This window comes from Sphingomonas sp. GW821-FHT10F09, assembly GCF_058809195.1.
On sequence record NZ_JBXASI010000004.1, the window covers coordinates 109,355 to 164,636 of the forward strand.

Annotated in this window: 57 protein-coding genes (2 of these 57 cut by a window edge); 30 read left to right on the top strand and 27 right to left on the bottom strand. The window is 68.6% G+C overall.

From position 1 onward, the window contains the following. The 4 genes from AC1RTO_RS13320 to xseA form a co-directional block, all read right to left on the bottom strand. On the bottom strand, positions 1–2,599 hold the 5' portion of the coding sequence (locus tag AC1RTO_RS13320) for a TonB-dependent receptor (RefSeq protein WP_493161310.1). It extends 641 nt beyond the left edge of the window; 2,599 of the gene's 3,240 nt are visible here — the first part of the coding sequence; its start codon is at positions 2,597–2,599; its stop codon lies beyond the left edge, outside the window. A 255-nt stretch (positions 2,600–2,854) separates the two neighbouring features. Beyond that, positions 2,855–3,724, bottom strand: coding sequence for a M23 family metallopeptidase (locus AC1RTO_RS13325; RefSeq protein WP_493161311.1), 870 nt, complete (start codon positions 3,722–3,724; stop codon positions 2,855–2,857). Beyond that, positions 3,721–3,921 carry a DUF2093 domain-containing protein gene (locus tag AC1RTO_RS13330; protein WP_493161312.1) on the bottom strand — a complete coding sequence of 67 codons (201 nt, stop codon included), beginning with the start codon at positions 3,919–3,921 and terminating at the stop codon, positions 3,721–3,723. The genes AC1RTO_RS13325 and AC1RTO_RS13330 overlap by 4 nt, the downstream gene beginning before the upstream one ends. A gap of 15 nt (positions 3,922–3,936) precedes the next feature. After that, entirely contained in the window at positions 3,937–5,334 is a 1,398-nt protein-coding gene (xseA, locus tag AC1RTO_RS13335) for an exodeoxyribonuclease VII large subunit (protein WP_493161313.1), read from the bottom strand. Between xseA and purD the strand changes: the two genes are divergently transcribed. Then, a complete protein-coding gene (purD, locus tag AC1RTO_RS13340; protein ID WP_493161314.1) occupies positions 5,333–6,592 on the top strand; it encodes a phosphoribosylamine--glycine ligase in 1,260 nt (419 codons plus the stop codon). The two genes, xseA and purD, sit on opposite strands and share 2 nt — an antisense overlap. A 145-nt stretch (positions 6,593–6,737) precedes the next feature. Here purD and AC1RTO_RS13345 read toward each other — a convergent pair whose 3' ends face one another. The 3 genes from AC1RTO_RS13345 to tsaD form a co-directional block, all read right to left on the bottom strand. Further along, positions 6,738–9,824 carry a TonB-dependent receptor domain-containing protein gene (locus AC1RTO_RS13345; RefSeq protein ID WP_493161315.1) on the bottom strand — a complete coding sequence of 1,029 codons (3,087 nt, stop codon included), beginning with the start codon at positions 9,822–9,824 and terminating at the stop codon, positions 6,738–6,740. A 426-nt stretch (positions 9,825–10,250) separates the two neighbouring features. Beyond that, a complete protein-coding gene (locus AC1RTO_RS13350; protein ID WP_493161316.1) occupies positions 10,251–11,228 on the bottom strand; it encodes an NAD(P)H-dependent glycerol-3-phosphate dehydrogenase in 978 nt (325 codons plus the stop codon). Between the two features lie 25 nt (positions 11,229–11,253). After that, positions 11,254–12,282, bottom strand: coding sequence for a tRNA (adenosine(37)-N6)-threonylcarbamoyltransferase complex transferase subunit TsaD (gene tsaD, locus AC1RTO_RS13355; RefSeq protein WP_493161317.1), 1,029 nt, complete (start codon positions 12,280–12,282; stop codon positions 11,254–11,256). 82 nt (positions 12,283–12,364) lie between these two features. Here tsaD and hemC point away from each other — a divergent pair, with 82 nt between their 5' ends. From hemC to AC1RTO_RS13370, 3 genes are read left to right on the top strand one after another with little or no spacing between them, the layout of a single operon-like run. After that, positions 12,365–13,279, top strand: coding sequence for a hydroxymethylbilane synthase (gene hemC / locus AC1RTO_RS13360; protein WP_493161318.1), 915 nt, complete (start codon positions 12,365–12,367; stop codon positions 13,277–13,279). Next, a complete protein-coding gene (locus AC1RTO_RS13365) occupies positions 13,276–13,965 on the top strand; it encodes a uroporphyrinogen-III synthase (protein ID WP_493161319.1) in 690 nt (229 codons plus the stop codon). Before hemC ends, AC1RTO_RS13365 begins: the two co-directional genes overlap by 4 nt. After that, complete coding sequence (locus AC1RTO_RS13370; protein WP_493161320.1) at positions 13,962–14,921, top strand: hypothetical protein; 960 nt, start codon at positions 13,962–13,964, stop codon at positions 14,919–14,921. Before AC1RTO_RS13365 ends, AC1RTO_RS13370 begins: the two co-directional genes overlap by 4 nt. 237 nt (positions 14,922–15,158) lie before the next feature. On the opposite strand, the gene AC1RTO_RS13375 is transcribed toward AC1RTO_RS13370, so the two are convergent. The 6 genes from AC1RTO_RS13375 to AC1RTO_RS13400 form a co-directional block, all read right to left on the bottom strand. Next, positions 15,159–15,779 (bottom strand): MarC family protein, encoded by a 621-nt coding sequence (locus tag AC1RTO_RS13375; RefSeq protein ID WP_493161321.1) that lies wholly within the window; start codon positions 15,777–15,779, stop codon positions 15,159–15,161. Continuing rightward, positions 15,776–16,642, bottom strand: a complete 867-nt coding sequence (folD, locus tag AC1RTO_RS13380) for a bifunctional methylenetetrahydrofolate dehydrogenase/methenyltetrahydrofolate cyclohydrolase FolD (RefSeq protein WP_493161322.1) — start codon at positions 16,640–16,642, stop codon at positions 15,776–15,778. Before folD ends, AC1RTO_RS13375 begins: the two co-directional genes overlap by 4 nt. Continuing rightward, entirely contained in the window at positions 16,639–16,941 is a 303-nt protein-coding gene (locus AC1RTO_RS13385) for a DUF167 family protein (protein WP_493161323.1), read from the bottom strand. The genes folD and AC1RTO_RS13385 overlap by 4 nt, the downstream gene beginning before the upstream one ends. A 4-nt stretch (positions 16,942–16,945) precedes the next feature. Then, entirely contained in the window at positions 16,946–17,257 is a 312-nt protein-coding gene (locus AC1RTO_RS13390; RefSeq protein ID WP_293874993.1) for a YggT family protein, read from the bottom strand. Positions 17,258–17,326: 69 nt separating this feature from the next. Continuing rightward, the gene (argB, locus tag AC1RTO_RS13395) at positions 17,327–18,226 is read right to left on the bottom strand and encodes an acetylglutamate kinase (RefSeq protein ID WP_493161324.1); all 900 of its coding nucleotides are present in this window, start codon (positions 18,224–18,226) and stop codon (positions 17,327–17,329) included. A 69-nt stretch (positions 18,227–18,295) separates the two neighbouring features. Beyond that, complete coding sequence (locus AC1RTO_RS13400) at positions 18,296–18,976, bottom strand: queuosine precursor transporter (RefSeq protein WP_493161325.1); 681 nt, start codon at positions 18,974–18,976, stop codon at positions 18,296–18,298. A gap of 270 nt (positions 18,977–19,246) precedes the next feature. Between AC1RTO_RS13400 and AC1RTO_RS13405 the strand changes: the two genes are divergently transcribed. Together AC1RTO_RS13405 and AC1RTO_RS13410 are read left to right on the top strand one after the other, a co-directional pair. Then, positions 19,247–20,581: a NupC/NupG family nucleoside CNT transporter gene (locus AC1RTO_RS13405; protein WP_493161326.1), complete on the top strand. Its 1,335-nt coding sequence runs from the start codon at positions 19,247–19,249 to the stop codon at positions 20,579–20,581. A 10-nt stretch (positions 20,582–20,591) separates the two neighbouring features. Beyond that, positions 20,592–21,905, top strand: a complete 1,314-nt coding sequence (locus tag AC1RTO_RS13410) for an amino acid permease (RefSeq protein WP_493161327.1) — start codon at positions 20,592–20,594, stop codon at positions 21,903–21,905. Positions 21,906–21,936: 31 nt separating this feature from the next. Here the strand turns inward: AC1RTO_RS13410 and AC1RTO_RS13415 are convergent, their stop codons facing one another. Genes AC1RTO_RS13415 through egtB form a run of 4 tightly spaced genes read right to left on the bottom strand, consistent with a single transcriptional unit; the run spans position 21,937 to position 25,254 of the window. Further along, positions 21,937–22,083: a hypothetical protein gene (locus tag AC1RTO_RS13415; RefSeq protein WP_254290372.1), complete on the bottom strand. Its 147-nt coding sequence runs from the start codon at positions 22,081–22,083 to the stop codon at positions 21,937–21,939. A gap of 10 nt (positions 22,084–22,093) precedes the next feature. Beyond that, positions 22,094–22,963: a 3-hydroxybutyryl-CoA dehydrogenase gene (locus AC1RTO_RS13420; RefSeq protein WP_493161328.1), complete on the bottom strand. Its 870-nt coding sequence runs from the start codon at positions 22,961–22,963 to the stop codon at positions 22,094–22,096. Positions 22,964–23,023: 60 nt separating this feature from the next. Then, entirely contained in the window at positions 23,024–24,001 is a 978-nt protein-coding gene (gene egtD / locus AC1RTO_RS13425; RefSeq protein ID WP_493161329.1) for an L-histidine N(alpha)-methyltransferase, read from the bottom strand. Beyond that, a complete protein-coding gene (gene egtB / locus AC1RTO_RS13430; protein ID WP_493161330.1) occupies positions 24,001–25,254 on the bottom strand; it encodes an ergothioneine biosynthesis protein EgtB in 1,254 nt (417 codons plus the stop codon). Before egtB ends, egtD begins: the two co-directional genes overlap by 1 nt. A 170-nt stretch (positions 25,255–25,424) precedes the next feature. Here egtB and AC1RTO_RS13435 point away from each other — a divergent pair, with 170 nt between their 5' ends. The 7 genes from AC1RTO_RS13435 (at position 25,425) to AC1RTO_RS13465 (ending at position 32,160) form a co-directional block, all read left to right on the top strand. Continuing rightward, on the top strand, positions 25,425–26,639 hold the full coding sequence (locus AC1RTO_RS13435; RefSeq protein ID WP_493161331.1) for an MFS transporter: 1,215 nt from the start codon (positions 25,425–25,427) through the stop codon (positions 26,637–26,639). Beyond that, positions 26,636–27,847, top strand: a complete 1,212-nt coding sequence (gene nhaA, locus AC1RTO_RS13440; protein WP_493161332.1) for a Na+/H+ antiporter NhaA — start codon at positions 26,636–26,638, stop codon at positions 27,845–27,847. Before AC1RTO_RS13435 ends, nhaA begins: the two co-directional genes overlap by 4 nt. Then, positions 27,834–29,063 (top strand): MFS transporter, encoded by a 1,230-nt coding sequence (locus tag AC1RTO_RS13445; protein ID WP_493161333.1) that lies wholly within the window; start codon positions 27,834–27,836, stop codon positions 29,061–29,063. Before nhaA ends, AC1RTO_RS13445 begins: the two co-directional genes overlap by 14 nt. 93 nt (positions 29,064–29,156) lie before the next feature. After that, complete coding sequence (gene epsC / locus AC1RTO_RS13450) at positions 29,157–30,125, top strand: serine O-acetyltransferase EpsC (protein ID WP_493161334.1); 969 nt, start codon at positions 29,157–29,159, stop codon at positions 30,123–30,125. After that, on the top strand, positions 30,125–30,904 hold the full coding sequence (locus AC1RTO_RS13455) for a gamma-glutamyl-gamma-aminobutyrate hydrolase family protein (RefSeq protein WP_493161335.1): 780 nt from the start codon (positions 30,125–30,127) through the stop codon (positions 30,902–30,904). The genes epsC and AC1RTO_RS13455 overlap by 1 nt, the downstream gene beginning before the upstream one ends. Further along, the gene (locus AC1RTO_RS13460; protein ID WP_493161336.1) at positions 30,901–31,140 is read left to right on the top strand and encodes a hypothetical protein; all 240 of its coding nucleotides are present in this window, start codon (positions 30,901–30,903) and stop codon (positions 31,138–31,140) included. Before AC1RTO_RS13455 ends, AC1RTO_RS13460 begins: the two co-directional genes overlap by 4 nt. A 210-nt stretch (positions 31,141–31,350) precedes the next feature. Further along, positions 31,351–32,160: a hypothetical protein gene (locus AC1RTO_RS13465; protein ID WP_493161337.1), complete on the top strand. Its 810-nt coding sequence runs from the start codon at positions 31,351–31,353 to the stop codon at positions 32,158–32,160. A 149-nt stretch (positions 32,161–32,309) separates the two neighbouring features. Here AC1RTO_RS13465 and AC1RTO_RS13470 read toward each other — a convergent pair whose 3' ends face one another. The 3 genes from AC1RTO_RS13470 to sucC all read right to left on the bottom strand — a co-directional run bounded on the left by AC1RTO_RS13470 (position 32,310) and on the right by sucC (position 35,443). Next, positions 32,310–33,239, bottom strand: coding sequence for an electron transfer flavoprotein subunit alpha/FixB family protein (locus tag AC1RTO_RS13470; protein ID WP_493161600.1), 930 nt, complete (start codon positions 33,237–33,239; stop codon positions 32,310–32,312). A gap of 8 nt (positions 33,240–33,247) precedes the next feature. Next, positions 33,248–33,994 (bottom strand): electron transfer flavoprotein subunit beta/FixA family protein, encoded by a 747-nt coding sequence (locus tag AC1RTO_RS13475; RefSeq protein ID WP_493161338.1) that lies wholly within the window; start codon positions 33,992–33,994, stop codon positions 33,248–33,250. A gap of 249 nt (positions 33,995–34,243) precedes the next feature. Continuing rightward, positions 34,244–35,443 (bottom strand): ADP-forming succinate--CoA ligase subunit beta, encoded by a 1,200-nt coding sequence (sucC, locus tag AC1RTO_RS13480; RefSeq protein ID WP_293876015.1) that lies wholly within the window; start codon positions 35,441–35,443, stop codon positions 34,244–34,246. Positions 35,444–35,573: 130 nt separating this feature from the next. Between sucC and AC1RTO_RS13485 the strand changes: the two genes are divergently transcribed. Further along, positions 35,574–36,092, top strand: a complete 519-nt coding sequence (locus AC1RTO_RS13485; RefSeq protein WP_493161339.1) for a sterol desaturase family protein — start codon at positions 35,574–35,576, stop codon at positions 36,090–36,092. Between the two features lie 25 nt (positions 36,093–36,117). Continuing rightward, positions 36,118–36,453 carry a PilZ domain-containing protein gene (locus tag AC1RTO_RS13490; RefSeq protein WP_293876013.1) on the top strand — a complete coding sequence of 112 codons (336 nt, stop codon included), beginning with the start codon at positions 36,118–36,120 and terminating at the stop codon, positions 36,451–36,453. A gap of 270 nt (positions 36,454–36,723) precedes the next feature. Here the strand turns inward: AC1RTO_RS13490 and AC1RTO_RS13495 are convergent, their stop codons facing one another. Continuing rightward, the gene (locus tag AC1RTO_RS13495) at positions 36,724–37,671 is read right to left on the bottom strand and encodes a ribose-phosphate pyrophosphokinase (RefSeq protein ID WP_293876012.1); all 948 of its coding nucleotides are present in this window, start codon (positions 37,669–37,671) and stop codon (positions 36,724–36,726) included. Between the two features lie 119 nt (positions 37,672–37,790). On the opposite strand from AC1RTO_RS13495, the gene AC1RTO_RS13500 reads away from it, so the two are divergent. From AC1RTO_RS13500 to ribH, 7 genes are all read left to right on the top strand, one after another. Then, positions 37,791–39,119, top strand: coding sequence for a glutamate--tRNA ligase (locus AC1RTO_RS13500; protein ID WP_493161340.1), 1,329 nt, complete (start codon positions 37,791–37,793; stop codon positions 39,117–39,119). A 367-nt stretch (positions 39,120–39,486) separates the two neighbouring features. Beyond that, on the top strand, positions 39,487–40,158 hold the full coding sequence (locus tag AC1RTO_RS13505) for an energy transducer TonB (RefSeq protein WP_493161341.1): 672 nt from the start codon (positions 39,487–39,489) through the stop codon (positions 40,156–40,158). Between the two features lie 72 nt (positions 40,159–40,230). Then, on the top strand, positions 40,231–40,578 hold the full coding sequence (locus AC1RTO_RS13510; RefSeq protein ID WP_493161342.1) for a hypothetical protein: 348 nt from the start codon (positions 40,231–40,233) through the stop codon (positions 40,576–40,578). After that, positions 40,575–41,585, top strand: a complete 1,011-nt coding sequence (gene ribD / locus AC1RTO_RS13515) for a bifunctional diaminohydroxyphosphoribosylaminopyrimidine deaminase/5-amino-6-(5-phosphoribosylamino)uracil reductase RibD (protein WP_493161601.1) — start codon at positions 40,575–40,577, stop codon at positions 41,583–41,585. The genes AC1RTO_RS13510 and ribD overlap by 4 nt, the downstream gene beginning before the upstream one ends. After that, positions 41,570–42,196, top strand: a complete 627-nt coding sequence (locus tag AC1RTO_RS13520) for a riboflavin synthase (protein ID WP_493161343.1) — start codon at positions 41,570–41,572, stop codon at positions 42,194–42,196. The genes ribD and AC1RTO_RS13520 overlap by 16 nt, the downstream gene beginning before the upstream one ends. Next, entirely contained in the window at positions 42,189–43,328 is a 1,140-nt protein-coding gene (gene ribB, locus AC1RTO_RS13525) for a 3,4-dihydroxy-2-butanone-4-phosphate synthase (RefSeq protein WP_493161344.1), read from the top strand. Before AC1RTO_RS13520 ends, ribB begins: the two co-directional genes overlap by 8 nt. A 1-nt stretch (position 43,329) precedes the next feature. Then, positions 43,330–43,749: a 6,7-dimethyl-8-ribityllumazine synthase gene (ribH, locus tag AC1RTO_RS13530; protein WP_493161345.1), complete on the top strand. Its 420-nt coding sequence runs from the start codon at positions 43,330–43,332 to the stop codon at positions 43,747–43,749. Positions 43,750–44,157: 408 nt separating this feature from the next. On the opposite strand, the gene AC1RTO_RS13535 is transcribed toward ribH, so the two are convergent. The 5 genes from AC1RTO_RS13535 to AC1RTO_RS13555 form a co-directional block, all read right to left on the bottom strand. Then, positions 44,158–45,522 (bottom strand): ammonium transporter, encoded by a 1,365-nt coding sequence (locus tag AC1RTO_RS13535; protein WP_493161346.1) that lies wholly within the window; start codon positions 45,520–45,522, stop codon positions 44,158–44,160. 13 nt (positions 45,523–45,535) lie between these two features. Further along, positions 45,536–45,874, bottom strand: a complete 339-nt coding sequence (locus tag AC1RTO_RS13540) for a P-II family nitrogen regulator (RefSeq protein WP_262828981.1) — start codon at positions 45,872–45,874, stop codon at positions 45,536–45,538. Between the two features lie 134 nt (positions 45,875–46,008). After that, on the bottom strand, positions 46,009–46,215 hold the full coding sequence (locus tag AC1RTO_RS13545; RefSeq protein WP_493161347.1) for a putative signal transducing protein: 207 nt from the start codon (positions 46,213–46,215) through the stop codon (positions 46,009–46,011). Positions 46,216–46,238: 23 nt separating this feature from the next. Next, the gene (gene tldD / locus AC1RTO_RS13550; protein WP_493161348.1) at positions 46,239–47,669 is read right to left on the bottom strand and encodes a metalloprotease TldD; all 1,431 of its coding nucleotides are present in this window, start codon (positions 47,667–47,669) and stop codon (positions 46,239–46,241) included. A gap of 18 nt (positions 47,670–47,687) precedes the next feature. Next, on the bottom strand, positions 47,688–47,921 hold the full coding sequence (locus AC1RTO_RS13555) for a zinc-finger domain-containing protein (RefSeq protein WP_493161349.1): 234 nt from the start codon (positions 47,919–47,921) through the stop codon (positions 47,688–47,690). Between the two features lie 111 nt (positions 47,922–48,032). On the opposite strand from AC1RTO_RS13555, the gene AC1RTO_RS13560 reads away from it, so the two are divergent. Both AC1RTO_RS13560 and nadB read left to right on the top strand, forming a co-directional pair. Further along, positions 48,033–48,956 (top strand): ABC transporter ATP-binding protein, encoded by a 924-nt coding sequence (locus tag AC1RTO_RS13560; protein WP_493161350.1) that lies wholly within the window; start codon positions 48,033–48,035, stop codon positions 48,954–48,956. A 24-nt stretch (positions 48,957–48,980) separates the two neighbouring features. Next, positions 48,981–50,573, top strand: a complete 1,593-nt coding sequence (nadB, locus tag AC1RTO_RS13565) for an L-aspartate oxidase (protein ID WP_493161351.1) — start codon at positions 48,981–48,983, stop codon at positions 50,571–50,573. A gap of 45 nt (positions 50,574–50,618) precedes the next feature. On the opposite strand, the gene AC1RTO_RS13570 is transcribed toward nadB, so the two are convergent. Then, positions 50,619–51,134 (bottom strand): YciE/YciF ferroxidase family protein, encoded by a 516-nt coding sequence (locus AC1RTO_RS13570; RefSeq protein ID WP_293875999.1) that lies wholly within the window; start codon positions 51,132–51,134, stop codon positions 50,619–50,621. A gap of 168 nt (positions 51,135–51,302) precedes the next feature. On the opposite strand from AC1RTO_RS13570, the gene AC1RTO_RS13575 reads away from it, so the two are divergent. The 6 genes in view from AC1RTO_RS13575 to AC1RTO_RS13600 are tightly spaced (at most 57 nt apart) and all read left to right on the top strand, a layout consistent with a single transcriptional unit that may run on beyond the window. After that, the gene (locus AC1RTO_RS13575; protein ID WP_493161352.1) at positions 51,303–52,748 is read left to right on the top strand and encodes a S41 family peptidase; all 1,446 of its coding nucleotides are present in this window, start codon (positions 51,303–51,305) and stop codon (positions 52,746–52,748) included. Between the two features lie 54 nt (positions 52,749–52,802). Beyond that, positions 52,803–53,552, top strand: coding sequence for a sulfite exporter TauE/SafE family protein (locus AC1RTO_RS13580; RefSeq protein ID WP_493161353.1), 750 nt, complete (start codon positions 52,803–52,805; stop codon positions 53,550–53,552). A 43-nt stretch (positions 53,553–53,595) separates the two neighbouring features. Next, the gene (locus tag AC1RTO_RS13585) at positions 53,596–54,027 is read left to right on the top strand and encodes a pyridoxamine 5'-phosphate oxidase family protein (RefSeq protein WP_493161354.1); all 432 of its coding nucleotides are present in this window, start codon (positions 53,596–53,598) and stop codon (positions 54,025–54,027) included. A 26-nt stretch (positions 54,028–54,053) separates the two neighbouring features. After that, positions 54,054–54,362, top strand: coding sequence for an alkylphosphonate utilization protein (locus AC1RTO_RS13590; protein WP_293875995.1), 309 nt, complete (start codon positions 54,054–54,056; stop codon positions 54,360–54,362). Further along, the gene (gene ung, locus AC1RTO_RS13595; RefSeq protein ID WP_493161355.1) at positions 54,363–55,052 is read left to right on the top strand and encodes a uracil-DNA glycosylase; all 690 of its coding nucleotides are present in this window, start codon (positions 54,363–54,365) and stop codon (positions 55,050–55,052) included. It abuts the gene before it with no gap. 57 nt (positions 55,053–55,109) lie between these two features. Continuing rightward, positions 55,110–55,282 carry the 5' portion of a DUF427 domain-containing protein gene (locus tag AC1RTO_RS13600; RefSeq protein ID WP_493161356.1) on the top strand. 112 nt of this gene lie beyond the right edge of the window, so the window shows 173 of its 285 coding nt (coding positions 1–173); its start codon is at positions 55,110–55,112; the stop codon falls past the right edge of the window.

Below are 55,282 nucleotides of genomic sequence, written 5' to 3' on the forward strand. Positions count from 1 at the left end.
CGGAAAGGCTCCACACACCGTCGAACTCACGATCGAACGTGAAGGTCATCGCCTTGTAGCTGCGCTTCGCCTTCGGCAGGCCAAGATCGGCGGCCGTCAGCGTCACTTCCTGCCCGTCAAGTGCGCTGCCATCAAGTACAACAGTTACGTCGTTGCCCGGGTTAAGTAGCGCATACTGATGGGCGCCGCTGAACGTAGCGAGACACGATGCAAGTACCGCCCCCGCCTGCGTACGACGGCAATAGCCCTGCACGCCTGCGTCGATGTACGCGTCTTCCAGCGACACACCAAGGTCACGCTGCGTATAGAAGGCGCTGAACCTCATCCGAGCACCAACCCGTTGCTCGAAACCGATCTGATATTCGTCGGTCGACTGCGCCTTAAGATTGGAGCTAACCAGCGAGTTGAACGGCGGCGAGGTGCCGTCGCTATTGATCGTGCAATTCCGTACGTTGCCCGGGGTCGGCTCGATCGCGGCAGCTGGACACGCGGTCGCCGCACCACCGCTGATCGCAATCGGCGCGCCGTAGATCGGCGTATTGTCCGAATTTAGTCCCGACAAGACGTAATATTGCGTGTAATCGAGTTCCGGGCCGGCAAGGCGAACGTTAGTGTTCGTCGCCACGGGTAGGAAGTAACGATTAAAAGAGCCAAAGACCTTAGTGCGACCATCGCCGACCGGATCAAAGCTGGCGCTCAAACGCGGCGCCCAATTGCTACCTGACTTGAAGAACGTCTCGCCGTCTGCATTTTTATTAGTAAAGCGATCGTTGCGCACACCTGCTGTGATATTCAGGCGATTGCTAAACAGGATCCAGTTATCCTGAAGGTAGAAGGCTTCGCCCTTGGTGGTGAATAGACCACCATTACGGAAAAAACGACGCGTAACATACTGGGTGTTCGGCGCGGTGACGACGCCATCGCCTGCCGCCCCCGAATTAAAGTAGGTCAGCTGGTAGTTACCATTGGCTTGGGTCGTCGACTGATCACGCAAATTTTCCCGATCGTAACCGCCACGAATATGGTGGCTGCCGAGAATGTTGAAGTACAGATCGCCGTCGAAGCGATAGAACTCACGACGCGCTTCCTCGAACGTCGAGTTGGCCGTGGGATTGCCGATCGTCACGGCACCACCGCTCCGCTGATCCGAGATCGACGAGAAGTTCGGCGTCGAGGAGGTCGAATCGCCGCGCTGGTAAGAACGACCGTATGCGCCCGACAAGGTCAGCCAGTCGGTGAAAGTGCCGGTGTAACGAGCGACATAATTTTCGCCGCCAATACGCGAAATGGCCGAAGAAGCGTATCGACCTGGCTGATTGGTATTGGGGTTATAGCGCCCACCGCTCGCAAGCGAATAGGTCGCGTTGCCGTACGTGTCGTTGCGCGTGGTACTTTCCGTGTTGAAATACGTGAATTCGAGGCGCTGACCATCGACGATAACCGCATCGACCTTACCGCCGTAAAACGGGCTATTGGTCGTCGAACGGGTGAAGCCCGTACCAACCAGCGCCAATCCGGCTGTTGCAGGGCCAGGGTAAGCGGCGCAAAGCGTCGGGTTCGTCGCACAGCCGTTAACGCCGGTGGTCGCGGCCGTGACGGTGCCAGTCGAGCCAACGCCGGAAACGATGTTGCGGCTATTGTAGATGCCGTAAAAGAACAGATGGTCCTTGATGATCGGACCGGACAGCTGCGCAATGAATTCCTTGCGCTCGTTATAGCGCGAGTCATTGTCGGTCAGGTAGGTGTTCGGCGACTTGGCGCGCAGATCATCCGGCTCCCAGTTGAACGTCACACCACCGTGAAATTCGTTCGTGCCCGACTTAGTCGTCGCATTAATAAAACCTCCGGTGAACCGACCGAATTCGGCCGGAATGCCGCCCGTTTTGACTTCGACCGACTGATAGAAGTCAAACGGCACGGTGTTCGCACCGATGCCTGTAGTGAAGTTCGTGATATTTAGGCCGTTGATGTAGAAAGTATTCTCTGACACCGACGAACCGGCGATCGACGGCACGTTGCCGAAAGCCGGATCACCCGTCTGCGTACCGGGAGCGAGCAGGATAACCGAGGTGATGTCGCGAGCCACGGGAACGCGCGTTGCCAGCTCGCCCAGATTGATGACGGCGCCCGTGGTGTTACGGTTAAAGTCAACGACCTGAACACGACCTGCGGTCACGACGATGTCGCCACCATCGGCGCCGGTACCGGCCGAGCCGCTGGGAGCCAGCGTAAACTGGTTCGCCGCACCCGACTGGTTCAAGGCGACGTTATTGTCGGTGAAGGTGTCGAAGCCCGATGCCTCAATCGTAAAGGTATAGCTGCCCTGCGGCAAGGCGGGTACGCGGAACGTGCCATCGTTTCCCGTCGTGACGGTGCGGGTAAAGCCCTGATCGTTAGACGTGACCGTTACGGTCGCGCCGGCGATCGGCTGCCCGCCGGTGCTCTGAATTCGACCAGTTGCATTGACCTGACTATAATCCTGGGCCGCAGCCGGGGTTGCCAAGGCCACGGCTCCGACCCCGGCACCGCACAATGCCAGTGCCCGAAGCGCCGTGTTATTGCGCAGCGACTTGCGCGCAAAAGTGAGTGTCTTGAACATGCGTTTCCCTCGCTTGCCCCGGTCCGGCCCGTTGTGACGGTGTCGGCCCGGGTATTGCCAAGCCCCCCTTAAGCCGCGAACGGCCCCCAAGAGACGATGGTGCGAAATTACGGCAGGGCCCGTGACTGTAAACCCGCCATTCAGACTGGCCATCGCTTTGTACGCCAGTGTCGCTCAAATGACACATAACGCGCGGATGGCCGGGCGGGACAGGCGGGAAATTGCCCGATCATGCGGCAGCGCAGCATGAAATGCTCAATCTTGGGGCAGTCGCTCCATCGCCCCCGCCACCAGCATCGGGTCCAACCGGGCGTCGCGCCAGCGCAGGCTCCAGTGGAGGTGGGGCCCGGTGGCGCGGCCGGTGGCGCCGATGGCGCCGAGGATCTGTCCCTGACGGACGTGGTCGCCGACCTTCACGTCGATGCGCGAGAGATGGAGGAAGGCGCTGTTCAGGCCGATGCCGTGGTCGATCATGAGGAGGTTGCCCTCCAGCGTGAACGGCGTGTCGGCAGCGAGGATGACGACGCCGTCGGCGGGGGCGGCGACCGGGGTGCCGGTCGGTCGGGCGATGTCGGTGCCGGAATGATAGGCCCCGGGTTCGCCGCGATAGATGCGTTGCGCGCCGAACAGACCGGATATGCGGCCGGTGGCGGGCCAGCGGAAGGGCTGGCGCCACCCCTGCGCATCGGTGACCTGCGCGCGCGCCGCGGCAATCTGCGCCAGCTCGGCGGGGCGGCGCTCGGCCATCACCGGATCAGGCGCGGGGAAGCGCGGCAGCGTGTCGAGCCGCTCGATCCGCCAGGCGCGGGGGGCGATCGCCAGCGGCTGGACGATACGGCGGCCATCGGCAAGGGTCGCCGCCAGCGTCGCCTGCGGCCCGGCGTCGCGGTCGAAGCCGACGAGGACGCGGCCGTCCGGCGCGAGCGGCAGCGGCGTCCCGTCGAGCGTGACCGTCATGCTGCCGCGCGGTGCGCTCGCGACGATCAGGCCGCCCTGGATGGTCTGGCCGGTCCAGCGAAAGGTCGCTGCCGTATCGCCGGCCGGCGGAACCGCGGTCGCGACCTGCGATGCGCTGCCCGGCGTCGCGACGGCGAGGAGGGTCGCGAGCGCGGCCTGCAGCCTCATCGCGGCGCGAGCGCCTCGCTGGCAAGTTCGGCGGTGGCGAACGCCTGTTGCTGCGCGACGCTCCAATAGCGCAGCAGGTCGAGCGGGATGCGTACGCCGCTGGCGCCGCAGACGACATGATCGCCGGGCGTCAGCACGCGGAAGCCGTTGGCCATATAGTGCAGCCGGGCGGCGCGATCGGAGTTGGAAACGAGCATGAGGCGTGATCCGTATCAGAGCAGGGTGGGTTGGTGGGGGGCGGGGGACCGTGCGGCTTTGCGCTCGACCCTGGGCGCCGGCGCGAGGGCGCCGGTATCGACGACCGCGTCGACGCTGCCGTCGCGGAAGCGCAACGTCACCGCGCCCGCATCGCGCACCGCGGCGGCCGAGGACAGGGTCTCGCCGCCGCGTGCGGTGACGCGGGCATAGCCGCGGTCGAGGACCGCATCGGGATTGAGCGACTGGACCAGCCGCCACGTCGCCGCCAGCCGGTCGCGGTTGCGGGTCACCTGGCTCTGCAGCACGGCGGGGCGGAGCGCGCCGCTCGACCGGTCGAGCTGGCCGCGCGCGAGCGTCACGCGCCGCTCCAGTCCGCGGTCGAGCCGCTGCCCGGCATCGTCGGCGCGCTGGCGCTGCGGCCCGAGCAGGGCATCGCGCTTCGGCAGCAGGCGGGCGAGGCCGGTCAGCTGCTCGCGGCCCCGTTCGAGATAGCGATTGGCGCAGCGTTGCGTACGCAGGCCGTGGCTCTGGATGGTGTGGCGCAGGTCGGCGAGCACCGGCACCGCCAGTTCCGCCGCGGCGGTGGGGGTGGGCGCGCGCAAGTCGGCGGCGAAATCGCACAAGGTGGTGTCGGTTTCGTGGCCGACGGCGGAGATGATCGGGATCGAGCAGCCGGCGACGGCGCGGACGACCGCTTCCTCGTTGAACGCCCACAGATCCTCGATCGAGCCGCCGCCGCGCGCGACGATGACGAGGTCGGGTCGTGGCGTCGCGCCGTCGGCGGGCATCGCGTCGAAGCCGCGGATCGCGGCGGCGATCTCGTCGGCCGCGCCCTGCCCCTGGACCTTGACCGGCCAGACGAGGACATGGCTCGGGCAGCGATCCTCCAGCCGGTGGAGGATGTCGCGGATCACCGCACCGGTCGGCGAGGTGACGACGCCGATCGTCTGCGGCAGATACGGCAGGCGCTGCTTGCGCGATGCGTCGAACAGCCCCTCGCCCGCCAGCTTCGCCTTGAGCTTCTCGAACAGCGCCATCAGCGCGCCGGCGCCGGCCAGCTCCATGCGCTCGATCACGATCTGGTATTTCGAGCGGCCGGGATAGGTGGTGAGCTTGCCGGTCGCGATCACCTCGATCCCGTCCTGCGGCGCGAAGGCGAGCGCGTTGACCTGCCCCTTCCACATCACGCCGTCGATCACCGCGCTGTCGTCCTTCAACGCCAGATAGACGTGGCCGGAGGTGGCGCGCTTGTAGCCGGAGATCTCGCCGCGCAGGCGGACGTGGCCGAATTCGCCCTCCACCATCCGCTTCAGCCTGAAGCTGAGCTCGCCGACCGAGAGCGCGAGTGCGTTGTCGCCGGGGCGCTCGTCGGCTAGCAGCCGGCTTTCGGTATCGGATAGGGAATCTGGCATGAACGTCCTGCTGCTGGGCTCAGGCGGCCGCGAGCACGCACTCGCGTGGAAACTGGCACAATCGGCCCTCCTCGATACGCTCTACGCCGCGCCTGGCAACCCCGGCATCGCCGCGCATGCGACGTGCGTCGCGCTGGACGCGACGGATCATGCCGCGGTGGTCGCGTTCGTCGCCGGCCATGACATCGGGCTGGTCGTGATCGGACCGGAGGCGCCGCTGGTCGACGGCCTCGGCGATACGCTGCGCGCCGCCGGCGTGCCGGTGTTCGGGCCGGATCGCGCCGCCGCGCAGCTGGAGGGATCGAAGGGCTTCACCAAGGACCTGTGCCGCGGCGCCGACATTCCGACCGCGGGCTATGTGCGCGTCAACAGCCGCAGCGAGGCGGAGGCGGCGCTGGCCAGCACGTTCAGCTACCCGGTCGTCATCAAGGCGGACGGGCTGGCCGCGGGCAAGGGCGTGGTGATCGCGACCAGCGAGGCCGAATCCGCCGCGGCGTTCGACGCGATGTTCGATGCGGGCGATGCGCCGGTGGTGCTGGAGGAATTCCTCGACGGCGAGGAAGCGAGCCTGTTCGTGCTGACCGACGGCGTCGCGCTGATGCCGTTCGGCAGCGCGCAGGACCACAAGCGCGTCGGCGAAGGCGACACCGGGCCGAACACCGGCGGCATGGGCGCCTACAGCCCCGCCCCGGTGCTGACCCCCGCGCTGGAGCGGCAGGCGATCGAGCGGATCGTCGCGCCGACCGTCAAGGCGATGGCGGACGAGGGCATGCCGTTCAGCGGCGTGCTCTATGCGGGGCTGATGCTGACCTCGGCCGGGCCGAAGCTGATCGAATATAATGCGCGGTTCGGCGACCCGGAATGCCAGGTGCTGATGCTGCGCTATCAGGGCGACCTGGTCGAGACGCTGCTCGCGGTGGCGCAGGGGCGGCTCGGCGACCTTCCGCCGGCGAGGTTCGCGGACGCGGTGGCGATGACGGTGGTGCTGGCGGCGGCGGGTTATCCCGGCACGCCGCGCGCGGGCGGCGCGATCCGCGGCATCGATGCGGCCGAAGCCGGTGGCGCGGTCGTGTTCCAGGCGGGGACGCGGCGGGACGGCGACACGCTGGTCGCGGCGGGCGGGCGCGTGCTGGCGGTGACCGCGGTCGGACCCGACATCCGCGGCGCCCGCGATGCGGCCTATCGCGCCGTCGATGCCGTGGATTTCGCGGACGGATTCTGCCGGCGCGACATCGGCTGGCGCGAACTGACGCGATAAGGCGCTGCGGGGAGACGCGACCGGCGCTTCCCGCCGCCGTCCGTTCGTCGACGCCACGAAAAAGGCCGCATCTCCCGAGGGAGATGCGGCAGGATGGACGCCATGCGGGGAAGGTCACGACGCCCGGTAAGGCGATCCCGGGACCCTAGAAGCCGACGCCCAGCGAGATCGCGATGTTGCGACCGAACGGGTCGTAGCGCGCCGGGATCGAGTTCGACCGCGACAGCGCGACGTCATACGAGCTCGGGATGACCGGCGGGCTGCGGTCGAAGATGTTGTTGACCGACACGCGCCAGGTGAAATCCTTGGTCACGTTGAAGCCCATCGCGAGGTCGAAGAAGCTCCACGGCGCCAGGCGGTTGAACGTCGTGCGGCGATCGTCCGCACCATAGCCGATACCCGGCTCGGTCGAATTGTAGGTGATGGTCGTCGGACCGGTGTAGCGCCAGTTGAACGACGCGTTGAAGACGCCGTCGCTGGTCGTGTAGGTCGCGCGCATGTTGTGACCCCATTTGGGGATCGGCGCGCCGCCACACCGCGGCCCGTAGTAACCGGCGCAATTCTTCGCCAGCACCGTCACCGAATCCTGTCCGCCCGAATAGGTGGTCAGCGATCCGTTGAAGTCGATATCGAGACGACCGGTCTTCCCGCCGAGGTTCAGGCCATATTGCGCCTGAAAGTCCCAGCCGCTCGCCTCCAGCTTGTACTGGTTGGTCGTGCCAGCCTGGACGAAACCGGTCTTGGTCCCGGTCGCCACCGATCCGAACAGGGTTCCGTCGGCGTTGCGGACGATCCGGTCGCAATAATAGGCATTGCCCGTCGCCAGACAGCCGTCGATCGCGAAATCGCCAAAGTTGAAGCCGATCTGGTTGTCGATCTTGATCTGGTAACGATCGGCCGAGATCGTCAGCCCGCGCAGGAAGGTGGGCTGCAGGACGAGGCCATAGGTCAGCGTCTTGGCGTTTTCCGGATCCAGCACGAACCCGCCGAAGCGGCTGACGCATTGGCCGTCCGGGCAGTTGAGGGTCGGACTGCCGTACAATGCGGCGGCAAGGCCGGTGTTGACGCACTGCTGCAGCGAGGCGCGCGGACCGCGGTTGTTCGCCACATCGGTCGCGCAGGGATCGTTGCCCACACCCGAACGATCGAAGCTGATCGTCTGGTTGTTCTCATAGATCGTCGGCGCGCGTTGCGCCTTGTTGCGGCTGATGCGGAAGGTGATGTCCGGGACCGGGGCGAACAGGCCCTCGACCTTCCACGTGTCGAACGTGTTCGGGTTGGTGCTGTACTTCGACAGGCGATAGCCGCCGTTCACCTGCACGAGGTGGACGAAGCGGTCCTCGACCAGCGGCACCTGCAGTTCGGCGTTCACTTCCCGCACGCTCTGCCGGCCGGTGAAGTCCTCGCCGCCATTCTGGGTGCGGAATTCCGGATTGGCGGAATTGCCCTGCCGGTCCTCGCGATATTCGATGCCCGCGGCGAAGGCGACGCCCTCCTTCGCGAACGGCGACTTCAGGCCCATCTTGCCGAGATCGCCGGTGATGTTCGCGGTGAAGTCGATCAACTTGCTGACGTTGAGGCTGGTGCCGGTGTTGCCGTCGTACAGATAGGACATGACTGCAGGATCGGCCGAATAGGCGCGGAACACGTCCAGTGGCGCGCATTTCGGGTCCTGACCGTTGACCTTGGCCACGCAGGTCGGGACGCCGTTGACGTTGACGACGTTCAACGCGCGGTTGATCTTGTCGAAATCGGCGATCTGGACCGGACCGGTGTATTTGTTGCCGCTCCACGTATAGACGCCGCCCGCGTCGTAGCGCCATCCTTCCGCGATCTCGCCGCGGATGCCGCCGGTGACGCGCGAGGCGAGGTTGGTCAGCTTGACGCGCTGCCCGCCGGCGCCTTCGAACCGGTAGCGGATGTCCAGCGGCACGCGCGTGTCGGTGCCGGCCGCCGCGCCGCACAGCGTCTGCCGCTGGCCGGCGGACAGCAGCGGGTTGTCGCAGTTCACCAGGAAGGGATCGCTGCCGTAGACGCTGAACGGGAAGATGCGCGGCGGGCTGTACTGGTTGTACGACTGGCTGCGCATCCAGATATAGTTGGCATAGATCTCGGCCGCGTCGTCGAGCTTCAGGTTCACGAAGCCGCCACCGTTCAACCGGTCGTATTTGCGTCCGTAAAAGAAGTCCTTGAACGCATTATAGGCATAACTGGCGTTGTAGGGCGTGAAGGTGCGCGTGCCGTCGCGCGCATTGACCAGCGCGCGCCCTGCGTTCGCCCCGCTGCGCGGCGTGATGTAGCCGAACTGCGAATAGGTCGAGACGGAGCAGCCGGGCGCGCCGTCGCGCGTCGCCTGGGTCAGCTCGCAGGCCGAATAGTCGATCGCGCCATACGGGATCGGCGTGCCGGCGCGATAGGTGACGAAGCCCATCAGCGACAGCTTGTCGTCGAAATACCGGTCGCCGAACGTCGCGCTGAGGTTCGCCCGGCCGCCGAACGTGCGGTTGCCGCCTGGAACGCCGAAGCCCTGGTTCCTCGCCGCCGCCGAGGTCAGCTGCTCGCGGTTCTGGTGGTTGTAGAAGCCGTAATTGCCGTCGATGCGGACGCCCTTGTAGTTCCGCTTGAGGATGAAGTTAATGACGCCGGCGACGGCATCGGAGCCGTAGACCGACGAGGCGCCGCCGGAGAGGACGTCGACGCGATCGACCAGCGATCCGGGGATGATGTTCAGGTCGACCGCTTCGCTGCTGGCGAGGCGCTGGCCGTCTACCAGCGTCAGCGTCCGGTTGAAATCAAGGCGGCGCAGCTTGACCTTCTGCGTTCCGACGCCGTCATTGTAGGTCGACTGCAGGTCTGGCGTCACCTGGGGAAGCCGGTTGAGGACCTCCTCGATATTCACCGTCCCCTGTTGCTCGATCTCCTGCGAGGTGACCGTCGTCACCGGACTCGACGCCTGCGCGTTCGGCCGGACGATGCGCGACCCGGTGACGATGATCTCCTTGTCGTCGCTCTGGCTCGCCACCGGACGGCCGGCGATCGTGCTGCTCCGCTTTTCGGCGGCGCGCTCCTGCGCGTTCACCTCGCCGTCCTCGTCCGTAATCTCGGTCGTCGCATCCGCCGTCGTCCGGGCCTGACCGGCCACGGGAGGCTGGACCTGCGCCGCCACCGGCGACACCGTGCCCGCCAGCATCGCGAGAAACGACGTCGTGTAGGCTAACTCCCTGGTTTTCATTAAATTTCCCCCGAACTTGGTCCCATCCAAGCAACAACATGGTCACTTATTGGTCATACCGGTGTCAAGATCCAAAGTTCCGGGAAGTTCTGAACAGATAGTGTTCGGTGTTGTTCTTGTGGCGCCTTGTTGAAAAGCAATGACTTACAGCGAATGTGCCGGCACTCTGCTTTAGCGAACGTGTTTTTGCAGCGTTTGTTTACGACTGCCATGCTGTCGTATTTGCAGGACGAAGCCACCCGGCACGCCATGATGCGATCGTAGCCCGCCGTGGCCCATCGCAGACCGATCGCCGCGATCGGTCCTCGCCAATGCTTACCGAAATAGAACCTCTCGCGCGGCCCGGGCGCTCATCCCGCAGTGCCTAGGGAGCGCGCGGCATCGCATGCGTCGACTGCGCGACGATTCCGAGAATCGCCCCGCCCGTCAGTGCGCCTCGTTACGCAGGGGGCGTGCCAGCAGCGCGCCGATCACGTCGGTGACGGGTGCGCCCTCGAGCAGGCGGCAGACGGCGGCGGTGACGGGCATGTCGACCTGCGCCTCGGCGGCGGCCTCGCGCAGGACGGGGGCGGTGAAGGCGCCCTCCGCGACGGTGCGGCGGTCGGCGAGCAGGTCCGCGGCCGCCCTGCCCTGCCCCAGCCCGAGGCCGAGCGAGAAGTTGCGGCTGCTGGTCGAGCTGCACGTCAGCACGAGGTCGCCGAGGCCCGACAGGCCGGCGAGCGTCTCGGCGCGCGCACCCCGGGCGAGGCCGAAGCGCGTCATCTCGGCGAAGCCGCGCGCGATCAGCGCGGCGCGGGCGTTCTGCCCCAGACCGGCACCGTCGACGACGCCGCAGGCGATTGCGAGGACGTTCTTGACCGCGCCGCCGATCTCCGCACCGACGACGTCGCTGCTGGCATAGGGCCGGAAATGCGGCGCGGCGAGGCGTTCGGCCAGGGCGCGGCCGAGCGCCGCGTCCGCCGCCGCCAGCGTCACCGCGGTCGGCAGGCCCGCCGCCACCTCATGCGCGAAGGTCGGGCCGGACAGGACGGCGACAGGGGCCTGCGGGTGCACGTCATGCGCGACCTCGCCGACAAGGCGGCGGGTGCCGGCCTCGATCCCCTTGGCGCAGAGCACCAGCGGCCGGGTGCCGACATCGATCTGCGCCAGCACCGCGCCGACGTGCTGCGCGGGCGTGACGACGAGCAGGGCGTCGCTGTCGGCGAGGTCGGCATGGTCGCCGGTCGCGCGGATCGAGCGCGACAACGGCACGCCGGCGAGGAACAGGCGATTTTCGTGCGCGGTGTTGACGCTGTCGACCACCTCGGCCTCGCGCGCCCACAGGGTGACGGGATCGCCGCGATGCGCGGCGACCTGTGCCAGCGCCGTGCCCCAGGCCCCGCCGCCGATGACGCCGATCTTCATGCCCCGATACTCCACTGGATCGCGCTCATGCCTTGACCCCGGCGCCGCGGACGGCCTCCGCATCCGGATCGAGCGGCCAGCGCGCGCGCGCCGGCGTGTCGAGCGGATCGGTCAGGCCGGCGGCGAAGCGCTCGGCGCCCGCCCATGCGATCATCGCGGCATTGTCGGTGCACAGCCACAAAGGCGGCGCGACGAAGCGCAGCTGGTGTTCGGTCGCGAGCTGCTGGAGCGCCGTGCGGACCGCGGTGTTGGCGGCGACGCCGCCCGCCACGACCAGCGCGGTCGCCGGAATGCCGGCGATGCCGCGCCGCGTCCGGTCGATCAGGCAATCGACCACTGCGGCCTGGAACGAGGCGGCGATATCCTCGGGCGCGTGATGGCCGACGGCGCGGGCGACGGCGCTTTTCAGCCCGGCGAAGGAGAAATGCGGTTCCGCCGAACCCTTGAGCGGGCGCGGCAGCGGCACGATCGCGCGGCCGAGCGCAGCGGCCTTCTCGACATTGGGACCGCCGGGAAAGCCGAGGCCGAGCAGCTTGGCGGTCTTGTCGAACGCCTCGCCGGCGGCATCGTCGATCGTCGTGGCGAGGCGGCGATAGCGCGCGACCCCCTCGACCAGCAGCAGCTGGCAATGACCGCCGGACACGAGCAGCAGCAGATAGGGGAAGGCGAGATCGGGATCGGACAGGCGCGGGCTGAGCGCATGCCCCTCCAGATGGTTGACCGCGATCAGCGGCTTGCCGACCGCATGCGCCAGCGCCTTGCCGGTGACGAGGCCGACCATGACGCCGCCGATCAGGCCGGGGCCCGCGGTGGCGGCGATCGCGTCGACCGCGTCGAGACCCAGCCCGGCATCGGCGAGCGCGCCGCGGATCAGCGGTTCGAGCGCCTCGACATGCGCGCGCGCGGCGATTTCGGGGACGACGCCGCCGAACGGCGCATGCGCCGCCTCCTGCCCGGCGAGGCGGTGGCTGAGCACGCGCCGGTCGCTGGTCACGAGCGCGGCGGCGGTCTCGTCGCAGGAGGATTCGAGGCCGAGGATGATCCGGGGAGCCATGCCCGCTTCCCTAGCGGTACGCGGAGAGGTTGTCGAAGGGGGCAGGTTTCGTCATGAGCGGCGTTCGAAAAGGAGCGATGGTTTGGCGATCAGGTTCAGGCTCGGCACGCGGGGATCGCCGCTGGCGCTGACGCAGGCGGGGATGGTGCGCGATGCGCTGTGCGCCGCGCACGGCTGGCGTGCCGAGGAGGTGGCGCTGGTCGTCATTCGCACCACCGGCGACCGGGTGCAGGACCGCCCGCTCGCCGAGATCGGCGGCAAAGCCCTGTGGACCAAGGAGCTGGACCGCGCGCTGCTCGACCGCGAGATCGACGCCGCGGTGCATTCGATGAAGGATGTCGAGACGATCCGCCCGGCGGCGATCCGCATCGCCGCGATGCTGCCGCGCGCCGACGTGCGCGACCGGCTGATCGGCGCGGAGAGCGTCGCCGACATCGTCCAGGGCGGCACGGTCGGCACCAGCTCGCCGCGGCGGCGGGCGCAGGTGCTGCGGCTGCGCCCCGACCTCAACGTCGTGATGTTCCGCGGCAATGTCGATACCCGGCTCGCCAAGCTCGCCGCGGGCGAGGCGGATGCGACGCTGCTGGCGGCGGCGGGGCTCGACCGGCTCGGCCGCGACGGTATCGGCCGCGCGATCCCGACCGACGTGATGCTGCCCGCGCCGGCACAGGGCGCGGTCGGCATCGAGGTGCGCAGCGAGGACGAGGGCGCCGCGATGGTCGTCGCCGCGATCGACGACCGCGCGACCAGCCTGTGCGTGCTGGCGGAGCGTGCGTTTCTCGCGGCGCTCGGCGCGGACTGCCACTCGCCGGTGGCGGCGCTCGCCGGCCTGTCGGGGGAGATGCTGAGCCTGCGTGCCGAGCTGATCGCGGAGGACGGCAGCGCCGGCGTCGACGGCGCGGGCGAAGGCACCGACGGCGCGATCGTCGCGGCGGAGCTGGCGGCGGACCTGCTGGCGCGGGCGCCCGAGGTGGTGCGCCGCCTGTTCCAGCCGTGACCGCGAGGCTGATCGTGGTGCGGCCCGAACCCGGCAATGCGCGCACCGTCGCGCGGTTGCGGGCGGGCGGCGGCGACGTGCTGGCCTGGCCGCTGTTCGCCGCGCAGCCGGTGGCGTGGGACGTTCCCGATCCGGCCGGTCATGACGCGCTGCTGGTGACCAGCGCCAATGCGGTGCGGCTGGCGGGCGCGGGCCTCGCGCGGCTGGCGGCGCTGCCGGTGATCGCGGTCGGCGCGGAAACGGCGGCGGTGGCGACGGCGGCGGGCCTGCGCGTCGCCGCGGTCGGCGCGGGCGGCGTCGTCGAAGCGCTGGCGGCGGGGCACGCGGCGGGGCTGGCGCGACCGCTCCACCTCGCCGGTCGCGAGCATGTCGACAGCGGCCATCCGACGGCGATCGTCTATGCCAGCGCCGATGTGACGACCGACGGGGCGGCGTTCGCCGCAGCGGCGCGCGGACGGATCGTGCTGCTCCATTCGGTGCGGGCGGCGATGCGGGTCGCGGCCTTGCTGCCCGAGGTCCGTCGGGACACCGGGATCGCGGCGCTGAGCGACACGGTGCGGGCGGCGGCGGGCAGCGGCTGGGGCCGGACACTGGTCGCCGCGGTGCCGACCGATGCCGCGCTCTGCGCGCGCGCGCTCGAACGGGCGATTGACCGGGCCGCGGGGGCCGGGGATAAGAGGCCATGACCGATTATGTGCCGATCGACCGGGAGCGTGGGGCGACGCGCACGCGCGGACCGCGAACCGGCGTGTTCCTGGCGATCATCGCGCTGGCCTTCGTCGCCGGAGCGGTGCTGACCGGCTATCTGATGAAACGGGTGACGTGGCTGGGCGGCACCTCCGCCGCGCAGGAGGCGGCGACGCGCCCGGTGCGTTCCGAACCGACGGGTTTCAATCCGGCGCAACCGCTCAACGCCAGCGGCGAGGCGGTGAATGCCGCGCTCGATCCAGCCGCGCTCGCCTCGCGCGAGGCGACCCTCGCCGGACAGCTGACCGCGCTCGAGGCCCGGACCGCGGCGGTGACCAGCGATGCCGCCGCGGCGGCGACGCAGGCGGGGCGCGCGGAGGGGATGCTGATCGCCTTCGCCGCGCGGCGCGCGCTCGATCGCGGCATGGGCCTCGGCTATCTCGAGGAGCAGTTGCGCAACCGCTTCGGCCGGGTGCAGCCGCGCGCGGTCACCTATGTGACCGATGCGGCGCGGCAGCCGGTGACGCTGGAGGATCTGCGCCAGGGGCTGGACGCGATCGCCCCCGGCCTGTCAACCGCGAGCGGCGACGGCTGGCTGACCAGCCTGCGCCGCGAGTTCGCCGGGCTGGTGGTGCTGCGCGAGGCGGGCACCCCCTCGCCCCGCCCGGTCGACCGGCTGGCGCGCGCGCGCCGCCTGCTCGACAGCGGCCAGGTCGAGGCGGCCCGGGCGGAGGTCGCACGGCTGCCCGGTGCGGGCGACGCGGGCAACTGGATGCAGGCGGCCGAACGCTACGTCCTGTCGCGCCGCGCGCTCGACGTGATCGAGAATGCCGCGATCATGGGACAGGCGAGCAAGCCGATGGTCACCGCCAACGCCCCCGCCCCGGCGGCCGAGCTGCCGGCGATGCCGGATACGGTATCGAACGCGGAAGAGACGACCTCCGTCGGGATGTAGCGCGCGCGGGTCGTCCGCGGTCGGGCCGAGCCCCTGCTTCCCCAGACGGGACGCTTGCGGATACGACCCGGGGCAAATGAAAAGGCGCGCGCCCTAGGGCCGATCGCCATTCAGATGATGACGTGTCGAAAACCGTGGTTTCGCGTGACCCGAAGCGCAGCGTAGTAACGGTACGTGAGCACCGGAAGCACGCGGAACCGCCGTTTGCAGGCCGTCAGGGCTGAATGGCGATCGGTCCTAGCGCAGGCTGACCTGCAACCCGTCCATCACGAACTGCACCGCCAGCGCTGCGAGCAGCACGCCGAGCAGGCGGGTGATGACCGCCTCGATCCGGGTGCCGAGCAGGCGCATCAGCGGCCCGGCGGCGAGCAGGGCGGCGAGCGTCAGCAGCAGGATCGTCGCCATCGCCGCGAGCACGACGAGCGTCGCCTCGACCCCGGTGGTGCGCGCCATCAGCAGCATGACGGTGGCGATCGAACCGGGGCCGGCGATCATCGGCATCGCCATCGGGAAGATCGACACGTCCTCGACCTCGGGATCGGCGGCGACCTCGGCAGCGCGGTCCTCGCGGCGCTGGGTGCGCTTCTCGAACACCATTTCGAGCGCGATCAGGAACAGCATGATGCCGCCGGCGATGCGGAAGCTTGCCAGGCTGATGCCGAGCCCGCGCAGCAGGTCCTCGCCGACCAGCGCGAACACCAGCAGGATCGCGGTGGCGACGCCGACCGCGCGGATCGCCATCGCCCGCCGCTGCGCCGTCGACGCGCCGGCCGACAGGCCGGCATAGATGGGCGCGCAGCCGGGCGGGTCGATCACCACGAAGAAGGTGATGAGCGACGAGACGAAAAGTTCGATCACAGTCCCGCCTCGACCCGCTCGCGGCGGCAGGCGGAGACATAGGTGTTGCGGATCAGGCAGGCGATGGTCATCGGCCCGACGCCGCCCGGCACCGGCGTGATCGCGCCCGCGACCTCGCTCGCCGGGGCGAAGTCGACGTCGCCGACCAGCCCCGCGTCGGTGCGGTTGATCCCGACGTCGATCACGGTCGCGCCCGGCTTGATCCAGTCGCCACGGATGAACTGCGGGATGCCGACCGCGGCGACGAGGATATCGGCGGCGCGGGTATGCGCGGCGACGTCGCGGGTGCGGCTGTGCACGATGGTAACGGTGCAGCTCTGCTGGAGCAGCAATTGTGCCATCGGCTTGCCGACGATGTTGGAGCGGCCGACCACCACCGCCTCCAGCCCGGCCAGCCGCGGATGCACGTCCTGAAGCAGCATCAGGCAGCCCAGCGGCGTGCACGGCACGAAGCCCTCGGCGCCGATCGCCAGCCGGCCGGCGTTGACCGGGTGGAAGCCGTCGACGTCCTTGTCGGGATCGATGCCGAGCAGCACCGCCTGCGTGTCGATATGCGCGGGCAACGGCAGCTGGACGAGGATGCCGTCGACCGTCGGATCGGCGTTCAGCCGCGCGACCAGCGCGAGCAGCGTGGCGGAATCGGTGTCCGCGGGCAGGCGATGCTCGAAGCTCTCCATGCCGGCGTCGCGCGTCGCCTTGCCCTTGTTGCGGACATAGACCGCGGAGGCGGGGTCCTCGCCGACCAGCACGACGGCGAGGCCGGGGGCGCGGCCGGCCGCCGCGCGAAAGGTGGCGACATGGGTGGCGATGCGGGTGCGCAGGGCGAGGGCATGCGCCTTGCCGTCGATGATCGTGGCGGTCATGCCGCGGCCTCATAGCGACCGGCCGCGATCTTCGCCAGCATGTGCGGGTCGCCGGCGATATGCAGTCGCTTCAGCCGCGCGGTATCCCCGCCGATCAGCGTCACGGCGCGCTTCGGCACGGCGAATGCGGCGGCGACGAGCGCGACCAGCGCGGCATTGGCCTTGCCGTCGACCGGCGCCGCCGCGAGCCGGGCGACGACATGCGTGTCGGTTCCGGCCGCCAGCAGGTCGCGGCCGGCGCGCGGCGTCACCCGGACGGCGAGGACGATGCCGTCGTCCCGCTCCGTCCAGGCCGGCACCGGATCAGATCGCGCCGTTCGCCATCAGGCTGACGGCGATGTTGGGCAGGATGATGCTGTCGAGGATGCGGATGGTGACGAGCACGACCAGCGGCGCGAGATCGATGCCGCTGATGTTGGGCAGCACCCGGCGCAGCGGCCGGTAGAGCGGCTCGGTCAGCCGGTCGAGGCCATAGTGCAGCGAACTGACGAAATTGTTCGACGTGTTGATGACGTTGAACACGATCAGCAGCGACAGCACGAACTGGACCATGATGATCCACCAGACCACGTTCAGCAGCACCTGGATGATCTGGATGAGGGTAAGCGCGATCACGCGGCAAGCTCCGGGGTTCAGGGTTCGGATCGGACGTAGCGGTTCTGCACGCCCGGGAACAGGGGCCGCTTACGCGTGGACCAATGTCCCCGCGCCGGCCGAGGTGAAGATCTCCAGCAGCATCGCATGCGGCACGCGCCCGTCGAGGATGACCGCGGCGTCGACGCCGGATTCGACCGCGGCGACGCAAGTGTCGACCTTGGGGATCATCCCGCCGGAGATCGTGCCGTCCGCCTTCAATGCGGCGATGCGCGCCGGATCGAGATCGGTCAGCAGTTCCTTATCCTTGTCGAGCACCCCGGCGACGTCGGTGAGCAGGAAGAAGCGCGAGGCCCCGAGCGCGGCGGCGATGGCGCCCGCCATCGTGTCGGCGTTGATATTGTAGGTGTGGCCGTCCGCCCCGGAGGCGATCGGCGCGACCACCGGGATGATGCCGCTGCCCGACAGCGTGTCGAGGATCGTCCGGTCGACCGCGACGGGCTCGCCGACGAAGCCCAGGTCGACGTGCCGCTCGATGCCCTGCAGCGTGTCGGGCGTGTCGCGGCCGACCTTCACCGCGGTGACGAGATTGGCGTCCTTGCCCGAGATGCCGACCGCGCGGCCACCGGCCTGGCCGATCCAGGCGACGATTTCCTTGTTGATCGATCCGGCGAGCACCATTTCCGCGATCCGCGCGGTTTCGGCGTCGGTGACGCGCAGGCCGTCGACGAAGCGCGATTCGACGCCCAGCCGCTTGAGCATCGCGCCGATCTGCGGCCCGCCGCCATGGACGACGACCGGATTGATCCCGACCGCCTTCAGCAACACCACGTCCTCGGCGAAATCGCGCGCCAGTTCGGGATCGCCCATCGCATGGCCGCCGTATTTCACGACGAAGGTCTGGCCGGCATAGCGTTGCAGATAGGGCAACGCCTCGGTCAGCGTTTCGGCCTTGGCGAGCAGCGCGGCGGTGGCGGTGGAGTCGGTCATGGCCTGCGCCTTTAACCGCGGATCACCCGGCTTCAAAGCCCGGCGTCAAAGCCCCGTGTCGCCCGGGGATCAGAGCGGCGCGCGATCCAGCCGCCGCCCCAGCGCGACGAACAGGTAGATCAGCGGCGGCACCAGCAGCGCCGACAGCGTCACCTTGGCGATCATCTGCCCGATCAGCAGTTCGCCGATCGGAAACACGCCGTAAAAGGCGATGGTCGCGAACAGGAAGGTGTCGACGATCTGGCTGAGCATGCTGGCGATGCCGGCGCGCAGCCACAACAGGCTCGCCCCCTCGCGCCCCTTCAGCCACGAGAAGATCGTGACGTTGAGCGTCTGCGAGATGCCATAGGCGACGATGCCGCCGAACCAGATCCGCCACGTCGCGCCGAGGATCAGCTGGATCGCGTCGCGGTTGGCGGGCTGCATGTCGGGCGAGGCGGGCAGCAGATGGACGATCCACGACAGCAGGATCGACACGATCAGCGGCACGAACCCGAACAGCACCAGCTTGTTGGCGGTCGCGCCGCCGTGCAACTCGGCGACCGCGCTCGACACGACGACGAGCAGCAGGAAGGCGAAGATCCCCGCCTCCACCGCGAGCGGGCCGACGCCGAACACCGGCCCCAGCGCGGAGAGCGGCCCCAGCGCGACCTGCTTGTTGCCGAGCACGCCCGCGATGCAGACCATGCCGCCGTAGAAGATCGAAAACGCGAAGAGCGAGCGCGGAACGGCGCGGGCGGGGGTATCCATCAGGGGCACGCTAGCGCGTTTCCGCGGTCGGGCAAACACTTCTGCGGCCGTGGCCGGCGCGGACGGGAGCGGGCGGAATGCCCGGCAAGCCCCTCTCCGCCCCTCCCGACGGAGGCCGGGGACGGCGACCATGCGTGCATTCGCCAGAGGAGCCGACCGGCCCGCACGGATCCGATGCCGGCCAATCCCCTCTGGCCTCACGGAAAAGCGCGTGTATGCTGGTCCGTCGCTGCCGGGGGGCCGCGGCGGTTCACTCCCGCGGGTTGATTGATGCATCGTATCCTGATCGGCGTTGCCGGTATCCTCGTCATTCTCGGCATCGCCTTCGCGCTGTCCACCGATCGCCGCGCGATCCGGCTGCGCGTCGTCGGCGCCGCCTTCGCATTGCAGGCGGTGATCGCGACGATCGTGCTCTACTGGGGTCCGGGCCGGCAGGCGCTGGCCGGCGCCTCGGCGGGTGTGTCCGCGCTGCTCGGCTATTCGCAGAAGGGGACCGAATTCCTGTTCGGCAAGCTCGCCACGCCCGAGATCGGCGGCCAGAGCTTCGCGATCGCGGCGCTGCCGGTCATCATCTTCTTCGCCAGCCTCGTGTCCATCCTCTATTATCTCGGCGTGATGCAGCTGGTGGTGCGCTGGGTCGGCGGCGCAATCGAGAAGGTGGTCGGCACCTCCAAGGTCGAATCGCTGTGCGCGGCCGCGAATATCTTCGTCGGCCAGTCGGAATCGCCGCTGGTCATCCGCCCCTATCTCGCCGGCCTGACGCCGCCGCAGCTGTTCACGGTGATGACCAGCGGCATGGCGGGCGTCGCCGGCACGATCCTGGCGGCCTATGCGTCGATGGGCATCCGCATCGAATATCTGCTCGCCGCCAGCTTCATGGCCGCGCCGGGCGGCATCCTGATGGCCAAGATCATCATGCCCGACCGCAGCGTCGCGCCCGAGGGCGAATTGCCGCTCGGCGACCTGCCCGACGAGAACCGCCAGATCCACCTCGCCGAAACCCGGATCAGCGGCGCCGGCCCCGCCGCGCTGCTGCCGGAAGGCGGCACCCCGGGCGAGCCACTGCCCGATGCGACGCATGACGAGGAAAAGCCCGCCAACCTCATCATGGCCGCCGCGCAGGGTGCGCAGACCGGCGTCCGCCTCGCGGTCGCGGTCGGCGCGATGGTGCTGGCGTTCGTCGCTCTGGTCGCGCTCGCCAACGGCCTGCTCGGCGGCCTCGGCAATATGGTCGGCCTGCCCGGACTGAGTTTCCAGGCGTTGCTCGGCTATGTCTTCCAGCCGGTGATGTTCCTGCTCAACGTGCCGTGGAACGAGGCGGCTATCGCCGGCGGGCTGTTCGGCGAGAAGATCGTGCTCAACGAATTCGTCGCCTATATCGACCTCGGCCAGCAGACGACGCTGTCGCCGCGGACGGTCGCCGTGGTGACGTTCGCGCTCTGCGGCTTCGCCAATTTCTCCTCGATCGCGATCCAGATGGCGGTGACCGGCAGCCTCGCGCCCAACCAGCGGCCGATGATCGCCAGGCTCGGCCTGCGCGCACTCGCGGCGGGCAGCCTCGCCAATCTGATGTCGGCGGCGCTCGCCGGGTTGCTGATCGGCTGATCGCCCCGGCATGACCGGCCTCAGGCGGACCCTCGGGTCGGGCCAGCTCGCGATGATCGCGATCGGCGGCGCGGTCGGCACCGGGCTGTTCCTGGGCAGCGGCTTCGCGATCGGGCTCGCCGGCCCCGCGGTGCTGGTCAGCTATGCGATCGGCGGGCTCATCACGCTGGCGCTGATGGGGTGCCTTGCCGAGATGACGGTGGCGGACCCGGCGACGGGGTCGTTCGGGCTGTTCGCCGAACGCTATCTGGGGCGGTTCGCGGGATTCCTCGCCCGCTACGCCTATGTCACCTGCATCATCCTCGCGATCGGAACGGAGGTGACCGCGGTCGCGATCTACATGCGCTATTGGGCGCCGGACGTGCCGGGCGTGTGGTGGATCGCCGGCTTCGCGCTGGCGCTGCTGGCGGTGAACCTCGCCAGCGTGCGCGTGTTCGGCGCGGTCGAATATGCCTTTTCCGCGATCAAGATCGCCGCGATTCTGGCGTTCGTCGCGATCGGCCTGTGGGTGATCGTCCGCAGCGGCGTCGGCATGACGCATTATACCGCGCATGGCGGGTTCGCGCCCAACGGCATCGGCGGCATCTGGACCGCCGTAATCGTGTCGATCTTCAGCTATCTCAGCATCGAGATGATCGCGGTCGCCGCCGGCGAGGCACGCGATCCGGAGCGCGCGATCGTTCGCGCCTTCCGCTCGACGATGCTGCGCCTGGCGCTCTTCTATCTCGGCAGCCTCGCGGTGATGCTGGCGATCGTGCCGTGGACGCAGGCGGGAACGACGACCAGCCCGTTCGTCACGGTGATGCAGGCGACCGGCCTGCCCTATGCCGCGGGCCTCCTCAACGCGGTGGTGCTGGTCGCGGCGCTGTCCGCGATGAACAGCCAGCTCTACACCGCGTCGCGCATGCTGTTCAGCCTGGCGGAGAGTGGCTTCGCGTCGCCGGCGCTGGCGCGGATCGATGCGCGCGGCGTGCCGGTGCGGGCGCTACTGGTGTCGGCGGCGGGGATCGGCGTGGCGGGCGGCGTCTATGCATGGCGGCCCGATGCGGCGTTCGGCGTGATGATCGCGGTGTCGATCTTCGGTGCGCTGTTCACCTGGGGGATGATCTTCGTCACCCATCTCGCCTTCCGCCGGCGGCACGGCGCACCGGCGGCGTTCCGCCTGTGGGGCTATCCGTGGACCAGCCTCGCCGGCGCCGGCGCGATCCTCGCGATCCTCGTGACGACGCCGTTCACCGGACCGTTCGCGCTGACGCTGGCCTATGGCGTCCCGTTCCTCGCGGTGCTGGCACTGGTCTATGCGGTGCGGTTTCGCCGCCCCTGACCGTCGTCCCGCGGCGGGGTGCGGACAGACGCTATTCGTCCGTCCGCATCTTCACCTTGTTGGGCAGGTCCTTGCCCTTGGTCCGGCGCGAGGGCAGCTGCACCGGATTCTTCTTCTTCCATTCTTTGTAGGTCATCGGCCCTTCGGGCGTGTCGACGATGGTATCGTCCAGGCTCATCGCATCATCCTCAGCGCGTCGGCTCCGGCGTCGGGCCGCTGTAATCGTAGAAGCCGCGACCGGTCTTGCGGCCGTACCAGCCCGCCTCGACATATTTGACCAGCAGCGGCGCCGGACGGAATTTGGGATCGCCGGTGCCGTCGAACAACACCCGCGTGATCTCGAGGCAGGTGTCGAGCCCGATGAAATCGGCGAGCGTCAGCGGCCCCATCGGGTGGTTGAGCCCCAATTGGCAGGCAAGATCGATATCGCGGATCGTCGCCACGCCTTCGCCGAGCGCGAAGATCGCCTCGTTTATCATCGGCATCAGCACGCGGTTGACGATGAAGCCGGGCGCATCGTTGGCCCGGACCACCGCCTTGCCGAGGCGGTCGGCATATTCCTCGATCGTCGCGACGGTGGCGTCCGACGTGGCAAGGCCGCGGATCACCTCGATCAGCCCCATGACCGGCACCGGGTTGAAGAAATGCACGCCGATGAAGCGCGCCGGGTCGGGCGTCGCCTGCGCCAGCCGGGTGATCGGGATCGACGAGGTGTTGGACGCGAGCACCGCATCAGCGGCGAGTACCGCGCCCACATCCTTGAAGATCGCGCGCTTGATCTCCTCGCGCTCGGTCGCCGCCTCGATGACGAGGCCGCATTCGCCCATCGTCGCGACGCCGGCGACCGGTTCGATCCGGGCGAGCGTCGCGTCGCGGGTGGCGGCGTCGATCTTCTCCTTCTCGACCGCGCGCGCCAGCAGCTTTGCGATACCGGCCTTGCCCGCCTCGGCGCGCTCCACCGACACGTCGGTCAGGATGACGCGATAGCCTGCCGCGGCCGACACCTGCGCGATCCCCGCGCCCATCTGGCCCGCTCCGATGACTCCGACCGCCCGCATCTCACTCTCCCTTATCCGTTTGCCGCGTCATAACGCCTTTCGACGCGGCTGCCAGCCGGATCAGGGCGCCGGACGCTCCGCCTGGGCCTCGGCGAGATAGAGGGCGAACAGGCCGTCGGGGTCGGTCCATTCGTGGATCGGCGTCCAGCCGCCCGAGCGGAGCAGGATGCGGGCGTCGCGCGATCCGTATTTATGGCTGTTCTCGGTGTGGATGCTTTCGCCCGCGGCCATCGCGAACGGCCGGCCGTCGACGGTGAAGGCGATGTCGCGCGATGCGACCAGATGCATCTCGATCCGGGCGCGGTCGTCGTTCCAGCGGGCTTCGTGCGTGAAGGCATCGACCGGGATCGTGCCGTTCAGTTCGCGGTTGATTCGTTCGAGGAGGTTGAGGTTGAACGCTGCGGTGACGCCGTCCTCGTCGTCATAGGCGGCGACCAGCGTTGCCTCGTCCTTGATCCGGTCCATGCCGACGAGCAGCATCGCGCCCTCGCCAAGCGACGCGCGCATCGTGCGGAGCAGGTCGACCGCCATCAGCGGAATCATGTTGCCGATCGTCGACCCGGGGAAGAAGCCGAGCTTGGGCGTATCGGCGATCGTGTGCGGCAGGGTGAGCGGACGCATGAAGTCCGCCTCGAACGGCAGCACCAGCAGGTCCGGAAAGGCCGCCGACAGCACGCGCGACGATTCGCGCAGGAAGTCGCCCGAAATGTCGATCGGCACATAGGCGGACGGCGCGGTGCAGCGGAGCAGCACCGGCGTCTTGACCGACGAACCAGACCCGAATTCCACCACCGCGCGGCCACGACCGGCGATATCGGCGACCTCTGGACAGATCCGCTCGAGTATCGCGGTTTCGGTGCGCGTCGGATAATATTCGCGCAGCGCGGTGATGTCCTCGAACAGTTCCGACCCGCGCCGGTCGTAGAACCAGCGTGCGGGAATGGCGCGCGGACGGCGTTCCAGCCCGGCGAGCACGTCGGCACGGAACTGCGGGTCGGCCAGCGTCTGCTCGCCGTCCTCGATTTCGGGCTTCAACATCAGATGTCCTTGGCGAGCCGGACGCCGGTGAACTGCCAGCGCTGGTGAGGGTAGAAGAAATTGCGATAGCTGGCACGGGCATGGCCGCGCGGCGTCGCGCAGCTGCCGCCGCGCAGCACGAACTGGCCGCTCATGAACTTGCCGTTATATTCGCCGACCGCGCCCTCGGCGGCGCGGAAGCCGGGATAGGGGCGATAGGCGCTGCCGGTCCATTCCCAGACGTCGCCGAAGAACGCGGGACCGCCGGCCGCCGGCCGCGGCTCGACCGGGCCGGCATCGTCCATCTGGTTGCCGCCGGTCGGATCATGCGATTGCGCCGCCGCTTCCCATTCGAATTCGGTCGGCAGGCGCGCGCCGGCCCAGCTGGCATAGGCATCCGCCTCGAAGAAGCTGACATGGGTCACCGGTGCGGCGGGATCGATCGCGCGGCGGCCGTCGAGGCCCATGCGGGTCCAGCCGCCGTCGCGTTCCTCCCAATAGAGCGGCGCGGCGATCCCCTCCGCCTTGACCCAGGCCCAGCCGTCGGCGAGCCAGTGCGCCGCGTCCCGATAGCCGCCATCGGCGATGAACGCCGCCCATTCGCCGTTGGTGACGGTGCGGTCGGCGATGGCATGGTCGACCAGCAGGCTGTCGTGCCGCGGTCCTTCGCAATCGAAGGCGAAGCCGTCACCGTCATGGCCGACCCGGACGATCCCCGCCGGGCGTTCAATCCAGCGGATCGGGCCGGGCATCGCCACCGGCACCTTGGGCGCCGCGGGCCACACCGCCGGCTCCAGCGGGTTTTCGCCGAACAGGTGGAGGATGTCGGTGACGAGCAGCTCCTGATGCTGCTCCTCGTGATGGCAGCCGAGCGCGACCAGTTCCAGCGCCGCGGGGGGCAGGTCGGGCAAGGCCGCCGCCAGCGCCGCATCGACGTGCGCGCGATACGCCCGCACCTCGTCCAGCGTCGGCCGGGTGATCATGCCCCGCCGGTCGCGGGCATGCCGACGCCCTTCCGCCTCGTAATAGCTGTTGAACAGGAACGGAAAGCGCGCGTCGTGCAGGCGATAGCCCGGCACGTGGTCGCGCAGTACGAACGTCTCGAAGAACCAGGTGGTGTGCGCCAGATGCCATTTGGCGGGCGAGGCGTCCGGCATCGACTGCACCGTCGCATCGGCGTCGGACAGCGAGGCGGCGAGCGCCAGCGTCAGCGCGCGTACGTCGGCGTAGCGATGGGCGAGCGGCACGTCCGGCTGGGGGGCGACCTTCAACATGACAAACCTTCCCCCGCGTGCCTGAACGCAAGCGAACAAAGCGCATGAGAGCGCAAAGGGTTGCACCCGATGGCACCTTGCGGGGCGCGAAATCGCGGTGCCGGGAACCGCCGTTCGTAACGAACCGTTTCTCTTGCTGCATTGCAGCAAAGCCGGTTAGGGCCGATCCCATGACGTTACGACAGACTGCCGAGGCGCATCCCGGCCTCGTCCACCTCGCGCTCGCGGTCGGCGGGTTCGCGATCGGGACGACCGAATTCGCCGCGATGAGCCTCGAACCCGATCTGGCGCGGGGGCTGGGCGTGGACGCGCCGACCGTCGGCCATGTCATCAGCGCCTATGCGCTCGGCGTCGTCGTCGGCGCACCGACGATCGCGGTGCTGTCCGCCCGGCTGTCGCGACGGACGCTGCTGATCGGGCTGATGGCGCTGTTCGCAATCGGCAACCTGCTGTCCGCGTTCGCCCCGGACTATCGCTGGATGCTGGCGTTCCGGTTCCTCGCCGGACTGCCGCACGGTGCCTATTTCGGCATCGCCTCGCTGGTCGCCGCGTCGCTCGTTCCCGCCGACCGGCGGACGCAGGCGGTCGGGCGGGTCATGCTCGGCCTGACCGTGGCGACGATCGTCGGCGTGCCGTTCGCGACGCTGCTGGGCCAGGTCGCGAGCTGGCGCTGGGTGTTCGCGCTGGTCGCCGTGCTCGCGCTGCTGACCGCGACCCTGGTCGCGCTGCTCGCCCCGGTCGACGCACCCGACCGCGACGCCAGCCCGCTGCGCGAGCTCGGTGCGTTGCGCAGACCGCAGGTATGGCTGACGCTCGGCACCGGCGCGATCGGCTTCGGCGGCATGTTCGCGGTCTATACCTATCTCGCCTCGACGCTGATGGACGTCACCGGCGTGTCGGCGCGGACGGTGCCGCTGGTGCTGGCGGTGTTCGGTGCAGGGATGACGATCGGCAATCTCGTCGTGCCGCGCTTCGCCGACCGCGCGCTGATGCCGACCGCGGGGGCGCTGCTACTTTGGTCGGCGGCGGCGCTCGCGCTCTACCCGCTCGCCGCCGGCAATATGACGACGATGATGCTCGACGTGTTCGCGATCGGCCTCGGCGGTGCGCTCGGCACGGTGTTGCAGACGCGGCTGATGGACGTCGCGGGCGATGCGCAGGCGCTGGCGGCGGCGCTCAACCATTCGGCGTTCAACACCGCCAATGCGATCGGGCCGTGGCTCGGCGGGCTCGCCATCGCCGGCGGGTTCGGCTGGACCTCGACCGGTATCGTCGGGTGCGGGCTGGCGCTGGGCGGCTTCGCGATCTGGGCGGTGTCGTTCGCGGTGCAGCGCGGCGGGATCGGCTTGCCACGCGCGGCGGAGCCGTTACGCGGCAACGGATGACGGCACGCCTGCCCCGCCGCGGCGCCCATAGCGCGCTTCGCGATGTCCTGCACAGTGAGGCGGCGGGCGGCGTCGCGCTGATCGCCGCGGCGGTGCTGGCGATGATCGTCGCCAATGTCCCCGCGACCGCGCCCGGCTACGCGGCACTGCTCCACCATGCGACCGGCCCGGTGCTGGCCGAGGCGCTCGGCCCGATGACGGTGCATCTGTGGATCAACGACGGACTGATGGCGCTGTTCTTCCTGCTCGTCGGGCTGGAGATCAAGCGCGAGGTCGTCGACGGGCGGCTCGCCAGCGCCGACCGCCGCCGCCTGCCCTTCATCGCCGCGGTCGCCGGTATGGCGGTCCCCGCGCTCGTCTTCCTGATCGTCGCCAGTGCGGAGCCGCGCTTGCAGCCCGGCTGGGCGATCCCCGCCGCCACCGATATCGCCTTTGCGATCGGCGTGCTCGCGTTGCTCGGCAGCCGCATTCCGTCGGCGTTGACGCTGTTGCTGACCACCGTGGCGATCGTCGACGACATGGGCGCGGTCGCGATCATCGCGGTCGCCTATACCGAGACGATCCAGACGCTCGCCCTCGCCGGAGCGGGCCTCGCGCTGGTCGCGCTCTACCTGCTCCACCGCCGCAAGGTGATGGCGCTATGGCCCTATCTGCTCGCCGGGGCCGTGCTCTGGCTGTTCGTGCTGCAATCGGGCGTGCATGCGACGATCGCCGGCGTGCTGACCGCGATGCTGGTCCCGATCCGCCCCGCGCCGGGCGCACCCGACGGTGCGACCGCGCCGCTGCACCGGCTGGAGCAGGCGCTGCACCCCTGGGTCGCCTTCGCCATCGTGCCCCTGTTCGGCTTCGCCAATGCCGGCGTGTCGCTGTCCGGCGCCACCCTCGCCACGCTGGCCGAACCGTTGGTGCTGGGGATCGCGCTGGGCCTGTTCCTCGGCAAGCAGATCGGCATCTTCGGCGCGATCCGCATCGCCGACCGGCTCGGCATCGCGCGGCGACCGGCCGGCGTCAGCTGGGCACAGCTGTACGGCATGGCGTTGATCGCCGGGATCGGCTTCACGATGAGCCTGTTCATCGGCGACCTCGCCTTCGCCGATCCCGCGTTGGTCGAACGCGTCAAGATCGGCGTGCTCGCCGGATCGGTCGCCTCCGCGCTGGCGGGCGTGCTGGTCCTCTTCGTCAGTGGAACGTCGCATGCCACCCGCTGAATCGCCGCTGCGCCAAGGCACGCCCGCCTATCGCCGGCTGACGCTGGCAATGCTGTTCGCCGGCTTCTCGACCTTCTCGCTGCTCTATTCGGTCCAGCCGCTGCTGCCGCTGTTCGCCGCCGATTACGGACTGAGTGCGGAGGGCGCATCGCTGGCGGTGTCGCTCGCCACCGGGCCGCTCGCGATCGGCATCCTGTTCGCCGGCATCCTCTCCGACCGGGTCGGACGGCGGCCGCTGATGGTCCGGGCGATGTTCGCGGCGGGCGCGCTGACGCTCGCCGCGGCGTTCGTACCGGGATGGACCGCGCTGCTCGCACTGCGCCTGCTCACCGGCATCGCGCTGGCGGGCGTGCCCGCTGTGGCGATGGCCTATGTCGCCGAAGAGGTCGACGTCGCCTCGGTCGGCGCGGCGATGGGCCTCTACATCGCCGGCAGCGCGATCGGCGGGATGGGCGGGCGCCTCGTCGCCAGCCTCGTCGCCGACGTCGCCGGCTGGCGCTGGGCGCTCGGCAGCGTCGGTCTTGCCGGGGTGCTGATGGCGGAAGGGTTCCGCCGCCTCGCGCCCGCATCGCGCGGCTTCGTCGCCGGCAGCGGCCGCCATCCGTTCGCCGGCCTTGCCGCGCTGTTCCGCGACCGCGCGCTGCCCCTGCTCTATGCGGAGGCGTTCCTGCTGATGGGCGTGTTCGTCACCGTCTACAATTACGCCGGCTTTCGCCTGCTCGCACCGCCCTATGGGCTCAGCCAGGCGGCGGTGGGGCTGGTGTTCTTCCTCTACATCCTCGGCTCGGCGAGTTCGGCGGCGTTCGGCGCGTTCGCGGGCAGGGTCGGGCGGCGGCGCGTGTTCTGGCTGCCGATCGTGCTGCTGATCGGCGGTGTCGCCGCGACCGAGGCACGGCCGCTACCGCTGGTGATCGCGGGCATCGCGCTGGTGACGATCGGCTTCTTCGGCGCGCATTCGATCGCCAGCGCCTGGGTCGGCCGCCGCGCGCTGGGCAATCGCGGACAGGCGGCGGCGCTCTACCTGTTCTTCTATTATCTGGGGTCGAGCATGCTGGGCTCGGCCGGCGGTTTTGCGTGGAGTCATGCCGGATGGCCGGGCGTCGCGCTGTTCTGCCTCGGGCTCGGGGCGCTGGCGCTGGGCCTCGGCGTGCTGCTCGCGCGAGTCGCGCCGCTCCCCCTCCCCGAAGCGCCCGATCCGGCGCCGGTCGAACCCTGAGCGCACTCGATTCGACCGAACTTCGCACCGGGATAGCTTTTCTTCCTATTCCCATCATGCCAGTAGGATATCTTCGTCGTCGGAGGTAGTCGCATGACCACGCAGCGTCGATTGGCAGACGAACCGCGCCCGGGCGCGACGCTGGGCGAAGCCGTCACCGCGCTGCGCGGCGCGCGATCCGCCTGGCGCGACCGCCAGCAGCCCGGCCATGCCGCCGCGGTCTTCCCGTCGCGCGGCACGGTCGAACGCGTCGTCGAACTGCTCGCGGAAGCGCTCTATCCGCGCCGGCTCGGCCTGCAGCGGGCGACCCCCGACGACGAGGACCGCTTCGTCGCCGCCAAGCTCGCTGCCGCCTTCACCGAGCTGGAGCGCGAGATCGGTCATGAGATCGGCTATTGGCAGACGGAGGCGAACGCGACCTTCGACGCCGATCAGGCCGCGACCATCGTCCGGCTGTTCGCCGGCACGCTGGGCGACATCCGGCGGCTGGTCGACAGCGACGTCGAGGCGGCGTTCCTCGGCGACCCGGCGGCGGGCAGCACCGACGAGATCCTCGTCTGCTATCCCGGCGCGATCGCCAGCCTGCACCACCGCATCGCCCACGAACTGCACCAACTGGGCGCCCCGATCGTCGCGCGCATGATCTCCGAACTCGCCAACGAACGCACCGGCATCGACATCCATCCCGGCGCGACGATCGGCGAACGCTTCTTCATCGACCACGGCACGGGCGTCGTCATCGGCGAAACCGCGATCGTCGGCAGCGGCGTGCGGCTGTACCAGCATGTCACGCTGGGTGCGCGCAGCCCGCTCGGCGCCGCGCGCCGCGGCCCGCGCGACCGCTTCGCCCGGCACCCGATCGTCGGCGACGACGTGGTCATCTATGCCGGTGCGACCATCCTCGGCCGCGTCCATATCGGGTCCGGCGCGACGATCGGCGGCAACGTCTGGCTGCTGACCGACGTCCCCCCCGGCGGCGTCGTGGTGCAGCCCGAGGCGGACCTGCTCGCGCCGAGCGCCGGCCATGCCCTGCGCGACACGCTCGTGGCGGCGGTGGTGTGATGGGGCAGTCGCTCCGGTCCGAACGCCGCCCGGTGATCGGCGTCCTGTGCTGCAACGAGGTTGCGGACCGGCCGGTACAGGTGGTCGCAAGCCGCTTCGTCGAGCCGCTCACGCGGCTGGCCGGGGCGACCGTGCTGCTGGTGCCGGCGATGCCCGACACCGCCGACGTCGCGACGCTGTCCGCGATCCTCGACGGGCTGCTGCTCACCGGATCGCGCTCGCACGTCGCACCCTGGCGCTATGGCGGCGCGGCGCTGCCCGCCGACCAGATCGTCGACGAACCCCGCGACGAGGTCGCGCTGGCGCTCGCCGGGCGGATGATCGAGGCGGGCAAGCCCGTCTTCGGCATCTGCCGCGGGTTGCAGGAGATCAACGTGCTGTTCGGCGGTTCTTTGTGCGCAGCGGAACATGCCGAGCGCCATCACCGCGGCGGCTGGGAAGGCGATTACGAGTCGCTCTTCCATCACGGCCACGATGTCGAGCTCAGCGCCTGCGGCCGGCTCGCCAGCGCCACCGGCACGCGGCGGATGCGGGTCAATTCGGTGCATCAGCAGGGCATCGACCGGCTCGGCGGCGGTCTGTCGGTCGAGGCGGTGGCGGCGGACGACGGCCTGATCGAGGCGGTGTCGGCGCGGCCCTGCGGCGCCGACGTGCTTGGTGTGCAATGGCATCCCGAATGGGACGCCGGCACCGCCCCCGCCAGCCAGGCTTTCTTTGCGCTGATCGGCGCAGGACTGCGCGACCACGCAGCCCATTGTTCAACACGGAGGACTGAATGAAGACCCTTATTCTCGCACCCGCGCTCGCGCTTGCCGCCCTGAGCCTCGCCGCCTGCGGCCCGAAGACCGACGCCGGCAATAACATCACCGCGACCGACACGCTGACGCTCAACGAAGAGGGCGACGCAGGCCTCGGCAACGGCGATGCGTTCGAGACGACGGGCAACGACGTGGCGATCGGCAACGACGCCAGCCTCGCCGACAACGTCCTTGCGCCTACGGGCAACGCGCTCTGATCCTGATTTCACGAACACGCCGGGTATAAGCTCCCTAGGCGTAGACTGGCGGCTCGATCTTGCTGGGATCGGGCCGCTTTTTTTGTCCGATCGGGTCGCGCCAATCTGCCCCGCCAACTGACGGTGGCGCGTGCGTCCGGGACCGCTCCGGAGATTTACTCCGCTGCTCAGAGCCACCATGATCGTGGACCAACAGCGGGGGAGCCTTTGATGATCGGAACAGGAATTGCGGCGGCGATCGCGCTGATGGGGCAGAGCGTGCCGCCGACCCCATCCGCTCCGCAGACGACGGACGGGGCGGTTTCCGAGGATATCGTCGTCACCGGTCTGCGCGATATCGAGGCGAAGGATTCCGCCGTCACGACCGGGACGCTGGGTAGCCAGCGAACCGGCGATGCTGTCGGCAGTCGTCGCATATTCGATCTTGCGCGACGCTGGGCGGCCTGTGCCGCCGCCCCGAGGGATGAAACCCGGCGGGAATGGCTGCGCAAGGCCCTGGACACGCGGACCAACAGCACCGTGCAAGCCTTCGCGATGTCCCGGCTCGCACAGTTGAACATGGAATGTGCACCGGACGCAGGGCGCGCCGTCGGCGGCGCCGTAACCGATCCGTATTACGATCGTGGCGCACTGGTGATCGAGACGCTCAAATCGGTGGAACCACCGATCACGTTGACCAAGGCGCAGACGGGCAACCCGGTCGTGCAGGCCCGTTTCAACAGGCGCGAGACGCCGCTGTCCAAATTCCGGTTGCCCGTGGACCAGCATTATTTCGAAACGGCGGTGTGCTTCGTGCGACTGCAGCCGGAGCTGTCGGTCCGACTGGCGCTGACCGACCGACCGCTCGATTCGGTGCGGCGGCTGGAGGCCGCGATCGTAAACCGCGCACGCGTGTGCGTGGGAAACGCGCGGAAGGTGTATTTCGATGGCGTGCAGTTCCGGTTCTACATCGCCGATGCGGTATACCGGTGGGTGGCCGCCGCCCGGGATGCGCGTACGCTCGTACCCGACGCGGAATGACGCAATAGCCCGGGTCGGTGCCGACGATCCGAGCGGTGGCCGTCAATCGGGATGTTTGGTCTGGACCGACGCCGCCGCGAGACATTCCGCGTCGTCCCCGCCCCGCCTTGGCGTCATCGGCGGGCAGCACCGCTGCCCGCCGTCCACCGTCAGAGCTTCTCGGTCAGTTCCGGCAGGACCTTGAACAGGTCGCCGACGAGACCCAGGTCCGCGACCTGGAAGATCGGGGCGTCCTCGTCCTTGTTGATCGCGACGATGACCTTGCTGTCCTTCATCCCCGCAAGATGCTGGATCGCGCCGGAAATGCCGACCGCGATATAGACTTCGGGGGCGACGATCTTGCCGGTCTGGCCGACCTGATAGTCGTTGGGCACATAGCCCGCGTCCACCGCCGCGCGGCTCGCGCCGACGCCGGCACCGAGCTTGTCGGCGAGCGGTTCGATCAGCTTGGTGAAGTTCTCGCCGTTCTGCAGCGCGCGGCCGCCCGAGACGATGATCTTCGCGCTGGTCAGTTCGGGGCGCGCATTCTCCGCGATCTCGGACCCGACATAGGTCGACACGCCGGTTTCGCCCTGCGACGCGACCGCCTCGACCACGCCCGAGCCGCCCTCGGTCGCCGCCTTTTCGAAGGCGGTGCCGCGGACGGTGATGACCTTCTTGGCATCCGACGTCTGCACCGTCGCGATCGCATTGCCGGCGTAGATCGGACGCGTGAACGTGTCCTCGGCTTCGACCGACAGGATGTCGCTGATCTGCATCACGTCGAGCAGTGCGGCGACGCGCGGCGCGACGTTCTTGCCGGTCGTGGTCGACGGCGCGACGAAGGCGTCGTGATGCCCCATCAGTTCGACGACCAGCGGCGCGATATTCTCGGCGAGCGCATGCGCATAGGCCGCGTCGTCCGCGACATGGACCTTGCCGACGCCGGCAATCTTCGCGGCCTCCTGCGCGACACCGTCGACGCCCTGGCCGGCGACGAGCAGATGGACCTCGCCCAGCTTCGACGCGGCGGTCACAGCGGCGAGCGTGGCATCCTTCACGGACGTGCCGTCATGCTCGACCCAGACGAGCGTCTTCAGGTTACCGGTCATCGGGCAATCCCCATCGCATGCAGCTTCGTCACGAGTTCGTCGACATCGGCGACCTTGATGCCCGCCTGGCGCTTGCCCGGCTCGACCACCTTGAGCGTGGTCAGGCGCGGGGTGACGTCGACGCCGTAATCGGCGGCGGTCTTCTGCGCGAGCGGCTTGGACTTCGCCTTCATGATGTTGGGCAGCGAGGCGTAGCGCGGCTCGTTGAGGCGCAGGTCGGTGGTGACGATCGCGGGCAGCGGGAACGTGTCCGTCTCCAGGCCGCCATCGACCTCGCGCGTCACGGTGACGTCGCTGGTCGTCAGCTCGACCTTGGACGCGAACGTCCCCTGGCCCCAGCCGAGCAGGCCGGCGAGCATCTGGCCGGTCTGGTTGTTGTCGTCGTCGATCGCCTGCTTGCCGAGGATGACGAGCTGCGGCTGCTCCTCCTCGACGATCTTGGCGAGGATCTTGGCAACACCGAGCGGCTCGACCTTGGTGTCCGAGGTGACGAGGATTGCACGGTCTGCACCCATCGCCAGCGCGGTGCGAAGCGTTTCCTGCGCCTTCTGCTCGCCGATCGAGACGACGACGATCTCGGTAACACCCTTGTCCTTCAGACGGATGGCTTCCTCGACCGCGATCTCGTCGAACGGGTTCATGCTCATCTTGACGTTGGCCAGATCGACGCCCGACCCGTCCGCCTTCACGCGAGGCTTCACGTTATAGTCAAGCACGCGCTTGACCGGCACCAGCACCTTCATCAGCTTCCTTCCGATTGCGCCTCCGATACCGTTTTTCCGGCATCGTATCGGCGGTTCACATGGCTATTTTCCGCGGTTTTCGCAAGTCCGGTACGGAAAGTGCCGCTTGCCGTAACGGCATCTGCCCCGAACAGACGAATCGGGCCCGGACATGATGCCCGAGCCCGACGTCTTTTACGATATCCATCCCGCCCCGGACCGCGTCCGGGGCGACGGAGCGCACGGCATGACGCCCCGCCCCGTCATCGGTCAGGCCGCCTTCTGCACCTCGGCGACGATCTTCTTGGCCGCGTCGCCCAGATCGTTCGCGGGAACGATCGCGAGGCCGGAGTTCGCCAGGATGTCCTTGCCGGCCTGCACGTTGGTGCCCTCCAGACGGACGACCAGCGGCACCGAGAGGTTCACTTCCTTCGCCGCGGCGACGATGCCCTCGGCGATGATGTCGCACTTCATGATGCCGCCGAAGATGTTGACCAGGATGCCCTTCACCGCGGGATCGGCGAGGATGATCTTGAACGCCGCGGTCACCTTCTCCTTGTTGGCGCCGCCGCCGACGTCGAGGAAGTTGGCCGGGAACATGCCGTTCAGCTTGATGATGTCCATCGTCGCCATCGCGAGGCCGGCGCCGTTGACCATGCAGCCGATATCGCCGTCGAGCTTGATGTAGGCGAGGTCGTACTTCGACGCCTCGAGCTCCATCGCATCCTCTTCGGTAGTGTCGCGCAGCTCCATCAGATCCTTGTGACGGAACATCGCATTGCCGTCGAAGGCGACCTTGGCGTCGAGCACCATCAGCTTCCCGTCGTCGGTCACGGCGAGCGGGTTGATCTCGATCTGCTCGGCGTCGGTGCCGAGGAACGCGTCGTACAGCTTCGACGCGGTCGACGCGGCCTGCTTGGCGAGGTCGCCGGTCAGTTCGAGCGCGGCGGCGACGGCGCGGCCGTGATGCGGCTGGAAGCCGGTCGCGGCGTCGATGTCGATCGAGTGGATCTTCTCGGGGGTGTCGTGCGCCACCGTCTCGATGTCCATGCCGCCCTCGGTCGAGGCGACCATCGAGACGCGGCCGGTCGCACGGTTGACGAGCAGCGCGAGGTAGAATTCCTTGGCGATGTCGACGCCGTCGGTCACGTACAGGCGGTTGACCTGCTTGCCCGCGTCACCCGTCTGGATGGTGACGAGCGTGTTGCCGAGCATGTCGGTCGCCGCGGCACGCACTTCGTCGGCGGTCTTGGCGAGGCGGACGCCGCCCTTGGCGTCGGGGCCGAGTTCCTTGAACTTGCCCTTGCCGCGGCCGCCGGCGTGGATCTGCGCCTTGACGACATAGAGCGGTCCGGGAAGCTTCTCGGTCGCGGCGACGGCTTCTTCGACGCTCATCGCGGCGAAACCGGCGGGAACGGGCACGCCGAACTTTGCCAGCAGTTCCTTGGCTTGATATTCGTGGATGTTCATGGCCTGCCTCGCATTATGCTATTAAGAGGAGATTGAGCGGCCTTTTGCACAGGCGGCCCGGCGAATCCACCCCGGATATCACACCGGGTCCATTCGTTATCGCAAACGCTTCGCATTAGACGGAACACGCATGGCCTGGCCGTATGGCATCCTTCTCTTCCTCGTGACCGTGATCGGCATGGAGGGCTTCGCCTATGCCGCGCACCGTTGGGTGATGCATGGCTGGGGCTGGTTCCTGCACGCCAGCCATCACACCAAACGCCACGGCAACTGGGAGCTGAACGACCTGTATGCCGCGATCTTCGCAGTGCCGTCGTTCGTGCTGCTGCTCGGCGGGGTCCAGCTCGGCTGGTGGCCGGGCTTCGCGTGGATCGGCGCGGGAATCGCGGCTTATGGTGCAATCTACTTCGGATTCCACGACATCATCGTGCATCAGCGGATCCCGACGCGCTACCTGCCGAAATCTACCTATATGAAGCGGATCGTCCAGGCGCACCGGCTGCACCATGTCGTCGAGACGCGCGAGGGCAACGTCAGCTTCGGCTTCCTCGTCGCGCCCCGGCCCGAGGACCTCAAGGCCGAATTGAAGCGCCGCGGCCGCCAAGGGGTGCGCGCGCCGGAGCGGGAAAAGGCATTGGCAGAAAAGTAACCATTCGCGTGGCATTCGTCGCGCTATGGAACAGCCGATCTTCACGCCGCCGTACGAGCCCGTCGAGCTGAACGACGATTCGCGTCAGGCGCTCCGCAAGTCGGTGAAGATGCGCGCGCATCTGCGCGATCGCGGCCAGACCCGATTCGAGATCGAGGTGACCGACCTGTCGCTATCGGGGTTCCGTGCCGAAACCAGCTTCACGCTGTGGCCGGGGACGGTCGTGTGGCTGACGCTGCCGGGCCTTGCCGGCCTGGAAGCGGTGGTCGCGTGGCGCGACAAGTTCAAATACGGCTGCGCCTTCGCCAAACCGCTGCACCCGGCGGTGTTCGAGCATATCATCGCGCTCAGCCAGCGGTAGGTCCGGCCACGTCCGGACCGGTGCGCGCAGCGCAACCGCAAGACCGGACGGCGGGTCGGTGCGCCGAACCCGTCCGACGGCGGCTTTGCCGTCGTCGCCGATCGTCCGGACCGGCACGCTCTATCTTCATCGCTGCGTAACGATGCATGGCGGCAGCAAGACCGGGACGACGGCAAAGCCGCCGTCAGTCGGGTCGCCGGAGCGCGCCTGTTAGCCGTGCCGGGCGCTGCGCTTCGCACATCGGGGCGGACGTCGCCGCGCCTTCGCCCGTCAATCAAACAGCGACGACACCGACGTCTCGTCCGCGATCCGCTTGATCGCCTCACCGAGCAGCGGCGCGATCGGCAGGTGGCGAATGCGGCCGGACTTGCCGTCCTTGGGCCGGATCGATTCGTGGTTGCCGATCGAATCGGTGATGACCAGTTCGCGCAGCGCCGATCCCTCGACCCGCGCCACTGCGCCGCCCGACAATACGCCGTGCGTCACATAGGCGACGACGTCCTCCGCCCCCGCCTCGCGCAGCGCCGCCGCGGCGTTGCACAGCGTCCCCGCCGAATCGACGATGTCGTCGATGAGGATGCAGAAGCGGCCCTCGACGTCGCCGATGATGTTCATCACCTCCGATTCGCCGGCGCGTTCGCGGCGCTTGTCGACGATCGCGAGCGGGGCGTTGTCGAGGCGCTTCGCCAGCTGTCGCGCGCGCACGACGCCGCCGACGTCGGGGGAGACGACCATCAGGTTCTTGCCCTTGAACCGGGCGTTGATGTCCGCCGACATCACCGGCGCGGCATAGAGATTGTCGGTCGGGATATCGAAGAAGCCCTGGATCTGCCCCGCATGCAGGTCGACCGACAGCACGCGATCGGCGCCGGCGACGGTGATGAGGTTGGCGACCAGCTTGGCCGAGATCGGCGTGCGCGGTCCCGGCTTCCGGTCCTGCCGCGCATAGCCCATATACGGGATCACCGCGGTGATGCGCCGCGCCGACGAACGCTTGAGCGCATCGATGATGATGAGCATTTCCATGAGGTTGTCGTTCGCCGGAAAGCCGGTCGACTGGAGCACGAACACGTCCTCGCCGCGTACGTTCTCCTGGATCTCGACGAAGATCTCCTCATCGGCAAAGCGGCGGACCAGCGCGTCGGTCAGCGGAATCTCCAGATAGGCCGCAATCTCCCGCGCCAGCGGAAGGTTCGAATTGCCGGTGATCAGTTTCATGCGCTTGGCTCCGCCCCGTTCGGTGCTGCGCGCCTTAGAGCCACCGTCACAAAATCGAAAGCATCATCGCGCCGGGCGTACGGCTTGTCCGTCCCATCCTGACTGACTAGGCCCGCGGCATGACCGTCATCACCCGTTTCGCCCCCTCGCCCACCGGCAGCCTGCATGTCGGCAACATCCGGGCGGCGCTGCACAATTGGATGTTCGCCGCGGCCAACGGCGGCCGGTTCGTGCTGCGGATCGACGATACCGATGCGGAGCGGTCGGAGGAGCGGTTCGTCGAGGGCATTCGCGCCGATCTCGCCTGGCTGGGCCTCGAACCCGCCATGGAAGTGCGCCAGTCGGATCGGTTCGCGCTCTATCAGGACCGATTCGACGCGCTGGTCGCGGCCGGGCGGATCTATCCCGCCTATGAAACCGCGCAGGAGCTCGACCTCAGGCGCAAGATCCTGCTCGGCCGCGGCCTGCCGCCGGTCTACGATCGCGCCGCGCTGGCGCTGACCGACGCCGATCGCGCGCGGCTGGAGGCGGACGGCGTGCGCCCGCACTGGCGCTTCCGGCTCGATCACGACGCCCCCATCGCCTGGGACGATTTGATCCGCGGGCCGCAGGCGTTCGACGCGCGCACGATGAGCGATCCCGTCGTCCGCCGCGCCGACGGATCGTGGCTGTACATGCTGCCCTCCGCGATCGACGACGCCGATCTGGGCATCAGCCATGTCGTCCGTGGCGAGGATCACGTCTCCAACACCGCGCTGCAATTGCAGATGTTCGACGCGATGGGCGTCGCGCCGCCGCGGTTCGCGCACGAGGCGCTGCTGACTGGCACGGAGGGCAAATTGTCGAAGCGGCTGGGCTCGCTCGGCGTCGCGCATTTTCGCGAGGCGGGCATCGAGCCGCAGGCGGTGATCGCCCTGCTCGCGCGGATCGGCACCAGCGATCCGGTCGAGCCGATGGCCGATCCCGCCCCGCTGATCGCGGCGTTCGACTTCGCCCGCTTCGGCCGCGCGCCGGCGCGGTTCGACGAGGCGGAGCTGGCGCAGGTCAATGCGCGCATCGTCCACCAGTTGCCGCATGACGCGGTCGCCGATCGCCTGCCGGCGGGCATGGGCGCGGCGGAATGGGATGCGGTGCGCCCGAACCTCTCGCGCGTCGCCGAGGCGGCGGACTGGTGGCGGGTGATCGAAGGGCCGGTCGACGCCCCCGCGCCGGATGCCGACACGCGCGCCTATCTGGCGCAGGCGGCAGCGGTGGCGGCGGCGATCGACTGGACGACCGACCCCTGGCACGCGCTGACCGCGGCGTTGAAGGACGCGACGGCGCGCAAGGGCAAGGCGCTGTTCCTGCCGCTCCGCCAGGCGCTGACCGGCTTGGACCACGGCCCGGACATGGCGGCGCTGCTGCCGCTGATCGGCCGCGACCGCGCAGTGGCGCGACTGTCCACCTGATCAGTCCTCGCGCGCTTAGTGCAACCCGCGCCCGATCGGCATCAACCCGCATCAGGATGCGATCGTGTTCGCGCAGAGGCGCGGAGGACGCCGAGGTGTAACGCGCGCGGCTGCGGGGCGCTTCATCTCTTACGATGGGAAGGCAGGAACCGGCGATACGGCGGGCGCACACCTCTGCGTCCTCCGCGCCTCTGCGCGAACCATATTCCGCGCCTCACACCGATGACGCCGGAACCGGCATGTCGATCCGCTCCGGTTCGCACCCGGCAACGGTGCAACGTCACCCCTTGACGCCGTAACGATACAACGTACCATCCCTTTTCCCAAGGAGACGCAATCGAGTCGCACATCACGCAGGAGACGGATCATGTACGCCGACCGCCATGCCCAGCCGACCCGTTTCAACCCCGGTGGCCTGACCGCCGCCGTCGCGATCAACGCGGGGCTGATCGCCGCGCTGATGTTCGCGGGGCCGACGATCCTGCCCAACGACCCGATCCGCACGCTCGTCACCACCAATATCCCGCTCGACCCGCCGCCGCCCGAGCCCCCGAAACCGCAGCCGAAGACCGCAGAGGTCGTCGCCAGCCGCCCGACCGAGACGATCGTCGCGCCCGACCCGATCGTGCCGTCGCCGTCGACATCGGAGCTCGTCACCACGACGACGATCGTGCCGACGCCGCCGACGCCGATCGTCGGCAGCGACCCCGGCCCGCTCGTGATCGCCACGCCGACGCCCTTGCCGCCGTTGATCGGACCGCAGGTCGACCCGCGCTATGCCGGCGCCTTCCAGCCGGTCTATCCGCCCGCCGAACGCCGCGCCAACCGGGACGGCAAGGTCACCGTCCGCGTCCTTGTCGGCACCGATGGCCGGGTGAAGCAGATCGAGCGCCTCACCGCGACCAGCGACGCCTTCTGGCAGGTGACGCAGGAGCGCGCGCTGCGCTACTGGCGCTTCAAACCGGCCACCCGCGGCGACGTCCCGGTCGAGGCGTGGCGGACGATGGCGCTGACCTTCCGCATGGAGGATGCCGGCTGACGCACCCGGGGACGCAGGGGGTGAATCGCGAGGGACTGGCCTAGCCGCCCCCGGCGTCCTATCTTCGCCATCATGCAGTTCTTCAGCCGCTTTTCGCCGGTCCGCGCCTACAAGGACCTGCGTCTGTTCCTCGCCGGGCGCCAGCCGTACGAGCTCGGCTTCCTCGTGCTGGCGATGGGGGTGACCGGCTTCTTCGTCTATGCGTTCATGCGCAACGACATCCCGCCCGAACCCTATTCGCCCAACATCATCTATTTCAACAATTACCGGGCCGACCGCACCGATGCGCAGATCAAGGCGCAGCAGGAGATCGACAAGGTCGAGCAGGACCGGCGCATCGCCGCGCAAAAGGCGCGCGAGGAGAAATTGCGCGGCCAGTTCAAGCAGGTCGACGATGCGATGAGCAAGTGGGGGCTCTGACCGCCGACCACCGCTGGATGGGCGCGGCGATCGCACTCGGCGAACGATCCCGCGGACGCACCGCCCCCAATCCCAATGTCGGCTGCGTAATCGTCCGCGACGGGCGGGTGGTCGGCCGCGGCTGGACCCAGCCCGGCGGGCGCCCGCATGCCGAGGCGATGGCGCTCGCCCAGGCCGGCGAGGCCGCGCGCGGCGCGACCGTCTATACCACGCTGGAGCCCTGCGCGCATGTGTCGGCGCGCGGCCCCGCCTGCGCCGACCTGCTGGTCGCTGCGGGCGTGGGCCGGGTCGTGGTGGCGCTCGGCGACCCCGATCCGCGCACCGACCGCATCGGAATGGCGCGCCTGCGCGACGCCGGCATCGCGGTGACGCAAGGCGTACGGACCGCGGAGGCGGCGCGGAGCATGGCGGGCTTCCTCACTCGCCAGCGACTCGGGCGACCGCTGGTGACGCTGAAGCTCGCGACTTCGCTCGACGGCTGCATCGCACTCGCCGACGGCACCAGTCGCTGGATCACCGGGGCCGAAGCGCGCGCGCATGCCCATCTGGAACGCAGCCGGCACGAGGCGATCCTCGTCGGGCGGGGGACGTGGGATGTCGACGCGCCAAGACTGGACGTGCGGCTCGCGGGACTGGAAGCGCGAAGCCCGATCCGGGTCGTCCTGTCCGCCCACCCGCACCCGTCGGCCGGAACGGGCGCGCCCGATCCCGTCTGGATCACCGCCCCCGACCGGATCGCCGCCCTCCCCGCCGACCATGTCCTGATCGAGGGCGGCGCCGCGACCGCCGCCGCCTTCCTGCGCGCCGATCTGGTCGACCGCCTTTTGCTCTACCGCGCGCCGATCCTGATCGGTGGCGGCCGGCCGGCGATCCGCGACATCGGCCTCGCCGATCTCGGAACGGCACACGGCCGGTGGCGGCCGTACGATGCACGGCCGCTTGGCACCGATCGAGTCGAGGTATACGAGCGGGCCGATTCACGAGGACGATCATGTTCACCGGCATAGTCAGCGATATCGGCACCATCGAAACGGTCGAGAACCGCGGCGACACGCGCCTGCGCATCGCCACCGCCTATGACACCGACACGATCGACCTCGGCGCGTCGATCGCCTGTTCGGGCGTATGCCTGACGGTGGTCGATAAAGGCGTGGACGGCGGCCGGTCGTGGTTCGACATGCAGGTGTCGGCCGAAACCATCCGCCGCACCGCGCGCGACCAGTGGACGCAGGGGCGCCGCCTCAACCTCGAACGCGCGATGAAGCTGGGCGACGAACTCGGCGGCCATATCGTCACCGGCCATGTCGATGGCATCGCCGAGGTGCTGGCGATCACGCCCGAGGGCGAATCGCACCGCATCGCCTTCGCCGTGCCGGCCGAGCTCGCCCCGTTCATCGCGCCCAAGGGCTCGATCACGATCGATGGCGTCTCGCTGACCGTCAACGCGGTCGAGGATCACGGCCCGACCACCCGGTTCACGGTCAACCTCATCCCTCACACCCAGGCGGTCACCACCCTCGGCACTCTCGCCGAGGGACAGGCGGTGAATATCGAGATCGACGTGCTCGCCCGCTATCTGCAACGTATGGAGCATTATCGTGGCGCACAGCATGTCTAAGGGGTCCGAGCTCGGGCGCATCCGCCACGCCTTCCTGTCGTCGCCCGAAGAGATCATCGACGAGGCGCGCAACGGCCGCATGTTCATCCTGGTCGACGACGAGGATCGCGAGAACGAGGGCGACCTCGTCATCCCCGCGCAGATGGCGACGCCCGAGAAGATCAACTTCATGGCCAAGCATGGCCGCGGGCTGGTCTGCCTCGCGCTGACCCGCAAGCGCGTCGACGAACTCGGCCTGTCGCTGATGAGCCGCAACAACGGCACGCGCTACGAAACCGCCTTCACCACCTCGATCGAGGCGCGCGACGGCGTGACGACGGGCATCTCCGCCGCCGATCGCGCGCGCACCGTCGCGGTGGCGATCGATTCGTCCAAGTCGCGCGACGAGATCGTGACACCGGGCCACGTCTTCCCGCTGGTCGCGCGCGACGGCGGCGTGCTGGTGCGCACCGGCCATACCGAGGCGGCGGTGGACGTGTCGCGGCTCGCCGGGCTCAATCCCTCGGGCGTGATCTGCGAGATCATGAACGAGGACGGGACGATGGCCCGGCTCGACGACCTCGTCACCTTCGCGCAGTTCCACAATCTCAAGATCGGCACGATCCGCGACCTGATCGCCTATCGCCGCCGCTACGACCATCTCGTCGAGAAGCGGGCCGAGGCGCGCTTCGTCAGCGACTGGGGCGGCGAATGGACCGCGCTGACCTATTGGAACAAGGCGACCGGGACCGAGCAGATCGCGCTGGTCAAGGGCAAGGTCGACCCGAGCAAGCCGACGCTGGTCCGCATGCACGCGCTGTCGCCCTTCGCCGACATCTTCGGCGAGGGCGGCGATCGCGCCGGCCTGCTGCGCCGGTCGATGGAGATCATCGCGGCGGAGGGCGCCGGCGTGATCGTCGTCATCAACCGCCCGCGCGTCGACCAGTTCACCGTCGCGCTGCAGGCGAAGGCGGGCACGCTGCCGAAGGAGGATATGGAGGAATTGCGCGACTATGGCGTCGGCGCGATGATCCTGACCGAGCTCGGCGTCGAGGAAATGGTGTTGCTCACCAACACCCACCACACGCTCGTCGGCCTCGACGGCTACGGCCTGTCGATCGTCGGCGAACGCGCAATCGAGACGGAGGGCTGACATGGCGCACCTGCTGATCGTCGAAGCGCGCTTCTACGACCATCTCAACGACATGCTCGTCGCCGGTGCCCGCGCCGCGATCGAGGCGGCGGGCCATAGCCACGATACGGTGACGGTGCCGGGCGCGCTCGAGGTGCCGGGCGCGATCGCGCTGGCCGCGGACAGCGACCGCTACGACGCCTTCGTCGCGCTGGGCGTGGTGATCCGCGGCGAGACCTATCATTTCGAGATCGTCTCGAACGAAAGCGCGCGCGGGATCATGGCGCTGACGCTGGACGGCCTGGCGATCGGCAACGGCATTCTAACCACCGAGAACGAGGCGCAGGCGATCGTGCGCGCCGACCCGGCGCAGCTCGACAAGGGCGGCGGCGCGGCACAGGCGGCGCTGGCGATGCTGGCACTGCGCGAACGGCTGGGCTGACAACCTCCCGCACGTCGGGAGTCGTGCGCGCAGCGTATCAAACGCGTTCGCGCAGAAGCGCGGAGAACGCAGAGGGGAGCACCAGTTGCTCCGCCTCGTACATCTTGCGCGTCTGTACCGGGGCGATCGGTTCCGCGGCGTACCATCGCTGCGCTCTCCGCGCCTCTGCGCGCAGAACCGGTTCACGCGAAGCCGCGGGTGGCGTCGCTGCGCCGCCCGCCAGCTCGCCCCCCACCGCTGCGATAAAGGCAGGCCATGCCTGTCCGGGACACGAGAGCGTCGCGTCTTCGCGCCTTGGTGTGAACCCGACAAAAAAGACCCGGTACGTCGCCGTACCGGGTCAAGGTCGTCCGCAGGAGGAACGTCGTGGGGGGCGGGGGTCTGCTGCCCCCGCGCCCGATCGGTGGATCAGTTGTAGGCGCGCTCGCCGTGCTCGCCGAGATCGAGGCCTTCCTGCTCGACTTCGGGAGCGACCCGCAGGCCGGTGAGCGCCTTGGCGATCAGGATCGCGATGACGGTGCCGATCGTCGCCCAGATGGTGGTGACGACCACCGCCTCGACCTGAACGAGCAGCTTGGCGCCCATCGCATAGTCCGCCGCGCCCGGCCCGCCGAGGGACGGGGCGTAGACGATGCCGGTGCCGATCGCGCCGACCATACCGCCGATGCCGTGGACACCGAAGGCGTCGAGCGCGTCGTCATAGCCGAGCTTCGGCTTGAGCACCGACACCGCGAAGAAGCAGACCAGCGAGGCAACCGCACCCAGCACGATCGCGCCGAACGGACCCGAGTTGCCGGCGGCCGGGGTCACCGCGACCAGACCGGCGACGATGCCCGAACAGAAGCCCAATGCCGATCCCTTGTGACCGCGCAGGCGCTCGGCCAGCATCCAGAACAGCGCGCCCGATGCGGTGGCGACGAAGGTGTTGATCATCGCCAGGCCCGCCGAGCCATTGGCCTCCAGCGCGGAACCGGCGTTGAAGCCGAACCAGCCCACCCACAGCAGGCCGGTGCCGACCGCGGTCAGCGTCAGCGAATGCGGGGGCATCGGCGTCGTCGGATAGCCCATGCGCTTGCCGAGCATGATGCTGGCGACCAGCGCCGAGACGCCGGCGTTGATGTGCACGACGGTGCCGCCGGCGAAATCGAGCGCACCCGCCTTGAAGAAGAAGCCCGACGACGCCCAGACCATGTGCGCGATCGGGAAATAGACGATCGTCAGCCACACCGCGGCGAAGGCCATGACGGCGGAGAATTTCATCCGCTCGACCACCGACCCCAGCACCAGCGCGACGGTGATCGCCGCGAAGGTCATCTGGAAGCAGATGAAGACATATTCGGGAATCTCGACCCCGGCGGTGAAGGTCGCCGCCTGCGATGCCGGCGTCACGCCCTTCAGGAACGCCTTGTCGAGGCTGCCGATGACGTTGGAGAAACCGCTGGTGAGGTCCGGCCCGAAGGCGAGGCTATAGCCGTACATCACCCACAGCAGCATCGCGAGGCACGCGACCGCGCCGATCTGCGTCATCGTCGACAGCATGTTCTTCGAGCGGGTGAGACCGCCGTAGAACAATGCCAGGCCCGGCAGGATCATCATCATGACGAGGACGGTGGAGGTCATCATCCAGGCGGTGTCGCCCTTGTTGACCGTGGCGGCGACAGGAGCCGCGGCGGGCGGCGCCTGCAGTGCGGCGTCCTGCGCCCAGGCGGGCATGGCGGCGAACGCCAGGGCGCCCAGCCCCGCGGCGCCCGCGATCTTCAAAGCGTGCTTCATCCCTATTCCCCCCTCAGAGCGCCGAATCGTCGGTTTCGCCGGTGCGGATCCGCACCGCCTGACCGACGTCGAGCACGAAGATCTTGCCATCGCCGATCGCGCCGGTGTTCGCCGACGCCTGGACCGCCTCGACCACCCGGTCGGCGAGGTCGGCGGCGCAGACCACCTCGATCTTGATCTTGGGCACCATGTTGGTGCTGTATTCAGCGCCGCGATAGATTTCGGTCTGGCCCTTCTGCCGGCCGAACCCCTTGACCTCGGTAACCGTCATCCCCGCCACGCCCAACGTGGTGAGCGCTTCCCTCACCTCGTCCAGTTTGAACGGCTTGATGATCGCAATGACCAGCTTCATCCCTGCCCCCTCGATTGTACGAGGGAGCCCTTCGCAACGATCATGCCAGTCGTGAAACGACGCGGCCCGGCGGGCGGCAGCGGCGGCGGGCTACGGATTAACGATAGAATAATGGGCAGCCGCGCACGGCTGCCTCAAATTTCAGCAGCGGCGACGATCGCCTGTGCGACGGGCAGGTCGTCCTCGTCCACCATCACGCGGACCGGGATCAGCAGGTAACTGCCATCGGCGATGCTCGATCCGCCATCGAAGGCGATCGCGTCCAGCCCTTCGGCATCGAGCCGCCCGACGATGATGTTGGCGAGGTTGCGATCGTAGCGACCGAGTTCGACAAGGCTCATGAGGAATGCTTCCGTCGACGCGTTCAGGCCGTCGCCGTCCCGCCCACCGTCAGACCATCCACCAGCAACGTCGGCTGACCGACGCCGGCCGGCACGCTCTGCCCGCCCTTGCCGCAGACACCGATGCCCTCGTCCAGCGCGAAATCGTTGCCGATGCCGGTCACCTTGGTGAGCACCGTCGGGCCGTCGCCGATCAGCGTCGCGCCCTTGATCGGCGCGCCGATGCGACCGTCCTCGATCAGATAGGCCTCGGTGCAGGAAAACACGAACTTGCCCGACACGATATCGACCTGCCCGCCGCCGAAGCTCTTGGCGAAGATACCGCGCTTCACGCGGGCGAGCAGCTCGGCGGGATCGTCCTTGCCGCCCTTCATGAAGGTGTTGGTCATCCGCGGCATCGGGGCATGCGCGAAGCTTTCGCGGCGACCGTTGCCGGTCGGCGCGACACCCATCAGCCGCGCGTTGAGCCGGTCCTGCATGTAGCCCTTGAGGATACCGTCCTCGATCAGCACCGTTTCGCCCGTCGGCGTGCCCTCGTCGTCGATCGACAGCGAGCCGCGGCGATCCTGGATCGAGCCGTCATCGACCACCGTCACCCCCGGCGCCGCCACGCGCTCGCCGATCCGCCCGGAAAAGGCGCTGGTGCCCTTGCGGTTGAAGTCGCCTTCCAGCCCGTGGCCGATCGCCTCGTGCAGCACGATCCCCGGCCAGCCCGGCCCGAGCAGCACGGTCATCTCGCCCGCCGGCGCCGCGACCGAATCGAGATTGACCAACGCATGGGCCAGCGCCTCGTCGATCCCGCGGTTCCACACCGCGGCATCGAACAGCCGGTCGTAGAGATAGCGCCCGCCGATCCCGAACGTCCCCGTCTCGCGCCGGCCGTTCTGCTCGACGACGATCTGGATGTTGAGCCGCACGAGCGGCCGCACGTCGGTGGCGACGAAGCCGTCCGGCCGCACCACCTCGACCACGCTCCACGTCCCGCTCAGCCCCACCGACACCTGCGCGACACGCGGATCGCGCGCGCGCGCCGCGGCATCGATCGTCTGGCACAGATTCACCTTGTCGGCGAACGGCACCAAGTCGAGCGGATCGGCGTCGGTATAGAGGTGCCGGTTGTTGCCCTGCGGCGGGGCGGCCCGGGCGCTGGTCGTCGGATCGATCAGCGCCATCGTCTCGCCCGCGCGCCGGATCGCCGCTTCCGACAGTTCGTTGGCATGGGCGAAGGCGGTCATTTCGCCCGACACCGCGCGCAGGCCGAAGCCGGCGTTGGTGTCGTAGCTCGCCGTCTTCAGCCGCCCGTCGTCGAACCCGAACGCCTCGGCCCGGCGGTACTGGAGGTAGAGTTCGCCGTCATCCGCGCGGCCGAGCGCATCGGCGGTCAGGCGCAGCGCCGCCTCGGGCGAAAGCTGGTCGCGGTACAGGAACGAGCGGGGGTCGGCAGCGGATGTCATGCCGCCAATATAGGCGCGTTAAACGCTCGCGCCATCCGGATGATCGGGCAGCGTCGATTGATCGACGCCATCCGCCGGCCCGCCGATCAGCACGAAGCGACGGTCGCAATAGCCGCAGTCGACATAGCCTTCCTCGTCGATCTGCAGGAACACCCGCGGATGGCCGAGCGCGGCGCCGCCGGGAATGTCGGTGGCGCCGTCGCAGGCGACGCGACGCTGGGATACGCGGACGGTTTCGGGCGGCGGGATCATGCGGCTGCGGATAGCAAGGCCCGGCACGCGCTTCAATCCTCCCCGGTGCAGGCACAATCCGGGGGGAGGATTGTGTTGCACCCCGGAAAGATCGGCGTATTCCCGCGAACCATGACCGAGGCCGCGATCCGCATCCAGAACCTCTGCAAGACCTATCAGGGCGGCAAGCGCGCGCTCGACGGGGTCAGTTTCGACGTGCCGCGCGGCCAGATCTTCGGCCTGCTCGGCCCGAACGGCGCGGGCAAGTCGACGCTCATCAACATCCTCGCCGGACTGGTCAACAAGACCGAGGGGCAGGCCGAGATCTGGGGCTTCGACATCGACGCGCATCCGCGCAACGCCAAGGCGTCGATCGGCATCGTCAATCAGGAAATCCTGTTCGATCCCTTCTTCACCCCGATCGAGACGCTCAACATCCAGGCCGGCCTGTACGGCGTGCCAAAGGCCGAACGCCGCAGCCTCGAACTGCTGCGTGCAGTGCATCTGGAGGACAAGGCCAACGCCTATGCCCGCACCCTGTCGGGCGGCATGAAGCGGCGGCTGATGGTGGCCAAGGCGATGGTCCATTCCCCGCCCGTGCTGGTGCTCGACGAACCGACCGCGGGCGTCGACATCGAATTGCGCCAGCAGCTCTGGGCCTATGTCCGCGACCTGAACCGCGCAGGCGTCACGGTGGTGCTCACCACGCATTACCTCGAAGAGGCCGAGGAATTGTGCGACCGGATCGCGATCATCAACCACGGCCGGCTGATCGCCAACGAACCGACCCGCGAGTTGGTCGGCAAGGCGCAGGAAAAGGTCGTCGCGGTCACCGTCGATCGCGACGTCGCGACGCTGCCCAGCAACGCCTGTTTCGGCAAGATCGTGCTGAAGGGCGCACGCACGCTGGAAATCACCTACGCCAAAGATCGCGTCAATGCGGGCGAGGTGCTGGCGGCGGTGCAGCATGACGGCTTCGGGATCGTCGACGTGACGACGAAGGAGCCCGATCTGGAAGACGTGTTCCTCAGCCTGACCCGTGCGTCCAATGTCTGACGCCTTCCGGACGGGAGGGCGCCGATGAGCAACACCGACGTCCTCATCGTCGGATCGGGCGCGGCCGGCCTTACCGCGGCGCTCAACCTCGCCGACCGTTTCCGCGTCACCGTCCTCGCCAAGGGCGCGCTCAACGAAGGGTCGACCGCCTGGGCGCAGGGCGGGATCGCCGCCGTCCTCGAACCGGGCGACACGTTCGACAACCATGTCGAGGATACGATGGTCGCGGGCGCGGGCCTCAACGACCGCGACATCGTCGAATTCGTCGTCGAGAACGCCCCCGCCGCGATCGAGCGGCTGACGCAGCTCGGCGTCCCCTTCGCCACCGAGGGTGCCGACGGCAAGGGAGCGCTCCATCTCACCCGCGAGGGCGGCCATTCGCACCGCCGCATCGTCCACGTCGCCGACGCCACCGGCTGGGCCGTGCAGGAGGCGCTGCAACGCGCCGCGGAGGCGCATCCCAACATCACTTTGGTCCCCGATCAGGTCGCGATCGACCTCGCCACCAGCCGCCACGAGCAGCGCTATTCGGGCGCAGGCAACGTCTGGGGCGTCTATGCGGTCGACCGCAACACCGGGCGCGTCAACCTCTACACCGCCCGGGCCACCGTCCTCGCCACCGGCGGCGCGGGACGCACCTACCTCTTCTCCACCGCCCCGCGCGGCGCGACCGGCGACGGCATCGCGATGGCGTGGCGGGCGGGTGCGCGCGTCTCCAACATGGAGATGATGCAGTTCCACCCGACCTGCCTCTACAATCTTGAGGTCAAGAACTTCCTCATCACCGAGGCGGTGCGCGGCGAAGGCGGACGGCTCGTCAACCCGACCACCGGCAAGCGCTTCATGTCCTATTACGATGCCGAACGGATGGAGCTGGCGCCGCGCGACGTGGTGGCGCGCGCGATCGATGCCGAGATCAAGCGCTACGGTCTCGATTACGTCCACCTCGACATCAGCCACATGCCCGCCGACTTCGTGAAGGGCCATTTCCCCAACATCCACGAAAAGCTGCTCGGCCTCGGCATCGACATGACGACGCAGCCGATCCCGGTCGTGCCGGCGCAGCATTATACCTGCGGCGGCGTGGTCATCGACCGCGACGGCCGCACCGACCTGCCCGGCCTCTATGCCGCCGGCGAATGTACCGAAAGCGGGCTGCACGGCGCCAATCGGCTCGCCTCCAACTCGCTGCTCGAATGCTTCGTCTTCGGCGAGGCGTGCGCGGATCACATTGCGGCGCATTGGGACACGCTGCCGCCGGTGCCGGTCATCCGCCCATGGGACGAAAGCCGCGTCACCGATTCGGACGAAGAGGTCGTCATCAAGCAGAACTGGACCGAGATTCGCCGCTTCATGTGGAATTACGTCGGGATCGTCCGCACCACCAAGCGGCTGGAGCGCGCGCAGCACCGTATCCAGATGCTGACCGGCGAAGTGGCGGACTATTACGGCCATTTCCGCGTCACGCCCGACCTGATCGAGCTGCGCAACCTGCTCCAGACCGCCGAACTTATCGTGCGGTCCGCGCTGCACCGGCACGAGAGCCGCGGGCTGCACTATACGCTGGATTACCCGGAGACGCTGGCCGGCGCGGTCGATACCGTGCTGGTGCCCTGACCGCATTGCACCCGGCGGCGACGGGCCGCCGGGTGCGCGGGACGATCAGGCCGTGGCGAGTTCCGCCTGTGCGTTGATCCCGCCGGTGGCGAGCTGCGTCAGCTTGTCGTTGGTCGCCTTTTCCTCGTCGAGCGTCTGCTGCAGGATCGCGGCGCATTCGGTCTTGCCGAGCTGCTTCGCCCAGGTGATGAGCGTGCCGTAGCGGGCGATCTCGTAATGCTCGACCGCCTGCGCCGCGGCGGTCAGCGCCGCATCGAGCACCGCCTTGTCGCTGACCTCGCCGGCGACCTCGTTCGCTTCCTTGATGATGCCGTCGATCGCCGGGCAGGTGACGCCCTTGGGCTGCATGCCCTCGATCTCGAACACGCGGCGCAGGCGCTCGATCTGGCCTTCCGTCTCGCGCAGATGCTGTTCGAACCCCTGGCGCAGCTGAACGTCGGTGGCCTTGTCGATCATCTTGGGCAGCGCCTTGGTGATCTGCTGCTCCGCATAATAAAGGTCTTCGAGTTGATGGACATACAGGTCCTGGAACGTCGCGATATCCTTGCTGAACAAGCCCATGATCTGTCTCCGATGATGTTGGAACGTGAATCTGCCGAACGAGCGGCGCCGCCCGCAAGTTGCTGAAAAAACAGATGATCCACATTAGTGCCGACGTTCGGCCGGAGGCGATTGCCGTCCGGCCGGAGCGGGCATAGGTTCACCGCTCCGGGGTGCGGGAGAGAATCGGTGGCGGTACGGCGTTCGGTGGCGTTTCTTGCGTTGACGGCCCTGCTGGCGGGGTGCGGCGGCGGCGATGGTGGATCGTCGGGCGCGACCGCCACCGGCGGATCGCCGACCACGGGTACGCCGACCACGACCGTCGCCGCCGGCTGCACGCTTCGCGAGCGGCAGGACTGGGTCGCGGCGCAGGTGCGCGAATGGTATCTCTTCCCCGATACCCTGCCCGCCAGTCTCGACCCGACGCCGTACGGCAGCGTCGACACCTTTCTCGACGCGCTGACCGCGACCGCCCGGTCGCAGCGCAAGGACCGCTATTTCACCTATCTGACGTCGATCAAGGAAGAGACGGCCTATTACACCTCGGGCTCCAGCGCCGGCTTCGGCTGGCGGCTCGGGCTCGACAGCAACACGCGTCTCTACGTGACCGAGGCGTTCGAGGGCGCGCCCGCGTTGGCGGCGGGTATCGATCGCGGAGCGGAAATCCTGGCGATCGGCACCTCGGCGAGCAACCTGCGGACGGTGAGCAGCCTGTACAATGCCGGCGGCAACGCGCTGGGCGATGCGCTCGGGCCGGACACGACGGGGACGACCCGCAGCTTCCAGATCCGCGACGCCGCCGGCACGCGGACCGTCTCGGTCGCCAAGACCGACTTCACGCTGACGCCGGTATCCAGCCGCTATGGGGTGCAGATCATCGCCGACGGCGGCCAGCGCTACGGCTACGTCAACCTGCGCACCTTCATCGACACCGCCGATCCCGTGCTTCGCTCGGCCTTCGCACAGTTCCGGGCGCAGGGGATCACCAACCTCATCGTCGACCTGCGCTACAACGGCGGCGGGCTGGTCCGTACCGCGGAGCTGATGAGCAACCTGCTGGGTGCCAATCGCAGCACGTCGGAGGTGATGAGTTACACCACCTTCCGCAGCGAGAAATCGGCGGAGAATTCGACGACCTTCTTCGCGCCGCAGCCGCAATCGGTCGCGCCGACCCGGGTCGCCTTCATCGGCACCGGCGGCACCGCCTCGGCGAGCGAGTTCGTCATCAACGCCTTCATCCCCTACCTCCACGCCAATGCGGCGCTGATCGGCACCAACACCTATGGCAAGCCGGTCGGCCAGATCGCGCTCGACCGGGCGGCGTGCGACGACCGGCTGCGGGTGATCGCCTTCGCGCTGCAGAATGCGGCGCGGCAGGGCGCCTATTACGACGGGCTGGCGAACACGGTGGAGGCGAGCTGCCGCGCGGCGGACGACCTCGCTTATCCGATGGGCGATCCGCGCGAGGCGTCGACGCGCTCCGCGCTCGATTTCCTGCAGGGCAAGAGCTGCACGCGGATCGGCGCGTCCGCCAGTGCGGAAGCGCGGGCGCTGTCGGCGCCGGTGACCCGCGTCGCGCTGACGCCGTCCGGCGAAATGTCGACCGCGCAGCGCGAGGTGCCGGGGCTGTTCTGACGACGGCGGTCGCATGAGGTGACGCCGGGACGGCGAGCGGCTAGCGCGGCGATCATGCTTCACGACCCGCTGTTCCTGATCGTCGCCGCGACGGCGGTGATCCTCGTCGGCCTCGCCAAGGGCGGGCTGTCCGGACTGGGTGCGCTCGGTACGCCGTTGCTCGCGCTGGCGGTCGCGCCGGTACAGGCCGCCGCGATCCTGCTCCCCATCCTCGTCGTGCAGGATGCGGTGAGCGTCTGGGCGTTCCGGCGGACGTGGGACGGCTGGGTGATCGGCTGGATGCTGCCGGGTGCGCTGCTCGGCATCCTCGGAGGCTGGACGTTCGCGGAAGTGCTGCCGGGGCAGGCGGTGATGGCGATGCTGGGGGCGATCACCGCGGGTTTCGGCGCGTGGCGGCTGTGGATCGAACGCGGCGGGCGCGCGGTCGCCGCCTCGCGCTCGCCGGGCTGGGTCGGCAGCCTGTTCGGGATCGGCATGGGCTTCGCCAGCCAGATTGCCCATGCCGGCGGGCCGCCGTTCCAGATGTGGGTGGCGCCGCGCAAGCTGCCGCACGAACGCTTCGTCGGCACCGGTGCGATCCTGTTCGCCATCGTCAATTGGGCGAAGGTGCCGGCCTATCTGGCGCTCGGCGCGTTCGACCGTGCGACGCTGACCGCATCCGCGGCGCTGCTGCCGCTGGCGATCCTCAGCACGCTGGCGGGGGTTTGGCTGATCCGCCGGATGCGCCCGGCGCGCTTCTACATCCTCGTCTATCTGCTGATGGTGCTGCTCGGCGCGAAGCTGCTGTGGGACGGGATCGGCTGAGCGGCCCGGCGCGTTCACGTCTGCAACCACAAGGAGCGGATGCGTGACGAAAACCCTGGCCGATCTGTCGAAGGCGATGCGCGACATCGATTTCGCGATGCTCTCCACCCATACCGACGGCGGCGCGATCGCCGCGCGGCCGATGAGCAACAACCAGCAGGTCGATTACGACGGCGACAGCTATTATTTCACGATGGACGACACGCGCACCGTCGCCGACATCACCCGCGATCCGCAGGTCAGCCTCAGCTTCCTCGGCAAGAGCGGCCTGCTGGGCATGCGGCCGTTCTTCGTCGCGGTCGAAGGCCATGGCGATCTGGTCCGCGACACGGCGGCATTCGAGGAGCATTGGTCGCCGGACCTCGACCGCTGGTTCGAACGCGGCGCCGACACCCCCGGCCTCGTCATGATCCACGTCCGCGCCGCACGCCTGCATTACTGGGATGGAGAAGACGAGGGCGAGATTTCGCTGTAGGGCGCCCCTTTCGAAGGGGGATTACGATGCAGGATGACGACAGCTTCGTGTACGACGAGGCGAGCGGCGAATGGATCAGCGCGGCGGACGCTGCTGCGGCGGCCGCGTCTGCCGGAACGGGAGTCGAGGTGCGCGATGCCGTCGGCAACATATTGGCCGATGGCGACCAGGTGACGCTCATCAAGGACCTGACCGTCAAGGGCGCCGGACAGACGCTGAAGCGCGGCACGCTCATCAAGAGCATCCGCCTGACCGGCGATGCGCAGGAGATCGACTGCAAGTTCGACGGGATCAAGGGGCTGGTCCTGCGCGCCGAATTCGTGCGCAAGCGCTGAATGCGGCTGCGGATCGATCCGAGCTGGGAGGCTCCGCTGGCCGAGGCGCTGGCGCGGCTGCCGGCGCTGGATGCCTTCCTCGATGCGGAGGCCGGGGCGGGCAAGGCGATCTATCCGCCGGCCGAGGATCGCTTCCGCGCGCTGGAGCTGACGCCGCTCGACGCGGTGCGCGTCGTGATCCTTGGGCAGGACCCCTATCACGGCCCGGGGCAGGCGCATGGCCTCAGCTTTTCGGTCCGCCCCGGGGTGAAGGTGCCGCCGAGCCTCGCCAACATCTACAAGGAATTGCACGCCGACCTCGGCATCGCCCCGGTCGGCCACGGATGTCTGGAGCATTGGGCGCGGCAGGGCGTGCTGCTGCTCAACACGGTGATGAGCGTCGAGGGCGGCAAGGCAGCGTCGCATCGCGGGCGCGGCTGGGAGGCGTTCACCGACGCGATCATCCGCGCCGTCGCCGCCAAGCCGGACCCCGTGGTATTTCTCTTATGGGGCGCGCACGCACAGGCCAAGGCGGCGTTCGTGCGCGGCATCGATCAGGGTGGCGCGCATCTGGTCGTCAGCGCCCCCCACCCCTCGCCGCTGTCGGCGTACAAGGGCTGGTTCGGCAGCCGCCCCTTCTCACAGGCGAATGCCTTCCTGATCGCGCATGGCGCGCCACCGATCGACTGGACGCTGCCGCCGGCGCCGTGACCCGCATCCTTCGCGCCATGCCGGGGGTTCAACCCGCAGAGACAAGGAGAGACCGACATGACCGAAGCCTGGTGGAACGGCACGCGTATCGCTGCGAGCGACGACATCGTGACGGTGGAGGGCAACGCTTATTTCCCCCTCGCTGCAGTGGATGCGGCGGTGCTTCGGGACAGCGCGACGACCAGCGTCTGCCCGTGGAAAGGGACCGCGCATTATTACACGCTGGCGGT

Bases quoted from the DNA above. Each gene is read 5' to 3' on its own strand.
- AC1RTO_RS13325 (WP_493161311.1), bottom strand. From the start codon at position 3,724: ATGAGGCTGCAGGCCGCGCTCGCGACCCTCCTCGCCGTCGCGACGCCG.
- AC1RTO_RS13330 (WP_493161312.1), bottom strand. From the start codon at position 3,921: ATGCTCGTTTCCAACTCCGATCGCGCCGCCCGGCTGCACTATATGGCC.
- purD (WP_493161314.1), top strand. From the start codon at position 5,333: ATGAACGTCCTGCTGCTGGGCTCAGGCGGCCGCGAGCACGCACTCGCG.
- xseA (WP_493161313.1), bottom strand. From the start codon at position 5,334: ATGCCAGATTCCCTATCCGATACCGAAAGCCGGCTGCTAGCCGACGAG.
- AC1RTO_RS13345 (WP_493161315.1), bottom strand. From the start codon at position 9,824: ATGAAAACCAGGGAGTTAGCCTACACGACGTCGTTTCTCGCGATGCTG.
- AC1RTO_RS13350 (WP_493161316.1), bottom strand. From the start codon at position 11,228: ATGAAGATCGGCGTCATCGGCGGCGGGGCCTGGGGCACGGCGCTGGCA.
- tsaD (WP_493161317.1), bottom strand. From the start codon at position 12,282: ATGGCTCCCCGGATCATCCTCGGCCTCGAATCCTCCTGCGACGAGACC.
- AC1RTO_RS13370 (WP_493161320.1), top strand. From the start codon at position 13,962: ATGACCGATTATGTGCCGATCGACCGGGAGCGTGGGGCGACGCGCACG.
- folD (WP_493161322.1), bottom strand. From the start codon at position 16,642: ATGACCGCCACGATCATCGACGGCAAGGCGCATGCCCTCGCCCTGCGC.
- argB (WP_493161324.1), bottom strand. From the start codon at position 18,226: ATGACCGACTCCACCGCCACCGCCGCGCTGCTCGCCAAGGCCGAAACG.
- AC1RTO_RS13400 (WP_493161325.1), bottom strand. From the start codon at position 18,976: ATGGATACCCCCGCCCGCGCCGTTCCGCGCTCGCTCTTCGCGTTTTCG.
- AC1RTO_RS13405 (WP_493161326.1), top strand. From the start codon at position 19,247: ATGCATCGTATCCTGATCGGCGTTGCCGGTATCCTCGTCATTCTCGGC.
- AC1RTO_RS13410 (WP_493161327.1), top strand. From the start codon at position 20,592: ATGACCGGCCTCAGGCGGACCCTCGGGTCGGGCCAGCTCGCGATGATC.
- AC1RTO_RS13415 (WP_254290372.1), bottom strand. From the start codon at position 22,083: ATGAGCCTGGACGATACCATCGTCGACACGCCCGAAGGGCCGATGACC.
- AC1RTO_RS13420 (WP_493161328.1), bottom strand. From the start codon at position 22,963: ATGCGGGCGGTCGGAGTCATCGGAGCGGGCCAGATGGGCGCGGGGATC.
- egtD (WP_493161329.1), bottom strand. From the start codon at position 24,001: ATGTTGAAGCCCGAAATCGAGGACGGCGAGCAGACGCTGGCCGACCCG.
- egtB (WP_493161330.1), bottom strand. From the start codon at position 25,254: ATGTTGAAGGTCGCCCCCCAGCCGGACGTGCCGCTCGCCCATCGCTAC.
- AC1RTO_RS13435 (WP_493161331.1), top strand. From the start codon at position 25,425: ATGACGTTACGACAGACTGCCGAGGCGCATCCCGGCCTCGTCCACCTC.
- nhaA (WP_493161332.1), top strand. From the start codon at position 26,636: ATGACGGCACGCCTGCCCCGCCGCGGCGCCCATAGCGCGCTTCGCGAT.
- AC1RTO_RS13445 (WP_493161333.1), top strand. From the start codon at position 27,834: ATGCCACCCGCTGAATCGCCGCTGCGCCAAGGCACGCCCGCCTATCGC.
- epsC (WP_493161334.1), top strand. From the start codon at position 29,157: ATGACCACGCAGCGTCGATTGGCAGACGAACCGCGCCCGGGCGCGACG.
- AC1RTO_RS13455 (WP_493161335.1), top strand. From the start codon at position 30,125: ATGGGGCAGTCGCTCCGGTCCGAACGCCGCCCGGTGATCGGCGTCCTG.
- AC1RTO_RS13460 (WP_493161336.1), top strand. From the start codon at position 30,901: ATGAAGACCCTTATTCTCGCACCCGCGCTCGCGCTTGCCGCCCTGAGC.
- AC1RTO_RS13465 (WP_493161337.1), top strand. From the start codon at position 31,351: ATGATCGGAACAGGAATTGCGGCGGCGATCGCGCTGATGGGGCAGAGC.
- AC1RTO_RS13475 (WP_493161338.1), bottom strand. From the start codon at position 33,994: ATGAAGGTGCTGGTGCCGGTCAAGCGCGTGCTTGACTATAACGTGAAG.
- sucC (WP_293876015.1), bottom strand. From the start codon at position 35,443: ATGAACATCCACGAATATCAAGCCAAGGAACTGCTGGCAAAGTTCGGC.
- AC1RTO_RS13485 (WP_493161339.1), top strand. From the start codon at position 35,574: ATGGCCTGGCCGTATGGCATCCTTCTCTTCCTCGTGACCGTGATCGGC.
- AC1RTO_RS13490 (WP_293876013.1), top strand. From the start codon at position 36,118: ATGGAACAGCCGATCTTCACGCCGCCGTACGAGCCCGTCGAGCTGAAC.
- AC1RTO_RS13495 (WP_293876012.1), bottom strand. From the start codon at position 37,671: ATGAAACTGATCACCGGCAATTCGAACCTTCCGCTGGCGCGGGAGATT.
- AC1RTO_RS13500 (WP_493161340.1), top strand. From the start codon at position 37,791: ATGACCGTCATCACCCGTTTCGCCCCCTCGCCCACCGGCAGCCTGCAT.
- AC1RTO_RS13505 (WP_493161341.1), top strand. From the start codon at position 39,487: ATGTACGCCGACCGCCATGCCCAGCCGACCCGTTTCAACCCCGGTGGC.
- AC1RTO_RS13510 (WP_493161342.1), top strand. From the start codon at position 40,231: ATGCAGTTCTTCAGCCGCTTTTCGCCGGTCCGCGCCTACAAGGACCTG.
- AC1RTO_RS13520 (WP_493161343.1), top strand. From the start codon at position 41,570: ATGTTCACCGGCATAGTCAGCGATATCGGCACCATCGAAACGGTCGAG.
- ribB (WP_493161344.1), top strand. From the start codon at position 42,189: ATGTCTAAGGGGTCCGAGCTCGGGCGCATCCGCCACGCCTTCCTGTCG.
- ribH (WP_493161345.1), top strand. From the start codon at position 43,330: ATGGCGCACCTGCTGATCGTCGAAGCGCGCTTCTACGACCATCTCAAC.
- AC1RTO_RS13535 (WP_493161346.1), bottom strand. From the start codon at position 45,522: ATGAAGCACGCTTTGAAGATCGCGGGCGCCGCGGGGCTGGGCGCCCTG.
- AC1RTO_RS13540 (WP_262828981.1), bottom strand. From the start codon at position 45,874: ATGAAGCTGGTCATTGCGATCATCAAGCCGTTCAAACTGGACGAGGTG.
- AC1RTO_RS13545 (WP_493161347.1), bottom strand. From the start codon at position 46,215: ATGAGCCTTGTCGAACTCGGTCGCTACGATCGCAACCTCGCCAACATC.
- tldD (WP_493161348.1), bottom strand. From the start codon at position 47,669: ATGACATCCGCTGCCGACCCCCGCTCGTTCCTGTACCGCGACCAGCTT.
- AC1RTO_RS13555 (WP_493161349.1), bottom strand. From the start codon at position 47,921: ATGATCCCGCCGCCCGAAACCGTCCGCGTATCCCAGCGTCGCGTCGCC.
- AC1RTO_RS13560 (WP_493161350.1), top strand. From the start codon at position 48,033: ATGACCGAGGCCGCGATCCGCATCCAGAACCTCTGCAAGACCTATCAG.
- nadB (WP_493161351.1), top strand. From the start codon at position 48,981: ATGAGCAACACCGACGTCCTCATCGTCGGATCGGGCGCGGCCGGCCTT.
- AC1RTO_RS13570 (WP_293875999.1), bottom strand. From the start codon at position 51,134: ATGGGCTTGTTCAGCAAGGATATCGCGACGTTCCAGGACCTGTATGTC.
- AC1RTO_RS13580 (WP_493161353.1), top strand. From the start codon at position 52,803: ATGCTTCACGACCCGCTGTTCCTGATCGTCGCCGCGACGGCGGTGATC.
- AC1RTO_RS13590 (WP_293875995.1), top strand. From the start codon at position 54,054: ATGCAGGATGACGACAGCTTCGTGTACGACGAGGCGAGCGGCGAATGG.
- ung (WP_493161355.1), top strand. From the start codon at position 54,363: ATGCGGCTGCGGATCGATCCGAGCTGGGAGGCTCCGCTGGCCGAGGCG.